Origin of the sequence: Marivirga sericea (genome assembly GCF_900177665.1) — a bacterium.
Lineage (GTDB): Bacteria > Bacteroidota > Bacteroidia > Cytophagales > Cyclobacteriaceae > Marivirga > Marivirga sericea.
Genome location: NZ_FXAW01000004.1, coordinates 346,030 through 403,700, shown reverse-complemented (window position 1 = coordinate 403,700; position 57,671 = coordinate 346,030). Strand labels below are relative to the sequence as shown.

The following is a 57,671-nucleotide window of genomic DNA, read 5'->3' as shown; positions in this document are numbered from 1 at the left end:
GCTAATTAATGATCTAAGCCGAAAAAAGGAGAAAGAGAAATTAACTAAGTGATAGAGCAAAGGCTGCAGAGCAGATGAATCCTGCAATGAATTAAAAAATTGATAGAAGCAGTCTTCATTATTTGTAAAGATCTTAGTTTGAGATTAGAAACGATTATTATGTAGCCGCAATTCCTCATCACACCTTTTTTTTGCCTTACAAATAGATAATTAATGGTAATTCAGGTCTTAAATCAAAAGATTTCCCTTGAATGTCATTATCAAAATGAACTTCCATTAAGTGTTCTTTGCCACTTTCAACAGTTAAATTTTCAATTCCATTAACTGCTTTAATTGTTTCTGTGTTTAAATTCAAATCGTGTGAAGTTATGACAATATCTGTGATTTTTTTGCTCCATTTGGATGCTTATAAAACTCTCTCCAAAAGGCATATTCCTCTGGGATATTATTAAGTTCAGTTAATGTTTCAAATCTGTCTGATTCAATTTTTAGATAGACTACAAAAATAATAGGTTCATGAAGATTTGATTTTCAATTCTCATCCCTGATTAGACTCTGTTACTGAACTTTTGAATTTCACTTCAAGCAAGATTTGAGGTGACAGAGATGCCTTTTAATCCAATTGTAATTGCAGTTGTGCTCCAAGATTGTCGTATTGTATTGGTTTGCTTTCCGATTTATTTTGGTTTAAGCCAAAGTTGGTGAAAAACTGTTTTGTGAGAACAAGGGGGAGAGACCATGACAGAACCTCTTCAATAATGGACTTTCCTTTAGTGAAGTCACTAGAGGTCTATTTCTAATCATGATTTACAAAGAAGGATACCCAAGCTTGAATATCCTTTTTTGTCAGTTTCCTGTATTTTAAGCACTCTGATTTCTGATTGAAATAATCCATTTTCATAACTACTCTTTACTACAAAACTGAGATAAAATTTTCATCATGTCTTCGTCATGAGTAAGTATTATTCCATGATTAGGTCTTGCTAATTCTTAAACTGAATACGGGCCACTTATTCCTATATTTTCATAACATCTAATATATCCTGTTTGTCCGCAGAGTCATGGATGAATAAGGTTTCCGGTTTCAATTTCTTTAACTGTTTTGATGTGTTACTAACTGACCATTTTTGGGAGGGATATCAATTATTTAACTGCAGAGGCCTTTTTTAGACGATATTTCCTTAATTGAAAATAGTACATTGTTGTTAATAAAAAACGTCTTGTCATTAAAGGAATAATATAGCTGATTTAAATTTAAGTGTAATTAGGTCAATTCTTTAATTACTGTTTCAATACTGTAAGCTATTTATCCAAAACTGAAGTCTGATTCATTCCGCTTATTTTCCCTATCTTTGTTGTTATACTAATTATTAATAATGCAAGAAGCCCAAAAATACAGTCGATATTCATTTTTACTTGACCAGACAGCGCGCAGGGTTAAGCAATATGCAAAGCAAAGATTCAGGGAATTGGGCTGGACCATCACCATTGACCAGTGGGCAGTTTTAAAGCAATTGTACGATAAGGGCGAAGTAAACCAAAGAGAGTTGGCAATCAATACGTTCAAAGATCATCCGACCATGACCCGCATTATTGATTTATTGAAAGCCAAGGAATTGATCGAACGTAAGCCCCATCCAAGTGATAGGAGAAGTTTTATAATAGCCTTAACTCCTGAGGGGAAACATATGGTGGAAGAATGTCTGCCTGAGGTTCAAAAAATCAGGATGAAGGCTTGGGAAAACCTTTCAGAACAGGACTTTCAAGAGTTCAAGAGGATATTGGAGAGTATTTACCAGAATTTGTCTTAGTTTAATTTAAAACTATTTCTTTATTTATGATTTTTAATCATCATAATTTAATAACTTTTGTAACGTTTAGAAGGAGAGATTCCAACTAATTCCAATTATTTTGTATCTATGAATTAGAATAAAACAAAAAAAGTAATGAAAAAGCTTATAAGTCTACTCTTCAGTATATTAGTCATTTTGGCATCTTGCAACTCAGATGATGAGAATAATCAAGACCCACAACCAGTTTTGCCGCCTGAATATAGTATGGCCCCTGACTTCGATGATTTTGAAGCTGATGCAAATCAGCGAAATCAAACCATTGAAAATTGGTTCTATTCAGCTCTAAACGTCAGCGTTTATTCTGCAATTTTAAAGGGTAATTTAGTAATTCCTGTTACTGCTTTCAAAGCAACAATAGCTCAAGAGCCTTTCTACGACTTAGAAGCAGGGGTATGGACTTGGGAAAGTTCATTTTCTGCAAATGGAAATGATTTATCTATCAGACTTACAGCTGATGTGGTCAATAGTAATGTGACTTGGAAAGGCTATATTTCCTCAACATCTAATAATGTAGAGGATTTTGTGTGGTTTGAGGGAGCATCAGATATAGATGGAAATAATGGTGGTTGGACACTTTATGAAAGTCCTCAAAATCCTTCAGCCTGGATTAACACCGAATGGTCTAGAAATGAAGACCGAACAGAGGCAAATGCCACTTTTACCATTGAAAAGCAAGGAGTGTTAGAGGGAAGCTTCATTATCTATAATCGAGATGAGAATAGCGATTACAACCGTTCAGTTGAAATTTCTAATACCCAAACAAGTGATTTAATTGAAATTGACTGGAGTAGTGATTTGAAATTTGGAAGAGTAAAAAGTGAAAATCATTTTGGTGATTCTGATTTCCATTGTTGGGATGAAAATTTACAAGATGTGAGTTGTACAGATTAGCACAAATAAAATATCTTGTCATTTAGTAGCTTAAAATTTAATAAAACTATCAACCTTATTCCCTTTCAATTGAAGAATTTATTTTTAATTGTCACCTCTATTTCTATTTGCATTTTTTCATGTAATAGTAATACCACAAAAGAAAAAGAATCTTATCTACGCTGGGTCGGAGATATCGAATATGATGAAGAAACAGATAATTCTGATTTTAAATTATGCTATGCAGATAAGGATATCAGGCAGTATTTTAATTTTAGCAAAGGTGTCCAATACAAAGGAGAGAAACCGGCTATAGTTCAATATTTTAATAAGAATTATAAACCAGTTTCATCAAAAAAGAGTGGGCTTTTGCGAATTCGGTTTGTAGTGAATTGTAAGGGTGAAACAGGCAGGTTTCGAATAATGTCTATGAATGCTGAATATCAACCTATGGAATTTGAACCTCAAATTAGTAATCAGCTCCTTGATTTAACTAAAAAAATGGATGGTTGGCTTCCGATTGAAATGGATCAAATGGACAATATGAGCCTAGATTATTATCAATATCTAATTTTTAAAATCCAGAATGGTAAAATTATTGAAATCATGCCTTAACTAACGAAAACCGATGAAGCTCTATTTAACCATAATTTTATTTTCCATATCTTTTCTAACTCTAGCCCAACCAAACTGTAATTACTTTTTACATGTGGGAGATAGTCTGAAATATGAAGCATGTAAAGAAACTGAAAATGCAACAGGGCATTATCAGTTCAGTAAGGAATTTCAAATCGTAATGGACAATGCCTTAGCAATAGATTCTACTTATTCATATGCATACAGATCAAAATCGGTAGCTTATCTGAAAAGTGGTGATTTTTTGGAATGGAAAAGGCTTATAGACTTGGCTGTGAAATACGATCCAATCGGAAATTTGGGTTATAGAGCATCCTGCAGACATCAATTTTTTAAAGACTATGGCGGAGCTATAGTAGATATAGAAGAATTATCTAGAATGACTCATGAGGATATAGGGCATTCCGCTAATGGAGTCTATCACTTGGAAGTAGTGCGAGCACTTTGCTATAGAGGGCTCGGTAATAATGATAAAGCAATTGAAATCATTGAAAATCAATTAGCTACTGATGATTATCTAGTTGGAATTTATGATTACATTCATTTGGGCGTTTTATATTTGGAAGCTGGCGACTTAGAAAAGGCTAAAAGTAATTTTGAAAAGCAGCTAGAATATAATGACTTAGCCGAAAATCATTTTTATTTAGCTAAAGCGTTGAAGGCGCAGGGCAAAATGAATGAGGCTAGCATTGAATTGGAAAATACTATTGCATTGTATAAAAAAGGATATGTGATGCATGATGGTTATGTATATGCAGAAGATAAAATTTATTGGAGTATGATTGAACAAGAAAAGGAGACCTTGGATTAATAGGCTGCCACACCTCCATCTGGACTACTGCTATCAGCAGCCCCTTCCATAAATTCTGTTTCTGCATTATATTTTATCCCCATTAATCTACCTAAAAAACTTCTCATTTGGATTTCATGTCCCATTGCTTCTAGAGCTTTTAATGTTTCAGGAGCCATTTTGTATTCTTCATAGATAATTCTATCAGGTAGCCATTGATGATGAATTTTAGGAGCTTCTATGGCTTGAGCCATTGGGTAATCATAAACTGTGGTACCAAGAATAGTTTGAAAAACAGTGTTAATAATAGTTCGTCCACCTGGACTGCCGATCACCAGGAACGGATAATTGTTTTTTGTAATTATGAATGGACTCATACTGGAAAGCATTCTTTTGCCTGCTTCAATCGTATTGGCTGGTGTCCCAATTTGTCCGTTATTGGTTGTTTTTCCTGGAACTGCATTGAAATCTCCCATTTCATTGTTTAATAGAAAACCTAAATCAGGGGATTGCATTTTAACACCATAGCCTTGCTCCAGGGTAGTAGTCATCGAAACTGCCATTCCATTTGCATCCATAACCGAAAGGTGTGTGGTTTCCTGTCCCTCATGAATTGAATGTATTTCTGTTACGGTACTTTCACCGGCTTTGTCAAAATTTATTCCCTCTAAAAGCTCTGTCGCATATTCGTCAGAAAGTAATTTTTCTAATTCTGGAATTTCTATAAAGTCTTGATCACCAAGATATTTAGCGCGATCCCGAAAAGCTATCCGCATTATTTCTGCTAAAATATGATAATACTGAACGGATCCAATTATAGGTGTTTCTTCCAGCTGTTCCCACATATTCATCATTTGAGTGATGGTTACTCCTCCAGAACTTGGCAGTGGCATTCCATACAATTGGTAGCCTTTAAAAGTAGATTGAATAGGTGAACGTTCGATCGCTTCATATTGCGCCAAATCTTCTTTAGTGATGATACCATCTTGTGATTGGATGTAATCTGCTAAAGCTTCTGCAATCTCTCCTTCATAGAATCCTTTTTTACCTTCCTTTTGAATCTTTTTTAAAGTTTCAGCCAATGCTGGTTGTTTCCAGTCCTCTCCAAAACCTACAACTTTTCCATCTCTTTTGATAAAAGATTGCATTTCAGGATATTTTTCGGGGGCTTCTGCAAATTGAAAGAAGTCATTCGCAAGGGACTTTGGCAGAGGAAAACCAGATTCTGCTAATTGAATGGCTCGTTCTAATAGTTTTTCCCAAGGAATTAGACCGTATTTTTGATGGGCATCATATAATCCAGCGACAGTACCCGGAACCCCAATCGCGAGAGCTGTATTATGATTGCTACCGCTTTTTAGCTTACCGTTTTTATCCAAAAACATATCTTTGGAGGAGGCAAAAGGCGCCTTTTCTCTAAAATCAAAAGTGGTTACTTCTCCATTCTCTGTATGGATCACCATAAATCCACCACCCCCAATATTTCCTGCAAAGGGCCAGGTTACGGCTAAAGTAAAAGTTGTTGCAATAGCTGCATCTACAGCATTTCCTCCAGCTTTTAAAATTTCTATTCCTGCTTGAGAGGCATAAGTAGAAGCACTAGCCACCATTCCATTTTTGCCATAATGGTTTTGAGAGAATACAGCCGAGATATTGATGACGAGAAAAAGTGAAAAGACTGACAGATTTTTCATAGAGGTCTTTAATTTATTAAGCATAAATATAAATTAAATTTTGCGATTGGATGAAATTGAAATGATAAATGGCGCTTACCATAAAGCGCTTCGCTTAAATATTGTGGTCAATGAATGCCTCATATTCTAAAGCAAAATCACGCATGCTTTTAAGAAGAGGGTAAGTTTTTTCTCCAATTATGGTAATCGAATAAACAACTTTGGGTGGTTTTTTACTTTCAGTTTTTTTGCTGATGAGGCCTGATTCCAATAAGGATTTTAATTCTTGAAAAAGCATTTTTTCACTTATATCAGGTAAAAGTTCTTTTAGCTCATGGCTTCGCTTGTCCCCAGTTCTGAGTTGTTGGATAATCAGTAATTTCCATTTTCCGCCTAACAATTCCATTGTTGTTCTGATTGGGCAACGGGCCGTTATTTGTATTTTCTTGTCAGTCACTTTTTCTCAATTTAATCAATTATTTCTAAAGCCAATACTAACAAAAAGGTAAGTATAATTTCTAAAGATATTTGTCTTCAAGCTATCTATTTTTACGTTCAAATCATTAAAACAAATTAGAATTTATGATGACATTAGCAATATTCGGTGGTACAGGGCTGACTGGAAAATTAGTTTTAGAAAAAGCCTTAAAAAAAGGTTTCAAAGTCAAAGCTTTAGTCAGAAACCCTGATAAGTTAAAAATCAATGACTCTAATCTTCAGATCATCCAAGGCGATGTCTTAAATCTGGAAGATGTGCAAAAAACCATAGAAAGTAGTGATGTAGTTTTGAGTCTGTTTGGACATGTAAAAGGATCACCTAAATGGTTGCAAAGCAGGGGCACTGAAAATATTTTGGAGGGGATGAGGCAGTCAAAAGTTGAAAAAATCATTTCACTTTCAGGTGGTGGATTGCCATTTCCAGAAAAAGACGAACCCAAATTCCCAGATAAAATGATTCGTTTTATTATGAAAGTAGCAGTCCCTAAAGTCTTGGATGATGCTGTAAAACACGCTGAGATTCTGAAGAACAGCAACCTTAAATGGATGATAGTTAGAGGACCAAGATTAACTAATGAACAGCCCAAGGGTAAATACCGAGTAGGATGGGTAGGGGTAAATGCTTCTACCAAAATTAGTCGTACAGATTTAGCTGACTTCATTGTGAAGCAAATCGAATCTGATGAGTTTATTTTTCAAATGCCATTTGTAAGTGAATAAAATTTAGATCATGAATATTTTAATAACGGGGGCAACTGGCAATGTAGGCCAAGCAATTTTTTCCTCATTTTCGCAAAATGAAGTAGATGTAAATATTATAGCAGGGGTCAGGAACACTGCCGAAGCTGTTGGAAATACGAAAATGACAGCTGGATTTTCCAAGCAAGAATTTGATTTTGGGAAACCAGAACAATTTTCCGAATATTTAAATGGAATTGATATACTTTTTTTACTTAGACCTCCCAATATTGCGGATGTGGAAGCTGTTTTTAAACCATTGGTTGATGCAGTAAAAAAAGAAGGCCTTCAGCATATTGTGTTTCTATCAGTACAAGGTGCTGAAAAACAATCTTATATTCCGCATCATAAGATTGAGAAGTTGATAGTGGAAAGTGAGATTCCCTATACCTTTTTGCGACCCGCTTATTTCATGCAGAATTTCATTACAACTTTGCGAAAAGATATTGTAGAGAAAGAAATGATTTACTTACCCGCAGGGGATGCAAAGTTCACAGTTGTGGATGTGACAGATGTTGGAGAAGTAGCAGCTAAAATTCTCTTAAATGTCTCTGCTCATCGATATCAAGCATATGAATTGACTAATGATGAATTATTGAATTTCTCAGAATTCGCACAGCAAATCAGCGAAGTGGTAGATAAAGAAGTGAAATTTATTTCGCCTAATTTGCTATCCTTCATATTTAGAAAGCTAAGGGAAGGGCAGCGGCTTACCTATATTTTTGTGCTGATTATGCTGCATTATTTTCCTAGATTCAAGGAGTCACCTGAGACTACCAGTATGATAGAGGATATTTTAAATAGGAAACCAATCAGTTTTAGGGCTTTTTTGGATAGAGAGAAAACTAAGTTAAGATCATAATGTAGTATAGTTTGTGATTTAAGGTGATTTGAAGGGCGAGGAACTACGTTAAAATCAGTATTTTTTCAATCATTAGTAGCTTTGAAATGAAGTTTATTGCAGTCAAGCCTAAAGCAGCACAAATTCGGAGGTCTACCTGCTCAGTTTTGTAGTATGCATGATCAATTCGTAGGTGATGGCTTTGATTGAAGGTGTTTTGCATTTAATATTACCCTCTTTGGGGTTGGATTCATGTCTAGGCATGATCTTTTTATACTATCTGTTACGAGAATTTAATTTATTATGTAGTGCTATCTACTTTTTCAGTTCAAAAGGATGCTCATTTGATAGTAAAAATTTATTCCCTTCTATTGCTGAGATAAAAGGACAGATAATCATCGTAGCTATCAATGAATTTTGAAGGGTTTTGACCTATATCATTTTGAAACGCATGGATAAAATGTGCTACGTCATAATACCCACAACTATAAGCATATTCTTTTAAGGATTCTTTCTGGTCCTGGTCGATCATTAAGAACACCTGTTTTATTTGTTGTATTTTAGCGTATACTTTTGGTGATACTCCTACCTTTCTTAGAAAATCTCTCCTTAACTGCCGTTCACCCACAGCTACTATCCTGCATAATTCTTTTACTTTAGTTGCTGGATTTTTCTCTAGTAATTTGATGCAATGGTCTATTCTATCCGTTTTTACTGCACCTTTGATTTTATCTAAGAGATAACCTTCAAGAATATTGCATCTGTTTTGAAAATCCTCAACGTCTTCGAGTTTTTGAAGAAGAGTCACATGATATTCATCAATTTCCGACAAATGCACATACATGTTTATAATAGAACTCATATCAAATTGAAATAATTTATAGAAGGCAGTTGGCTTGAATTCAATTCCTAAATGGCCTATTCTTTCATTGACTACAAGTCGAAGGTTACTTTCCATTACCTGGCCGGAAACAAATAGTTTAGGAAGTTGGTACTTATCATTTTGATGTAGAAATGTTGCGCTTTTTAAATAGCTGAAAGTTAAATAAGAACAATTATTCGGATACAGTGGGATTGTACTAGCGTGATCTGCGCTTCCTTCCAAGTTTACAAAACCAGTTATAAATTCTTCTAAATCTCTTCGAGGTGGTCGATATAAAAAATCCATCCTAAAAACTATTATCAAAAAGAAGGAAATCCAAATTCTGTTTCTCCAAAGTCCGATTTTTACAATAAATAGTGTTCTAATCTTATTTAAATTAAGTTTTTAGAAAATATCAATTTCAATGAGCCACTTTGATGATGTTTTCTGTACTGTTTAAAAAAGAGTAAGAATATATTTATTTAAACGTAAACCTTATATTATGAAAGCAACTATTCGAACTATACAACTACTTATTTGCCTTAGCATAACTTTCGCTTTAACGAATTGTAAAAAAGATGAGGAAGTTAATGAAGCACCTTCTTCTGATGCAGGAGATGACATATCGATAGCTTTAGGTGAAGCAGCAACACTTGATGGCTCAGGTTCAACTGATCCTGAAAATGCTGAACTTAGCTATGCGTGGGCAATTGTCAATGCTCCTGCTGGCAGCAGTGCCGATGTTGATGAACCTACCAATACTCAGACAACATTTACTCCAGATGTGGATGGAGAATACGAAATTAGTTTAACTGTTATAGATGATGGTGAAAATTCAGCCACAGATAATCTCCTTGTCACTGTTCTCTCAAATCCCCCTATGGCTACAATCGGTGGCGAAGATATTGAGGTGATCGTGGGAAATGAAGTGATGCTGGATGGTTCGGGAAGTTCTGATCCGGATAATGATGACTTAAGTTTTAGCTGGACCTTTGAAAGTACTCCTTCAGAAAGTTCAGTAGCGATTAGCAACGATGATCAGGACATGGCTTCCTTTACACCTGATGTTGTAGGAGATTATGTCGTATTACTAACGGTTACAGATAGCAAGACGGGACCTGTTACAGATCAAGTTACGATCACCGCAACGAATGAAGTCCCTACAGCTGTAGCTGGAGAGGATTTAGAGGTATTTGTTGATGATGAACAAACTTTGGATGCCACGACTTCGAGTGATCCTGATGGGCATGAACTTACCTACAGTTGGACTATTACAAATGCACCTGATGCAAGTACTGCTACTATAACCAATGCAGATCAGGCAACGGCCACTTTTACACCAGATGAACAGGGAGATTTTCTGATTACATTGAGTGTAACGGATGGCTATTCAGATCCTGTTACTGATGAAATACTGATCAGTGCTACTTATCCAGGTGCACCACCGGCTGCTGATGCTGGAGAAAATAAGTGTAGTATACCTGGCAGGATAGTACTGCCAGATGGTTCTGCTTCTTCCGATCCTGATGGAGATGCTATTACGTATAGTTGGAGTGTTGCAGAAGGGCCTTCAAATGCAAATTCAAGTATCACAGCTGAAACTTCAGCTAGCCCTGAATTTACAACCGATGAAGCAGGGCAGTATTTCTTGGCGCTTGAAGTAAGCGATGGGATTTGGGATCCTGTATATGATACAGTGGAGCTTAATATTTTTATTCCAACAGTCATAAATGCAACAATTACCGAGGAAACAACTATTCCAAATCTTTGTGATGATCCTGATGTACCTGATGCCTATCTTGAAGGAACAGAATCTGTTCGAGCGATTCTAACTTTTGAGTCAGGTGTAAGAATGGAGGCTGATGCAGATACGCATCTTGAAATGGAAAATGGAGGTAGATTGATTGCAGAGGGTACATCTACTGATACAATTGTCTTTATAGGAAAAACTGATGAAAAAGCTTTTTGGCAAGGTTTAATTTTTCGTGATAATACCAATAGCATTTTAGACTATGTGAAAATTTCTTCATCTGGAAGAGAAACGACTTTACAAGGTACCGCAGCGATCTATACTTCTACAAACGGAACTTTCAACTTAACCAATTCTAAACTAAGTAATAACGAGGGCTATGGTGTTCAAGCGAATTCTAATGGTGAAAATATACTGAACTTGTCTAATGTCGAATTTTCGGATAATACTTCAAACGGCTTATATCTTACCCCTAAGGATTTAGTAAATGTTGCTAGTAACTTAACTTTCAGTAATAATGGAGATGATAGAATACTAATGAACGGGACTCGTACTAGCAACGATGGCACATGGCCAGCATATAATTATTTGGTTGATGGAAGCCTTATTGTCAATAGTGATGTTGAAATAGAGGCAGGAGCAGTTTTCGAGCTTGATATGGCTTATATATGGGTTGATAATGTAACCTTTGATGCGATAGGGACAGCAGATAATCCTATCATTTTTACAGCGGAAACTCAACAGCCAGGCAACTGGTTTGGCATTCAATATAGAGGCACATCAAGAGGTACCTTTGATTATGTAGAGGTCTCTTATGCGGGAGATGGTTCAGATCCAGATAATGCCAATATCGAACTTTGTAATTCTCAATTTACCATAACCAATTCTACCATTTCTAATGGGGCAAAGTACGGTATTTTTGTAAACGATGAGGTTATAATAAATTCTGATTATCAAACAACGAATGAATTCTCTAATAATGTGAGTGGGCCGGTATTCACAAGCGGGGCTTGTCCGCCATTGCAGTAATTAAATGGAGCATGGAAATAGCAAGGAGCATGCAATGCTCCTTGTTTTTAATTTTCAGGTGTCATTAAAACATATAAATTTCTTGGACCATTTCAGCACAAAATTGTGTGTTGGTAATATAAGCTATCTATAAAAAAAAAACTTTAATATAGGAAACATGAAAAAGAATAATCTACCAGCTAATATATTGATTGTCAGTTTATTATTTTTTGTCGGTTGTAAATCTCAGGAAGTGACGTTTCGAAAAGTGTATGAAAAAACAATGCCTGAAAGTGCCAGTGCTACAGCTTCGATGAAAGCAGATGGTTCCTACCTAATTGGTTTTGAAGAAGAACCAAAGGGATTTGGGTCAGCTCTTGCATTTGCTATAGATGGTAAAACAGGAGCAGCACTTTGGGAAAGAAAAAAGAATGATCTAGCAGAAGGGGAAGGAAGCTACAAAGGAGCTTATTGGTCATGGGATCATAATACCTTATTGGTTTTCAAGGGAGTTAGCGATCTGTTTTCGGGTTCCAAAGCTTCGCTTTCAGCCCTTGATGTACCTTCAGGTAAAGTGAAATTTACTTTAAACGCTGAGAACTTCGGTGGAGACTGGGAGACAATAGTGTCTTTTCTGCCCACACATAATGCTTTCCTATTATCTACAGATAATGGTTTTCATGCTATTAATATAGACAATGGAGAACAAATTTGGAACAGGCCTGAATTCACTGGTAATGTTTGGAAGACGGGTAGTAGAACTAATATAAGTTTTAGATATTATCAAGAGAGGGATGAAATGTATCTAAGTGACCTAAAGAATCTTTACTCCTTAAATCCTGCAACAGGAGAAACTATTTGGAAGCTTTCAACAGAAAGCATCGGATCATTACACAATGCAGATATTTTCCCAGAAGAGAGGGTGGCTCTATTTTATGGCACTGAAGATGAATCTTTAGGTAACCAAATTGCAGAAGCAGCCATTAGGTCCAATAGCACTGGTAATGCTATTCTCAATGCTTCCGAAAGCGGGCTTGTAAGAGATGAGATAATACTTATCGACCTCAAAAGCGGAAAGTTGATGAATCAAAGTGAATTTTATACCAATGGAGATCATTTTCCTATTATTCACAATGATAAAATTATCATGATGGGCATAGTTCTTAATGTATACGACAAAAATACAGGAGAACTCATTTGGCAAAATATTGATGAAGATCGTTTTGATTCGGAATTAGGCTTGAAGGCGCTGTCTTTCTTAACCGGAATAGACCTAACAGTGGGTAACAGAAGTAAACAAGAAGATTTGATCTTTGATAACCACGTTTATGCTTTCTACCCTGAGGTATTAAACAATTCTATGAAGCAAGATCAGCTTACATTGCGAAAATACAATCTGGATACAGGGGAAGAGATCTGGAAATCAGAAACCGAAAAAATAAATGTGGATCGATATTTCGGTGCTGAGGGAGTATTATTTATCAAGGGAAATACAACCGGATTTATATCGCGACCTGTATTGTTGGCTTTTGATGCTACAAGTGGCGAAAAATTATATGAATTGAAGCTGAAGTCGACACGGTATTCCGAAATAATCCCTACGAATGGTCGTATTTATGTGCGTCTCTGGCCTGAGGATGTGCAAGCTTTTGAAATCAATAGTGGGAAAGAAATTCCTTTGAATCTACCTTTTAAAAGCCCTGGTGATATTCGTTTATACAATAATGACTTAATGGTGGCCTATGGAATGAGGTGGCTTGTCGCTCATGACCCTGCAACATTTGCAGTCAAAAATAAAATGGAGCTTCCTGACTATTTTTTTAACTACGATTACAGAGGAGATACCTTCTTTATCTATAAAACAGAAGGCTTTGAAGGAGCGAGAGGGATTATTGGTATCGATTTGGAAAAATGGGCTGTGAAGGGCTATATATTGAATGACCAAAGCGGAACCTTTACCACAACTAGCGGTGGAGAAACTAAAAACCAAGTATATAAAGATTACCACTTGTTCCTCACTGAGGATGGAGAGTCAATCTTTGAATTGGATGATGATGTTATCAAGAAATATGCGGTAGATTAAGTTTGAGCATAAAGAACTAAAAGAGTGGTGTTTTGTACTATCGGTATTAAAATTTAAGGATTTCACCAATCACAAAATAGCTTTGAAAAGTACGAGACTCCACTCCTTATACATCAAAAACTATATTTTACTTATGAAAAGTATTTATGCCTTAATTCTGACAGTTTTATTCTATTTGTTTAGCACCTCGGTTGTTAGTGCACAATCTTTTCTTGAAAAAGTGGCTCAAGCAGCTGGTGAAAAGGAGGTGGAGAAAGTGCCATTTAGATTTATTAATGGCACAAAGCAGCCACTTTCTCGAATCATTTTGAAGCATAACTTAACTGGTGAAGAGACCATCTATAAGGAAGGGATCGCAGTGGGAGAGGAGGCTACTTTCGATGTTCCCTCCGGGAAGTCTAAACTAACACTTGTTTTTAATTATGATAATAGCCAGTTAAAGGCCGTAGTGTTTAGAGATGCGATGATCAAAGGGAAAGATGCCTGGCTGAAATTAGATGAGCCTGAAGATTGGGATAAATTAAAGAATTATAAACCAGATGATTTGCCAGCAAAAGTCCATGAATGTGTGATGAAAATTGATGCTAATGCAGATGGCATATACAACGCTCTAGTCTACTATGAGAAGGTGGAAGATTATAGCGCTTACTTTTCCAAATTCGATGATAATGCTGATGGAAAAATTGACAGAATGGTCAGCCCGAATTATAACAAAAGCGGTCGTGCTGTCGGGACGAAGTGGGATACTGACGGAGATGGAACATGGGATAGTGTGCACACCATGCTGTATAAAGGAGATGCGTTTATGGCTCATGAGGAAATTGTTGAATATAATGGTCAGACAGTTTGGGAGTTAAGAAATATAGTGGATTCAATAGACGCAAGGATTCTTATTAGAAAGGAGTGGGATACCGATAGCGATGGGAAAGTTAATAAAATTCAGCATTTCAAAAGAGATCAAAATGGTAGCATCATAGCAGAAGAGTGGGATTATGATGCTGACGGCACTATAGATGAAAGAACTGTTTTTGATCAGCATCCTGATAAATCTTATCTAAGGATTAAGGAAAAGAAGGATACCAGCGCAGATGGCAAATGGGATCAAATTATTGCCTACGAATACGATGAGAATAATTTCAGAAATAAGGTGTACTACGACTTAAATGGTGATAAGGAATGGGATAAAATTGAGTTAGTTAAGCGTATAAAAGGGAAACATGAATTTACAGAGGTAGATCTTAATGCTGATGGTACAGTTGATCGAGTTTCTGGTACAAAATCTAAAAATGGTAGACTACAGAGTACTTATGCTGATGAAAATAACGATGGGGTAAATGAAGAGGAGGTTGTCTATTTTTATGATTTAGCAGGAAATTTATCCAAAAAGGTCCACGATTTAGATGGTGATGGTCAACCCGATAAGGTAGTGAAGTATGACCGATCTTGTCGCGAAGGCTATGATGAAAATGGGCCTATTTTCTCGTTCTAAAACCTATTTTTATATTAACCTTTTGTGTCATTTAAAACTCTTAGAGATGAGACTTTTGCTAGCGCTTTCCAACGAAGTAATGCTGCTGCCTTAATTTGGAAGATTATTTTTATAGATGATTATCATTGTTTTGCAGATTGAAACACCCAAAGCCTAAAACTAGATTGATTTTAAAAGCACAGCTATTTCATTTTTGATCTGATTTTGTTCCGTTTCTTCAATTAGCCTTGAAGCCGTCATGAGAACAGCCTGTGCTGAGTCCTTCATATTTTGATCGAGCAAACGTTTCGCATAATTTATTTGAAAGGTAGCTACCCGATCAGGTTCATCTTCTGCGTAGTTAATGTTATAATTATTAATCGATTCTACGTAGTGTACATTTGATAGGCTGTCATTATGATGATCACTAAGCACTTCTGCATAGGTATGCTGATAGTTACCTACCCTCGGGTGATTTTCAGGCATTTTCTTTTTCAGAATATTTACTGCCGAATCGAAGTATAATAAAGCCTTCTCGGGCATAGATTCCATTCCGTACTCGCCTATGTTAAACAAAGCCATACCATATAAATAATGATCCTTTCCTATATCTTTCTCATAAATGCTCCTTGCTCTATAAGATTGCTTCAATGCTTTTTGAGTGCTATCCAAACTACGCAGTGCCCAAGCATAATCAAGATAGGTGGTCGCAGTATTTGAAGTCATGCCGTAGGTGGTGGAGTCAACTTTAATCAGATCAGGATAAAGGGTTACGCTTTTTTCGAATTTTCCCATGCGATTATAATGTTGTAGAAGAGCAAACAGACGGTCCCCAGTGATCTGATTATAGAGACCATAGGTATTCCTACTAAGTTCATAAGCCTGACTGAGAATTTCTTCTCCACCCTCAAAACTTCCATCTCGAATCTTACTGTTGGCTATCAAGCCCAGCTCATCTATTTGACTTGGATGATTTTTGCCTAAAAGACTTTCTTTAACATTTAATGAGCGAAGTGCGTAATACTCAGCGCTGTCGGAATTGCCACTCCAGCCTTGAGTTTCTGCCATCAGTAGTAATCCGCTTGCCGTATTAATATTGTCCTTACCGTAGACTGTATTCAGTAAATCTAAATTCAAGTCTGAGTATTTTAAGGCTGAATCATATTTATTTGCCCATCGATAGTTTAAAGATAAGTTGCTATAAAAACGGGCAAGTATAAGTTTTTCCTCAGGGTAAGATGACCGAAACTCATCCACCAAAGTGATTTTATAATTCATCACGCTATCTGTCTGCACTTTGTCAAGGTGTCCGAGACCAATCTCCGTAATATTAAATAAGTTAAGTATCTCTTCCTTACGGTCAAGCTCAGCTTCCTTCATATCATTCAAGGCGCTAGTAGCTAAAATTTTAGCAGAATCAATGTTGAAAATAGCGAAAATTTCAGCCTGGTGAATTTTCAACTTAATTTGTTCTTTGCGATCATCTGTAAGCTCCAAAGCCCTCGAAAAAAGTTCCAGAGCTTCCGTATTGTCAGCAGTTCTCTTTTTTAGCAACCCCTTTTTGAACAGTACTTCACCTATCGCCTGATCATTCTCCAACTCTTTATACAGGCTAATGGCATCATTGAGAAGTGATTCTCCTTTTTCATAATTACCTAGCGATATGTTAACTTGCCCAAGGGTCGCAAAGACGGCAGCTCTTGTACTAGGGTTCTTGATTTGCACGGCATTCTTCAGTCCTTCTCCTAGCAAAACACCAATACTCATGGAGTCACCAAGGTTCACCGTGGGATCATTTTGTTTGAAAAGATCCAGCAGAAAAGCCAAAGTTTCCTGTGCTTTTTGTTCTTTAGCTTCAGCAGTGAGTTGTGCTTGCTTAAGATTAGAAATATATATTCCCGATAGTATACCGATTAATACAATAGCGATAGTAGAAATGGCTACTGGAACTTTATTTCTTTTAATAAATTTTTGAAATAAAGTAGTTCGATTATTTTTACTTTCCCTTAAGGGAAAAACATTGAGGGCTGCTTCTATTTCGTTCATCATGGCATCAACTGACTGATACCTATTTTTTTGTTTTTTACTTAATGCCCTTGCTATAATTTTATCAAAGTCCTTAATTAATAAGCTATTCTTATTTATGCTTGTTGTTATTGAAGGAGGAGGTGTGTTTTTTATCTTTTCTTTTCTTTCTTCGTAATTTAAGCTATTTAGTTCAAAAGGCGTTTTAGCAGTTATGAGCTTGTAAAATAATACACCCAGCAAGTACACATCTGTAGTGACATTTATATGTTTGCTGCCTTCAATTTGTTCTGGTGCACAATAGTTTGGGGTGATAATATGTTGGAAATTTTCTTGTTCTAAATGATGATCCAAGACTGATATTCCAAAGTCCAGTAGTTTGGGGATTCCACCTTTGTTTATTAGAATATTGGAGGGTTTAAGATCTCTGTGAATCACTCTGTTTTGATGGGCATGTTGAACGGCTTTACCAATTTGTAACATCAACTGACCAATTTCTTTGAAGCCTAATTTTTCACTTTCAACATACTTTTCAATTGGTATTCCTTCCACCAACTCCATTACCAAGTAAGTTTGATTGCTGTCAGTTTTACCAGCATTAAAGATCTTGGCTATGCCTGGGTGGTCAAGATCCGCTAATATTTGTTGTTCGCGATTATCAATTGGAGCTGAGTACTGTGAATTTACTTTCAGGATTTTTACAGCTACCTCTTGTTCGTAAAGACCATCATTTCTTGCTCCAAGATATACCTTCCCCATGCCACCTGCTCCAATTAGCCTTTGAATTTTATAAGACCCTAATTGGGAATCAGTGTAATCAAAATCATCGGACCAGGATAACTTTAAGCTCTTGAAATACCGTGATGCTTCATCGAAATTTTTAATCATTCCCATCACGATTTGTTTTGTATCAACGTCCTTTCCACAAGTCTTATTAAGATATTCTTCACGCTCTTCTTGTGGTAGTTTGACAGCTTGGTCAAATAGTTGCTCTGCTTTCTCTAAATCTGTCATATCACGATGCTGCTTTAATCTCTTTGAATAAAAAAGCTCTGGCAAAATTCCATTTGCGTTTAACTGTGGCCTCAGAAATCTTAAGAATTTCTGCAGTTTCTTTAATCGTCATATCCCCGTAAAACCTGCACTCAATTACTTGTCCGTATAAGGCATCTTCCGATTCTAGGCGTTTTAGAAGGTTCTCAAGACATAGGATTTCGATTATCGTTCTATCATTTAACGGTATTATATCCTTGAAATCCTCTACGTCTAGTGTTGCTTGAGAAGCTTTACGTTTTTGAGCATTTTTCTTCTCTGCGTAGTTGCAAAGGATTTGCCGCATGGCTTTACCCGCTATAAAAAAGAAGTGACATCTATTTTGCCAGCTTGTATCCTCAGGTACAATTTTCAAGAATGTTTCATGCACAAGGGCAGTGGTGTTGAGCGTATCGTTTCCATTCCACCGATTACGAACTGATTTAGCTGTAATTTTTAATTCTTTGTATAAAATGGAATACAATTCCTCACTGACTTTCGGATTAGAGGAATCTAATTGATTGAGTATGGTGGTAATATCATTGGTTTTCATATGCCCTCTGTTTGAGAATTGCCACTATAATCTTTTAATATAATCAATAATTAGAAAATGTATTATATTCTTTATTGAAAATATGTTTTTAAGCGGTTAAAGTGTATTTTAATAAGTATTGATTGATCAATTGTAAAAGGAAAAGACACTGCATTCGAAACTACTTCAATAAATAAATTGAGCTCCTCGCAAATGAATGCATAGATTAATTGACTAGTAAATACCCGTTCTAAAAGTTGTGATTCCTTATCATTAAATTTATTTTTAGGATAAGATATCGGTAGATATGGAAAAACTATCAAACTTAAAGTGCTTATTGTTTTTGGGTTTATTAAATCTATCAGTGGCATTGAGCAATGCAGCTGCACAAGAAAATCCTAAAACAATTGACTTACCCAAAGAATTAGAGCGAGTACTTCGCGATTATGAGACACATTGGCAAAATTCTAATGCAACTCAACTAGCTAACCTTTTTATTGAGGATGGTTACATTTTAAGGCCCAATAAGCCCATCACCAAAGGTAGATCCAATATTGAAGAAGCCTACCAAAATGCAGGAGGAAAATTAGAGTTAGAAGCATACGATTATTCAATAGATGGATCAACTGGCTATATCATTGGTGGTTATAAAGTGCATGAAAGCTGGCCTGCTATTGGTAAATTTATTCTGACTTTACGGAAAGAAGAGGGGAAATGGATGATTACAGCCGATATGGATAATAGAAATGAACCTAGGAAAAATGAGTAACAAAGAGAAAAGTAAAGATGCATATCAAACACCTGCCTGGTTAAAAAGAGTTCAAGAAGGTAGCTGGGAGCCTGAAATACTAATATCTGGTATTGTGTTGTTTGGATTATTTAAGATTTATCCGCTGATAGATGAATTTAATTACTTTTTAGAATATAATTCTGCTTTAATTTTTTCAGGTACAACTGCTAATGATAGCTTGAGTAGTATTTTGAAATATGCTAATATAATCCTTATTCTGGGTTTTGTAGTTCATTTATTGTTCCGAAGCGTATGGGCAGCATTTGTAGGGCTGAGCTATGTTTATCCAAAGGGGGTCAATTTTGAAAGATTGAATTATCCAAAGAGATTTCAGAACCACATAAAAGCAGGAAGTAATTATACTCAACATATTATTAAGCTGGAAAAAATTTGCAGCACTTTATTTGCGATTAGTTTCTTAATTTTTATGTGGCTTTTGGGTTTGGTATTTTTTTTACTCTTAATCATATGTGGTATTGAAATTACACGACTTCTTGTAGGCTCTAATGATTTTAGCATATCCTTCTTGGATAGTTTTTTTAGTCTTGCAATTTTTATAATGCTTTTAGATTTGGTGACCTTGGGGATCTTTAAAAGAATTCCGTATTTCAATAGGATATTCTATCCATTATATCGGTTTACTGGATGGATAACATTATCGTTTTTATACCGAAATATTTATTACGGCCTAATTAGCAATCATAAGAAATGGAAAGTTAGCTTAACTATAATTGTGTTTTTTGTATTTTCTTTTTTTGCTGTGAGAGGGCTTCAGTCCCGAGATTTTGTCCTTGGCAGAACAATCGCTTTAGTCCCAAAAGGTGATTCACAATATAGATTGGATGAAGGTAATTACAGAGATAAAGTAAATGACGGATCTTTCTCAGGTTATATGCATATTGACAGTTATGTTTATGATCAGTCTTACATAGAATTATTTGTTGTACACACTACTAAATATGAACAAGAATTGATATTAACTTCCTGCGATTATGAAAATTTAAGAGGCGCAGACGGTATAAATATTGATTCATTAAAGGCCAAATGCTTAGAAGAATTTTATGGAATTGCTTTAGATGGACAATTGTTAGAAGACGATTTTATATATCAACGTAGATCGGAAACAGGACAAGATGGATTGTTATCCATAGTAGATATATCGGAGCTAGAAAAGGGGAGGCATCAAATTGATTTGTACTATGATTTTTACGATCAGGATCAAGATACTACTCGTCATGAATTAGCAGAGCAGATTATTTTTTATAAGGCAATACAATCAAATTAAGGGTTCAATCAGAAAATTACCCTAGAAGAAACAAAGATAATACAGCATCATGTTGAATTACCACCTTTCCCTGGAGGGAGAATAAAATCTTACAATTTTCCCTGAGCAGGATAGCCCAATTTACGGCACATTAAACCTTCTCGAGAATTTTTTTTCAAAATAATTAATATTTTTTGTCATATTTTTCGACAATCGGGAACCAACTAAGTAGAAACCCAAAAGAGGACTTTTGATAACGATAGATTAATGACAGAAAAGAAATATGTAGACATCATTGAAAAAAATAAGCATAGCATCTACAGAGTTTGCAAACTATATTCTACCGATTCCTTTGAATCAGAAGATTTGTTTCAGGAGGTAGTTTATCAAATATGGAAATCTTCCCCATCTTTTAAAGGGACTTCCAAAGTAAGTACTTGGATTTACAGGATCGCACTCAATGTATGCTATAAATCTATCTTGAAACATAAAAAGTCAAGCGATAAGATTACTAGTCTTGATGCTATAAAAGTTGAGGAGCTTGGTGACTCAAATTTTCAAGATGAAAATAGCAGATATGAAGCCTTGCAGGCTTGCATCAATCAACTAAATAAAGCTGATCAAGCAGTAATTGTGCTCTTTTTAGAAGAATTATCATACAGAGAAATCAGTGAAACTATTGGGATTAGTGAGAACTATGTGGCGGTTAAAATGAAGCGAATTCGTGAAATTTTGCATGCTTGTCTTACACCTAAATTAGAACATTATGAATGATCAAAATTTAATAAACATTTGGAAGGGATCAAGTCGAAATATTCAGTTGAACCTCAACTATGATGATTTGGCTAATGAATTGAAAAGAAAAGCAAATCAGTTGGATAAGAGTATTAGAAAAAGGAATCAGTTGGAGATAGGATTGGCCATTTTGCTTTTGCCCATCGCCCTTTACCTTTTTTTTGAAGTGCCTTATTATCTCTTTAAATCAGGGGTTCTCCTGATGGCGGTTTGGTTCTTATACGTGATCTATAAACTTAAAAAGACAAGAGGTTTAAAGACTGATTTTGGTACCAATGCAACACTAAAACATCAATTGAATAAACAAAAAAGATATGTAGAGGAAGAGGTAAAACTTCTGAAAAGTGTTTTATACTGGTATTTGTTGCCTCCTTATACGGGTTTACTCCTTATGATTTCAAGTGCCTATTTTCACCGTGATGTTCAATGGGAAAATAGCTTTCTTCGGGGCTTGCTGTCTGAAAATATTTACGGTCACCTTGTTTATATTATTTTTTTAACTGCGCTTTATTTTTATATCTACAAACTAAATATGAAAGCGATTGCAAAGGACTTGATGCCAGTAGTCCATGACATTGAAAAAATTGAAAGAGAATTAGAAACATCTGAAAAGTAAAAGAATATGTTTAAAAAAACAGTAATAATTGTTAGTGCTATTATTTTAATCCTTGCTGCAGGCTTTGGAGTAGCATATTTTATGGTAAAGCCTGATAAAAAGAGAATTGTAGATTTTATTAGAGAAAACCCTGAAAGAATAGCAATCAGTTTAAGTCAAAACGAAAAGGTGCTGGCAGAGTATAATGAAACTAAAATGCTGCCGCTTGCCAGCACTGTGAAAATAATCATTGCAATAGAATATGCCTATCAAGTTGCGGAGGGAAAATTGAATCCCGATCAAAAGTGCTCAGTTTCAGACTTGGAGAAGTATCATTATCCAGCGACAGATGGCGGGGCTCATAAAGCATGGCTTAACAATCTGGAACTAGAAAAAGATAGCATAGTATCATTGTCAGAAATATCGAAAGGTATGATCAAGTATAGCTCTAACGCTAATACCGAATACTTGATTGATTTATTGGGGTTAGAAAATATCAATAGCCGAATTGAGCTTTTAGGTATAGAAAAACATGATTCCATTTACTACTTGGTTTCCTCTCTTTTTATAAGAGACTATCTGTTTCCTGAAAAAAGTAATATTGAGGCTATTAAAAGCATTAAAGATTTAAGTAATAGAGAGTATCGAAATGCCTGTAGGGAAATCCATAAAAAGCTTAAAGCGGGCACTTTTAAAAATGATAGTCTTAACGACTTCGGTTTAGTGGTTCAGAAAGTATGGTCTGATCGCTTGCCTGCTTCTACTGCAAAGGAATATAGGCAATTAATGGAAAAACTCAATTCCAAATCAATTTTGCCTAAGGAAGTGCATCAACACCTTGATCCGATTTTAGAATTTGTCATGGAAAACCCACTTAATCAAGAGTGGCTTAAGCATTCAGGATCCAAAGGGGGTTCGACTGCCTCATTATTGACAAAGGCGTTGTACGCAACCGATATGGAAGGAAATAAAATTCATCTGAGCTACTTTCTAAACAATTTGTCCGCTTTTGAGAATGTTCAACTGCAGATGAGCATGAATGCATTTGAATTGGCAATTTTGCAGGAAGAAGAATTTAGAATACAGATCAGGGAAGTTGTGAATGCGCTTGATTAGAATCCTAGCAAAAAGCACTTTATCAAGATTTTTGAATATAGTTAGTAAAACAACTATTTTTATACGAACTTTGTCAGCGAATTGAAGTTATACCAATAATAACTTACGAAAAACAATGATACAAACTGACATTTGCATTATCGGAGCTGGCCCTGTAGGTCAATTTGCTGTATTTGAAGCAGGATTATTGAAGTTACGTTGCCATTTAGTGGATGCCCTTCCACAAGTAGGAGGACAGCTTTCTGAAATCTATCCGCAGAAGCCTATTTACGATATCCCGGGTTATCCGACTATCAAAGCGCAAGAATTAGTTGATAACTTGACGGAACAAATAAAACCATTCAATCCAACTTACACTTTGGGTGAAAGATTGGATAAGGTAGAGAAAACAGCTACTGGTTTTAATTTAAGAACTTCTGATGGTACTGAAATAGACTGTAAAGTGGTTGTTATTGCAGGTGGATTAGGTTGTTTTGAGCCTCGTAAACCACCTATGAAAGAAATTGCTGAATTTGAAGGAAAAGGAGTTTCTTACATGGTGAAAGATCCTGAGCAATTCAGAGATAAAAACGTAATTCTAGCTGGTGGGGGAGACTCTGCTTTGGATTGGACGATTGAGCTTTCCAAAATTGCTAAAAAAATCACTTTGGTCCACAGAAATGAAACTTTCCGTGGTGCACCAGATTCTGCCGATAAGGTATTTGAATTAGCGAAAGAAGGGAAAATCAATTTGTTACTAAAAAGTAATTTAGCCTCTCTTTCAGGTAATGGGAAATTGAACTCTGTTAAAGTGAAAGGAGCTGATAAATCTGAAATAGAGCTTGAGGCTGATTATTTAATTCCTTTGTTTGGTTTAAGTCCAAAATTAGGACCAATTGCTGATTGGGGATTGAGTATTCATAAAAACCAAATTGAAGTAAATACTACGGATTATTCTACCAATGTCCCTGGTATCTATGCAATTGGTGATATTAATACCTATCCAGGTAAATTGAAGTTGATTTTATGTGGATTCCACGAAGCGGCTTTGATGGCACAATCTGCCTTCAAGCATATTTATCCTGAAAAGCATTTAAGTTTCAAATATACTACTGTAAACGGTATTGAATCTTTCTAATTAATTTATATTTGTGGCTTGTTAATTAAAATCCACAAGCGTTAAATTATGAGTGATATTAAAATTAAAGTGCAAGATTATTCTGGCGATGTACAGGAATTGGAAGCTCCCACTGATATGGGCTTAAGCCTGATGGAGTTTTTGAAAGCCAATGAATATCCTGTTTTGGCAACTTGTGGTGGAATGGCATTATGTGCTACATGTCATGTTAAAGTAGAAGAAGGATTTGATAATTTAAATGATCCGGGTGATCAAGAAATGGATCAGTTAGATATCCTACCAAATGCTGAACATAATAGTCGACTAGCTTGTCAATTAAGACTGCATCCTGATATGGATGGCATGATGGTTCGTCTTGCGGCTGATGAGGAATAGATTAATTTAAGTTTATTATATAACAAAAGAGCACTCGCATTGATGTGAGTGCTCTTTTCGTTTATTTCGTTTTTCTGTTAGAGGCTTCCGCTTTCGCAGTAATTAGTGATCAGTACTATATTTTTTTGGCAAATGTTCATACACTAGATATCCTTGGCAAATTCCGGTCTGACCTTCGGTACTGACCTAATTACGCTTCGCCCCACATTAATCAACCTCCTATTTCTAGCAAAAGCTTTCAATTTGATATGAGACTTCGAGTTTCCTTATTCACTCTACCAACACTATGAAATCCCTGGCCATTTCTATGCGTCATCGTAAGTTCAACTTCCCCTAAGGAAGGTCCCGAAGCAAACTTTAGAGTGCTTTAGCTAATTTTAGATTGCTTCACCCTAAAGGGATTCGCAATGACGCACTGAAATGATGGTTTATATTAGCTGTGTGGATATATGTATGATTTCCTCTATAATCTTACCTCAGCCTAAACTGTATTCTGTGCATCTTCCCCCCTTTGGGGGTTAGGGGGCTAATACCCCAACAAATCACCAATCTCTTTCTCTACCTTCTCAGCATTTGGCAACATTGCTTTCTCCCATTCAACATTCAAGCCGATAGCCGGCAAATTCAGGGCACCGTAGGATTTAACAGGAGCATCCAGATATTCGAAGCAATGTTGATTTAATCTACCTGCCAAAGATTCCGCAAAAGAATTTAATAAAGGCTCTTCAGTTAAAACTAAGGCACGACCATGCTTTTCAACACTTGCTTTTACCGTTTCCCAATCCAATGGATTTAGAGTCCTTAAATCAACAATTTCTACTTGACCTTTAAAATTCTCTGAAGCTGCTTTTGCCCAATATATCCCCATTCCATAGGTAATAATGGTCATACTTTCTCCACTGTCAATTTTATCCTGATCAGCTTCCTGTTCAATTCTAGCTTTACCTAAAGGAATAATGTAATCGTCATCCGGTTCATGGTTTTTTGCACCGTCAGTTCCGGGAACCTTAGACCAATACAAGCCTTTATGCTCCAGCATAATTACTGGATTCGGATCATGAAAAGCTGCTTTCATTAAGCCTTTCATATCTGCAGCATTGGATGGATAAACTACTTTAATTCCTCTTATAGTTAATAAAGTAGATTCAATAGAACCTGAATGATATGGTCCACCACCACCATAAGCACCAATAGGAACTCTAATTAGAGATTGGATAGGGAATTTCCCGTTTGACAAATAGCATGATTTTGACAATTCTTCAACTAGTTGGTTCATACCCGGCCAAATGTAGTCTGCAAATTGGATTTCGACTATTGGTTTTGCACCCACAACTGACATACCTGCCGTACTTCCAATGATATAAGCTTCTTGTATAGGAGTATTGAAAACGCGGCCATCACCATATTTCTTGGCTAGGTTTGCAGCCTCTCTAAAAACACCACCTAAGGTACCACCAACATCTTGGCCATAGAATAATGCCTCGGGATTATTTTGTAAAATATCATCTACAGCATGTAAAGCAGCATCGACCATTACTGATTTTTCAGCCCCTTTTGGTTTTCTCTGTCCTTTTTCCTCAGTTATGGGCGTTTCTGCAAATTCATGTAATTCCACATCGCTTGCATCAACATCCTCGGCATCTAAAGCTTTTTGATAGGCTTCATCTGCAGTTTTTATAGCCTCTTTTTCTAATTTCTTTAATTCTTCTTCTGAGAAATCGTGCTTTAGTAGGTATTTATGAAATTTAGGGATTGGATCACCCAAGGCATGCATTTCTAAATCTTCCTCACCTCTATACCACTCTTTTCTCACTCCAGAAGTATGATGACCTAAAAGTGGGCAATTTGCATGCAGTAAAACTGGGCCTTTACGATTCCGGACATATTTAATCGCTTCTCCCATTTTATTAAACGAATCCTCAAAATCGGTTCCATTAGCTTGCATTCTTTTCAACCCCTTAAAACCAGCGGCATACTCATAAGCATCCATAGCGCGCATTTCTTTACCAGTGGCGGATATGCCCCAGTCATTATCTTGTACTAAATATATGATGGGTAAATTCTTAAGTACAGCCATCTGGAATGCTTCTGCCACTTCTCCTTCTGTTACAGATCCATCTCCCAAAGAACAAACGACCACTGGTTTTTCTCCATCACTTCCTAAACCATGCTCTTCTTTAAATTTCAGGCCGTGCGCCATTCCTGTGGCAGGAATTACTTGCATTCCCGTTGCAGAACTTTGGTGCGGAATGGTCGGCATTCCTTCTCTTTTTAAGGAAGGGTGATTGTAGTATGAGCGTCCACCTGAAAAGGGGTCATCTTTTTTGGCCATTAGTTGAAGCATTAATTCATAAGGTTCCATGCCAATTCCTAATAGAATACTTTCATCTCTGTAATAGGGTGCTAAGTAATCGATAGCTTTTAGCTGCATAGATGCAGCCAACTGTATGGCTTCATGTCCGCGTGAAGTACTATGTACATATTTTGAGGCAATGGCTTTATTTTCATCGTAAATTTCAGCCATCCGTTTGGCGGTATGCATCAGGCGGTATGCCTTTTCTAAAATCTCGTTTGATATATTGGTTTTCTTAGCCGTCTTAACACTCATGCTCTAAATCTATTTTCGTTTCCTGAAGTCAAAAATACAGAATTCTTTGTTTTTCCTACCGATTGTTAGGTAGTTATTTTGATATACGGAGTGAACTTTACTTTGGGTACTGATTTTGTTGCTTATTTTTATTTTAACTGCATTCATTGATTGATGATAGGCTATATATTCTCCTGTGAAGAGGCTAAATGGGTTCAAACCGATCAAATTCTTGTTTTATTGAAGCAGGGTTTCGACTTAAATATTTAACGATGAATCAACTGAATTGAAGGTAATGCTTATTGCTTTTTTGGAGGGTTTGATTTTTGAAGATTACTACAATATTATTTCTTTTCTTATAGCCGATTGATTATCTGTCACTTATATATTTTTTAAATATTTACCCGCTTAGTTTTAGTTGACAATCCCGAATATTTTTTAAATTGATTCTATAAACCGATCAACTTTAACATATATGGCGAAGGCGAAGAAAGAAAAGAAAGTATTTGTACTCGATACCTCAGTTATTATTTATTCTCACGACTCTATCATGAATTTTGCCGAACATGATGTGGCAATTCCCATTACAGTTCTAGAAGAACTTGACCAGTTCAAGAAAGGAAATGATACCAAGAATTTTGAAGCAAGAGAGTTCATTAGAATGATCGATAAATTGGCTGATGGCCGATCTCTAAGCGAATGGATTCCTTTAAATGGAAAATCTAAAGGTGTTTTTAAAGTCTTGATGCCTAATAAACAGACAGTCGAATCAGATAACATTTTCTTGGAAGATATACCCGATCATAAAATTTTGGGCAGTGCGGTTCAACTCCAAAAAGAATTGAAAGATAAAACCGTCATTTTAGTCACCAAAGATATCAACCTCAGGTTAAAAGCTAAAAGTTGTGGATTGCGTTCAGAAGACTATCAAACTGGAAAGGTGAAGAATGTTAGCGATTTGCATTCAGGTAAGAAGCAGATAGAAACCGTTTCATCTGAAACGATTAATCAACTCTATGATAGTTACCACTGTGATGTAGCTGACATATTGGGTAAGAAAAAGCCCATGAATAATACCTTCTACATCCTAAAGAGCAATAAAAATTCTGCTTTAGGGTATTATAATTCGATTACGAACCAGATTGATAAAGTAGAAAAAAAAGCTGCCTATGGCATTATGCCCAAAAATGCAGAACAAGCTTTTGCGATCCATGCATTAATGAATCCTAAAATTAAGTTAATGACTTTACAGGGAGTTGCTGGAACAGGAAAAACTTTAATTGCTTTGGCCTCTGCATTAGAACAACGTAAAGATTTTAAACAGATATTCTTAGCTCGTCCAATTGTTCCACTGTCGAACAAAGATATTGGATATTTACCTGGGGATATAAAATCGAAATTGAATCCGTACATGGAGCCGCTTTGGGATAATCTTAAATTTATTCAGCATCAGTTTCAAGAACATGAGCGAGAGTTTTTGAATATCACGGATATGGTAAATAAAGAGAAACTTACTATTCAGCCTTTAGCTTATATTAGAGGAAGAAGTTTATCCAATATCTATTTTATAGTGGATGAAGCACAGAACCTTACTCCGCATGAGGTGAAAACCATTATCACAAGGGCAGGAGAGAACACTAAAATTGTCTTTACTGGGGATGTCAATCAAATAGATACTCCTTATTTAGATTCTCAATCCAATGGACTGAGTTATTTAATTGATAGAGTCAAAGGACATGAATTATATGCGCATGTTACACTCGAAAAAGGGGAACGGTCAGAATTGGCTAATTTGGCTAATGATGTTTTATGAAAAGATCCTAGAAACTAGAACATAGATAATAGACGAATAAGTCTTGTTATTGATTTTTGCAACATCACGCCCTTATAGTTCCGGATAAAAATCACTTAAGGAATGTGTATAATAAGAGGTATTGAGCCTAAATATTTTTTGAAAATAAGCAGGTTGTTCAGCTCCTTTAGGATATAAAGTCAAGCTTTTTTTATTTCCTACGATCCGATCCCAGATACCTATACCTCCTTGATTTAAATTCACAGTGAAGTAATAGAGGTAAGGGCTAACCCATTCTATGTAATCTTCCTTAGTTGTTGTTTGGTTAGGATTAATAAGATCGAAATATAAACCGTTCTTAATCCTATATTGTAATTCGACTGCATTTAACGGAGCACCATCTAAGGTTGGGATTACCCCGAATTGAGGATCAAAATACATCCATTTTTTAATGTCTTGTATATAAACTTCATTCACTACATGTCCACCCCCAGATTGAACATCGCTAATGTCTTTCGTCATTAGACCTAATCCTCTCACTTTGAATCCTAAAGATGCAAGACACTGTTTTGCTACCGTACTATATTCCACGCATCTAAATCTTTCCCCTTTTTCTGCTTGCTCCAAGATATAGAGCGCATTATTTTCCTTCGGAGTATTGCAACAGTCATGTTCCCATCTGCTTTGCACCCAGCCTTGAATCGTTAATATTTTATCGAAATCAGTTTTAGCACCTTTTACAATGCTATCAAGTTTATACTTCTTTCTAAGTTCGTGGTAAAATGAATCAGCAGATCTATCTGAGTAGGTAATGTTGAAATTATTTGTGGGGATAGTATCAAATGATAGATCATAAATTGCTTGGCTCCTGCTTTCTTTTCCTAATGGAATAAGTGTCCCCAGCCGAGGAGATAAATAAAATGAAAAACAAATGAACGCTACTACTAAAACTAATAAGATTCGTAAAGATATTTTTAACATAATCAGGTCGCAGTTGATAGTTTAAAAATAAAACTACAATTTTATCGGTAAATTATTTCATAGCCAGATTCAATTTGTTCCTTATTAATTTTTTTAGAGAGCCTAAATCCTGCTGATCCAGCGTTTCTGCGGGAATCCAACTCTTAATATCATCACCTTCTTTAATGAAAATAGCGGGTAGCTGGTCTTTAAATCCGTACTGCTCCAACCACTCATCTTTATGCAAGAATGTTAGCGGAATATCCAATGTTTTTTTGAATTCAGCCCACTCTTCCCGGATTTTGAAAGTTCCATAGGTAATGTCACATAAACTGCAGGGATAGGTTTTAGGAGAAAATATTTTATGCATGATATCCATATACCCGTTCCATTTTCCTGAATTGGCATTGTAAACAAATATTAGTTCCATTTGATCAGATTTAAGAGTCAAGAATCAATATGTAAGAATAGTGACTTGTCAGATACAATAGTAGGTTCGTTACTATTATTATGTCCGACAAGCCCCATTATTAATTATTCAATTACTAATTATTAATTAAATTAATCACTTTCCCACCAACCTTTACTGTTAACAGTATTTCCACCAATTCTTTGTGCAGCCTCTTGAAAATTTTCGGCATTAGTAGCTTGTTCTGATTCAGGATATAGGTACCGTACAGGATATCTATCACCGTTTAAATTATCAGGACCCGCTTTCAAGTTAGGAATACCTGTTCTTCGCACATTAAACCATGCTTCATGTCCGTTATTGATCAGACTTAACCACTTTTGAGATAAGATTTTCACTAAATCATCTTCTGTATTTCCTGTTAAAGCTATGGAAGGTCTTGTAAAATAATCAGCGGGTAGATTTGCTCCCCAATAGTCAAAGCTTGCAGCCAATCCTTCTTGATAATAGCTATTGGCATCCCTTGAAATATAGCCTTTTAGAGCAGCTTCCGCTAAGGCAAACTGCAATTCGGCATACTGCATAATTTGGCCATCTACTCCATTGGGTACATCTCTAAATACTGAACCAAACAAGGAGATATTACTTAAATTAATACCTTTTTCGGCTATCGTTTCTCTGCTCTGTCCATTTAATAAACCATTATACTCTAGATTTCCATTCTGAACACTTTCTTCTGTTGGCTTATACAATATAGCAATGCGAGGATCATCCCATAAGGTTAGTATGGAATCTACCGTTTGCGTCATCCGATGCTCTTGATAAAGCCCTAAACCTGCTAATGACATGGGCCATTGATTAGGAGCTGATGAAAGATAAGGTACTACAGCATTGTCAGCATTTGATTGCATGAGATCTTCATTCGCCACTATTGATTGCAATTCACTAAAGTCGGTGATTTTATTACTGACCCTCAAAAAGTATCGAACTCTGAGAGAATTGGCAAACTTTACCCATTGATTCAGGTCATTATTGAACATCATATCACCTTGAATGCTGGAGTTTGTTGATTTTAAAGTTTCCACTGACTGAGCTAGCACTGCCAAAATACCCGTCTCGTTATCCATGTAAATACTTTCTTGGGTATCGTATCGGGGACTGAAATTCCCATCTAAAGCATTGATGGCATCTGTGTAAGGAACATCACCATACATATCCGTTAATTGTGAAAACAAATAGGATCTCATAATATCTCCCACTGCTTGATATGCTTCATTGGTGCCTTCGATTTCCTGCATAGACCGGATATCTGACAGCAGTCGGAAAATAGTATTCCAATACCCACTATTGGAGCCCATTTCGTAGCGATCAATTCTTTCAAATTCCACACTTGCAGAAAATTGAGCTAAGTAATTAGCCAATCTAAACCCTTGTTCGTATGTATTTCGATCTGCCGAAACCGAAATGATATTAGACAGCAAGAACTGCGGACTTACATTTTCAGGGAGATTCGGATTTTCATTTATTTCTTCAAAATTATCTGTACAAGCTGTCATTATTAACAGCATCAGTACGATTCCTATATTTTTCATAATTCTCATCATTGAAAGGACTTAAAAATTTGTTTTTAAACTGAAACCAAAGCTTCGGGTAGAAGGATAAGACATATCTTCCACTCCGTAAGTAATGCTGGTTTCTTGGAGAGCATTCAACTCAGGGTCGAAATGTGGATTTTCGGTAAATAACAATAAGTTACTACCGATGAACCCAATTTTTATATTCTGAAAACCTATTCGCTCAGCAAATGAATTACTTAAGGTGTAATACAAACTCAATTGTCTCAGCTTAATGTATGAAGCATCATATAAAGCACTGGCTTCATTTCCTCTGTCATAAAAATTATTATAAAATTGACTTGCAGGAACATTTACATTATTGGCCACATATACGGGGTTTTCATCGGTTCCCGTATTCATTACGCCATCACCAATAACGCCATTTTCTCTTCCTTCCAATGTTTCTTGCAAAACACCTGAAGTACTTCCCAATGCTTTTGTCCTAGAAACAATAGTGCCTCCTTGGCGCCAATCCCATAACATGGAGAATACAAAATTTTTGTAAGTGACTTGATTATTCCATCCAAACATGAAATCGGGATTGTAATTACCTAATAATCTTAAATTTCCATCTTGAACGGGTAAGCCATTTTCGTATAGCGTCTCACCTTCAATTTCTACAAAGCCAGTTCCGTACATATCACCAACTCGGCCATTTTCTCTCGCTATATAAAAAACGGAATTAGAACCTCCTGATCCACCGAATACATTGGCAACTCCGGTCACGTACTGACTGACACCTTCTGGAAGTTCCGTTACAATGCTATTGTAAGTGTTAAAGTTGACGGAGCTAGTCCATTTGAAATCTGATTTATTAATAATTCTTCCACTTACTAATACTTCTAATCCACGTGTTCGTACTTCCCCACCATTTTCATTTTTATTTTGGAAACCAGAGGCATTAGAAACCGGTCGCGATATGATTTGGTTGATACTAGTATTTTGATAGCCAGCTATATCAATCTGTAATCGATCATTGAAAAGTCGGATTTCCGTACCTGCTTCTAGGGCATTTAAGCGTTCGGGTTTCAAGTCAGGATTTTTCAGCAAAGTTTCGTTTGTCACCCTGAACAAAGAGCCATAATTTTGATTGAAAACATAGGTTTGCCGAGTCTGATAAGGATCTGTATCATTCCCCACACTGGCAGCACTTAATCTCACATTAGCAAAAGAAATATTGTCAGCCGTCTCCATCAATCCATCCAAAACAAAACTCAAACCTGCTGAATAATAAGCAAAATCATCAGGTAGGGTACTGCTCCAGTCATTTCTAGCGGTCAAATCTAAATATACTTTAGATTGATAGCTTATATTTCCTATTCCGTAGATGCTGTTGATCCTCTTATTGAACTCCTGACTATTTCCTTGTAAAGGCGTTCTGGAATTCGCTAAGGAATAAATTCCTGGCAAAGCTAGTTGTGTTGCCTGAGAATATGCATAGGAAATTTGCTGGTCAAAGCGATTCGCTCCTCCTGATATGGAATATTTGAAATCATTATTGATTTGATCACGATAAGTCAATAAAATATCAGTATTCATTTCACTGTAGACTACATTGTCTTCTCTGTAACTACCAAATGGATTTCGATTGGTACTCACTGCCCTTCTGAATTCTCTTTCATCATTGTAGCGATCTATACCCGAGCGCAAGCTTAAACTGAGCTTATCGGTAATGTCATAATTCACTGATGCATTTCCTAAAAGCCTGTTTTTATTGAAGCTATTGGTATTTTCAAAAAGCGTTAAATAAGGATTGGTCAGCCACAGATAATTAAAGTCATAATGTTGGGTACCTTCTTGTCCGGCTTGCCAATAATCGCGCATAGAGGCGATGTTGCAGTTCCTTCCCGTCCAATTAAATCCATACATTGGATTTTCGTATCCGTAGCCTAAGTTCGGACGGTTTTCGCTTCTGGAATTGATATAATTCACATAGGAATTAATGCTGATTCGATTGGTCAGCTGTTGGTCCAGACTTAATGATATTCCATCTCTATCTAAACCAGTATTCGGTAAAGTGCCCTCATTTCTCAAATTACTATATGCTAATCTGATTCTGCTTTTTTCGCTCGATGAGTGAACTGCAATATTCTGCTGAGAGGTGATTCCTGTTTCAAAGAAATTGCGAACATTGTCAGGTCTTGATACCCAAGGAGTAGCGGTAATGTCAGTAAAAGTACCGTCAGCTCTTCTTCTGGCATTTACATCACCGGCTCGTACAGGGTTTCCATTAACATCTGCAGATGGACTGTCGAATTGTGGAATCATTAGGCCAATGTCTAATCTAGGACCATAACTACTGATGCCGCCATCGTTTATTCCAGCACCGATTCCATTCTGAAATGCATATTCTCCATTTGAACCACCACCGTATTCATTTTGATAATCAGGTAGTGTTAAAAGCGTTTCAAAAGTTAGTAGACTGCTGGTACTAACACCAAATCCTTGTTTTCTTTCTCCTCTTTTGGTGGTAATGAGCACCACACCATTTGCAGCTCTTGCACCGTATAATGCAGCAGAACCAGCACCTTTCAAAATAGAAATGGAAGCGATATCATCAGGGTTTATTTCCGCAGCACCATTCCCGTAATCTACTTCTTGCAGTGCACCGTCATTTACTAAATCACTGGTTATTTGTCTATTACTAATGGGCACGCCATCCACCACAAAAAGGGGCTCATTTCTACCACTTAGTGAGTTTTCTCCTCTAATAATGATCCTTGAAGAGGAACCTACACCTGAGGAGCCATTGGTAATTTGGACACCAGCCACCTGACCTGCCAAGCTATTGACGACATTGGTAAGGGGAACATCACTTAATGCTCGGCTATCAACTTGGGTTACAGACGAGCCAAGCGATTGTTTTTCACGCTCAATGCCCAAAGCCGTGACCACTACTTCATCCAATTGTTCCAAATCTTCAGTCAGCTTGATTTCAGGAGGCATAGATCCATTATTGATTTCTACCTTAAAATCTTTAAAACCTAAGGATTGAATGCTTAAAGTGAAATTTTCAGATGGAGTTTTTAGTTTAAAACTTCCGTCACTTAAGGTAACAGAAAATCTCTCGGTTCCCATTTCGTTAACAACTGCTCCTGGAATGGGCTCTCCTTTTGAGTCAATGACTACAGATGAATAGGTTTTGCTATCTTGAGCCGATAAATTAAAGCTCAGTAAATAGCATAAAATAAGTATTAATTTCTTCATTTTAATTTGGGTTGAATCGATTACTTTAAATCTTAGTATTTTGTGAGCATCATGACGCCTCTTTCTACTAAAGCCTTTCTTTCTTCTAGTGTTTGATTGATAGGTAGTTGTGCAAGACCTAATATGCGCCTCATCATCTCTACAGCCATAAATTTCATCATTAACACATCATCAAATGGTGCTTTTTCCTTATAGAAATCCATTGCTTTTTGAATAATAGGATAGGGTTGCTGCGCTAAATACAAATGCGCCATGCATACGCCTATTTCAAATTCTTTAGGGCCGAAAAAACAAAATTCCGGATCGATAATTTTTAAGCCTGATTTTGTATTGAGCCAACTTCCCAGAAAGTAATCGCCATGAAGTAAATGCTTGCCATCAGATAAATATTGGTCACCTAGGTGCTTTAGTGCCAGCTGAAGCGCTTCATTGTAGATAATATCCTGCTTAACGGCTTCCAAACCGGGCATCACATCATCTAGATTCATTCCATTGTCTTTCATGAATGGGAATTTGAAGATATGCTCGTGATTAAGTTTTCTCATCTCATTATTATGGATGATTTTTGAGCATGTTTCGGTAGTAAAATGGGTGTGCAAATCGGCTATGAAATGCATGATTTCTTTGAGCTCGGTTTCCGACAAATTTTTACCTTCCTGATATAAAAAAGTATAGTCACTACTCTCGCCCAAATCTTCCATGAGGATGATATGATTTTCTTCATCCACTGCGAGAATTTCCGGAGTCCTACTGCTTAAATCAGGGTTCTTTTTAATGATTTCATAGAATTCTGCTTCTCTCAGAACCCGTTCTGCCGGAGCAGGAACTTGAGGGAATTTCTCCACAAAATCACGACTTTGTTTTATGATGAAAGTGCGGTTATTTGAAGTTCTGCATCTAAGCGTGAAGTTCATATTTCCCTCACCAGGTTTTTCAACTGATACTACTTTTTCGTTATCGTCTAACCATTTTTGATCTTGTAAATAGGTATTGATGGTTTCTAATTGATTATCAAGTTTAATCATTGTGCTTAGCTTTTTTTGATTAAAGATTCCATTAATTTTTCATGGTAGTCTGATACCACATCGTGGCAGTATTTTACAGGAAATGTTCCTTCATTGCCACAGAGAAGATAATTCTTAAATACCTCCTTATTATTGTCTTTGACAGTATCGTCCGGATGAATTTCTAATTGTGCCTTTAGATCTTCGCTGATAATATCTTCAGGAGCAATTATGTAGTGGCTAGCCAAAACATCGAATGGATTAAAACCAGTGGCTCCTTGATTGATCCATTGTGCTAACCATGGCTGAGAATGCTCTGCCAGCCACTTATTTCCGGCCTCGCCATTATCCAGTTTTTTTAAATCATCAGCGCCAATCCACACTTTGCTTGAGATTTCAAATGGGCATAGAGTGACTGCTATACCTGCTTCAAACATGATGTTGAATGCCTGGTTGTCTAGATCGAAATTCAAATCCCTTGCGTGATTTCCTTGATTCCCAATTTTAAAATAGTCAGTAGGTTTCCTTCTGCCAGCCACTAAAACCACTTCTCTGATTTGGGTTTTCAATTCAGGATATTTCAATAGGAGTAGTCCTACGTTAGTAGCGGGACCTATGGCTAAAATAGTCAATTGAGTTTCTTTTAGTGCACTAGCCAAAGCTTCTACCGCATCATTTGTTTCTACTTTGCTTAAGTCGATGGCTGAACCTGCTCCTTTGTAAACGGGGATTTGATTTTTTGCATGTTTTGTGCTCATTTCCTGGCAAAGGCGGTAAGCGTCATCGATTTTCGTATTACCGAAAACAGCACTTATCCCCATTATTTCAACATTGTCTGCTTTGAATAATTGCAATAAAGCATATCCATCATCCACATCGCAATAACCTTCTCTGATATGTCTTTTCATGCCTACAGAGAGGTCAGTATCTATCCAAATATTTTTCGTTTCCATTTAGTATTGGTTTAAATTATGTTTTGTCCTTTTGGGATTAGATTTTCCCAAAAACCGATTTCGTTTTGCACACCAGTTGATGGGTCTGCTATAAATTCTTCTTTGTTTTTATATAATTTTAGTTTTCCACTTTGCATAAAGGCGATTTCATCTCCCATCAGAATTGCTTCTTTCAAATCATGGGTGACAAATAGTGAAGTGATTTTAAATTTGTGGGCAATGTCCTTAAATAACTGTTGCATTCTTTGTCGAGTGCCGGCATCCAGGCTACCGAAAGGCTCATCTAATAAAAGCAAAGCAGGGTTGATAATAATAGCTCTTCCAAAGGAAACTCGTTGTCTTTGGCCCCCTGAAAGCTGATGAGGCATTTTTTGGCCTTGATCTTCCAATTCCAAAAGCTCCAGCATTTCTTTTACCTTGCTTTGAATATGTGCTTCTTTTTGCTTTTTGATACGAAGACCAAAAGCAATATTTTCAAATACATTTAAATGTGGAAATAGTAAATCTTCTTGATAGAGATAAACGATGTTTCGCTTTTCAGCTTCCAATTCGCTGATATCATTCCCATCCAAAATTATATTACCACTATCTGCTTTAAGCAAACCCCCAATTATTTTCAGCATGCTGGTTTTTCCACAACCTGATTTACCCAATATACTAAGCGTTTTATGTGGAGCTAGCGAAAAATTCAGATCCTTTACGATCTGCTCTTTTCCAAAGCTTTTGTTGATATATTGGATTTCTAAAAACATCAGGTCAGTTTATTGAACACATATTTTTTGTTGATATACATCAGCACTAAAGGCGGTAAAATCAATAAGCAAGAGCTTAAAGCACCATAGAAGTAATTGGCCTCGCGGATGAATAAAAATACTTTGATAGTTAGTGTTTGTACTTTGCCAACTCCTATCACAGATGTTAAGCCATATTCAAACCAAGAAATGAGAAAAGTCTGAAAGAAGCAGACCAACAGCATTCCTTTGGCAAGCGGCAATAAAACTTTTGTAAAGCTGGACAATCGATTTCCACCTAAGGTAGAGACCAAATCTTCCATATTTTTCGTCTTTTCTCCCCAGAAACTGTTGAAGAAAATCAAGGCATAAGGAAAGCTGATCATGAACTGAGCTACAATGACGCCCGTCATTTGTCCAAAAATCCCCAGTTTCAAAAAGAAGTAACTCAAGCATGCTCCAAAAACAACTGGTGAAATGATATAGGGGAAATAACTTAAAAGTGTTAATGTATTCTTCTTGGGATGATAAGCGATATTTCGGCTAATGACAAAGCCACTTAAGGTAGCGGTAAAACCTACCGAAACAGAAATGATGACTGATTGAAAAAAACTCCGCAATAAGCCTGTTTCTGAAATCAATAAGGCCTTCCAGTTTTTTAAACCGAAATAGTCAGGCATCACCTGTGGGAATGACCAATCTGCAGAAAGGGACAACCATAGCAGATACACAAAAGGAAAGAGGATCAGCAATACCATGATGGATAAGAAAAATGGCTTTAGACTAATACGCATTATTTCTCAATTTTTTTCGTGAAAAAATGAATACAGTCGCTGACATGATGACCACGGTGTAGAGCACTGCCATTACATACCCTTCTGATATTTTCGTTAAGTCAAATTGCTTTAATTCCCTTAAAATTAGAACCGATAGCATCTGTGGAGATTCTTGTCCCAAAATGAGTGGCACTTCATAAGCTCCTAATAAGAAGATGAAATAAAGGACAATCAGAACCCAAGACTTTTTCAGCATAATCGGCAAGCTGACTTTAAGGGCAATTTGTTTTTTATTTGCACCCAATGCTCTGGATAATTGGCTTAATTCTTCTATTCTTTCATCTTTATAAATATTTAAATAGAGCAGGATGAAGAAAGGAGTGAGTAAACTGATGAAGGTAATGATGATGCCAATAGCCCAGTTGTCATTCACTAAATCAGGAAACTGTTGTGCAGTTTCAATCCAATTCAGTTGATAGCTTAATCTTGCAAAAAAACCAGATTGAGCGAAAAGCTGATAGGTGAAAAATGCTGAAACAATACCCGGAACTGCCAATGGCATGTAAATAATAAAGGATAAGTATTTGTTACCGAAGCTTTCTCGGTATTTCAGAACAATCCAAAGCGCCAGGCTTACCGAAAGAATCACGCCAATTAAAGCAATGACACTGCTGTAAATGAATGAAACCCCAAGGGTGGAGGAGGTGAAAACTTCTTTCCAGAACTTTAGCGTAAAACCTTCATTAACTATCCCGATTACCCCGAATGAATAAAGCAGGGCGTAGCCAAATGCAAGTGTAAAAGGTAGCACTGCAAATACCACAAATAGAATAAACCCGATATGTTTCTCTTTATTTTTCAAGGACGTAGGTTCTAAAATCTTCGTAAATGTTGAGCATATATTCTGGTGCAGGCTCTTTAATGGCATTTTCCGATAATTCGTCTAAAGAAGGACCATATTGCCTTGCAGTAATCTTTTCAAATTGGGTTTTGTACTCTGCTGGAAGTTTTGAAATATCTAATACAGGATTGGCATTCATTCCTGAAGGCTCTGCTCTTTTTAATTGAGCTTCCGGTGAAATTAAGAAGTTGATTACCTGCATAGCTCCAGCTGTATTGGTCGCGTTATAGGTGATGCCTAAATAGTTAGAATTTAGTACCGTGCCGTTTTCCCAGGCATAGCCTTTAGTACTTTTAGGGAATAATCCTTGTAATACTTTATCCTCAATTCCTCCTTCACTAAAACCATAGGAAAGTAGAATTTCTCCAGAGGAAAACATCTGATCCATTTTGCTGTGTTCTTTAGGAAAGGTTTGTCCTTCTTTCCAAAAATATTTACTATTTCGATTGATGTAATCCCATAGTTGTGCTGAAAGCGTATCATATTTTTGTTGATCAAATTCACCATCCAATCCATCAGGGCTTCCACTCATTTCAGCCATGAAGCATTTTAACAAGGTCATGCCTGAGAAATCATTGGATATAGTGAAAGTGCCAGGATTTACTTTTACAAATGTTTCTAGTTCAGCGAGTGTCTTAGGTGGGTCAGGGGTCTTACTAGAATCATAAACAAAAGCAAATTGATTGATCCCCCATGGGCATTCCATCCCGTTTATTTCTTGCTGAAAATCTATTCCTATAAATGGATTATTAAGGTCAATATATTGTGAATTAGGAAGTTTCTCTGTGAATGGACCCCAAAGTCCTTCTATTTTTCTAAGTTGGAAGAATGTTTCTCCATTAATCCAAACCATATCTACTTGTCCCTTCTCAGAACCAGCTTGTTTTTCACCCATCATCAATTGCACGATTTCAGGACCCTGACCACTACTAATATTCAGCGTGATATTATATTTCTTCTTTAAAGTAGGCTTCACATAGTTGTTGATGTAATCATTGACAATAGGACTTCCTTGCCACATCATAAAGTTGACGGTGGTGCTGCTTGCTTCCTCCTTAATTTCACTCCATGAAGCATTTTTCCAATCTTGTAACTCTTCTGAGCTTTCACAGCTGGAAAAGAATATAGCAATAAGGGACAGCAAAAGGCACGAATATTTTCGCATAGTAATTTTGTAATAGTCGTTTAAAGAAGAAGTATGAAAGGAGACATTTAATTAATCGTGAAAATTATGTCATTCTCGCGCAAATGTCTCTAAATAATGAGAAAGTCTTATTTAATTGGGGGTGCTCTTAAAGGAGAATCTTTGAAAATGTAGAAATCGTGCGTTACTATTTGAAATTCAATCGCCACGACCTTGAAAGGCTTCAAGAGTTGAAATAGTAATTGTCTAAATTTATCAATTGACTTTTTTACATTGGATAGTAGGCGGATATCGTGAGAAGAATTAATATCTCTATATTGATTTAACTCCACTAATTTGGTAGAAACTTCACAGAGTAGTGAAAGCTCTTGATAGAGTGTGTTTTTTTGCCAACTTAGTGCTTCGAATTGGCCTTTATCAAAGTATTTTTTCTGAATACCAATTAAATAAGCTCCTCCTCTGGTGTCAGGACCTAAAACTGTTTTTCCTTTGGACAGATTTACGGAGATTTGCCTCCAATTGATATTTTCTAGGTCAGGACAATCATTTCCAACGGAAATCACTTGTTCATAACCCATATCAAAAACCTCTTGATAGGCATTGGCTATTCTTTCCCCAAAATTGTTTCCTTTTTGATTTTTTTCATGAAAATGGTAGAAAGGAATACCGGATTTTTGAACGGCACTTTCCGCTTTATTGATTAATAGAGAAGCTGCATAGCTATTTTTTATCTTTTCTTTAAACCAAGACTTGTATTTTGCTTCACCAGCTGAGGTTCTGCTGAAGAATATGAGCGCTATGTTCTTATTATTTCCCAATTGATGACAATATTACTTCTAAAGTTTGAAATGTTCTGTCACATCTACGACTTTTCAGCAATCTTGGATTTAATCATTCTTTCATAAGGGTAAAACATGAGATAATTACAATTGTTTCAAGTCAACCATGGAGTTAAGTTATCAAAGATTAAAAGCTTTGGCAATTTTAATTTAGCAGCTAGGATTTTATTTTTATACAATTGAAAGTATTGGGATATGTTTAAATATTCATGCTTAAAATTTGGTGTTTGTTTAAATAATGTAGAGGTTTCCAAAGAAATTACTGAACAAATTGATTTATTTTTCCACATTTGTCGATTTATTTGTTAATTTCTATGAGTACTTATGAATTACTTCTAATTTTATGAACGAAACATTAGATTTGCTCGTTTAGCAAGTCAATTATTGAATTAACTATGCAAGAAGTATCAGCAACAAAAATCACTGACAACAACTTTTTCCCAACACTGAAAAAGAAGGTTGACGCCTATTTCAAACAAAACGATTTGAAAACCTGGGGTAACAGCAAACTTTACACTAAAGCCACTATTTTATTGGTTTCTTTTGCTACCCTTTACAGCTTAATTGTATTTGTAAGCATGCCAGTATGGCTCTCTATTACTTTGTGTGCAGTATTTGGATTAAACTTGGCCGCTATTGGTTTTAATGTAATGCATGATGGTGCTCACGGAAGTTTTTCAAATAATAAGCACGTAAATTACATGATGGGACTAACACTGAACCTGATGGGTGGTGTAGTATTCATCTGGAAAAATAAACATAATAAGAATCACCACTCCTTTACTAATATTGAGGGAATGGATGATGATATTAATATCGGACCTTTCATTAGAGTATCAACTCATCAAAAGAAAAGATGGTATCATAAATTTCAACATGTTTATGCTTATCCCTTATATGCTACTTCTTATGCATTTTGGGTTTTCTTCCAAGACTTTAAGAAGTATTTCACAAGAAAAGTGGCTAATACAGAGTTAGCTAAAATGAGCGCTCAAGAACATATCATTTTTTGGGCTACTAAATTAGCGTATATCACGACATTCTTTGTGTTGCCTATCTTGATGAAGGGTGCTTTAGCAACTCTTCTAGGATATTTAATAGTGTCAGTAGTAACAGGATGGACAATTGGAGTAGTGTTCCAATTGGCACATGTAGTGGAATCAACTGATTTCCATGATGCCCCAGTAGAAGGAGAAAAAATCATTCCGACAGAGTGGGCTATTCACCAAATCAGAACGACCGCCAATTTCGGTACAAAAAGCAAAGTTTTAAATTGGTATACAGGCGGTTTGAATTTCCAAGTTGAACACCACTTATTCCCAAGAATTAGCCATGTGCACTACCCGGCAATCAATAAGTTAGTGAAAGAAACTTGTGAGCAATTCAATATTGCTTATAATGAATTTCCATCTATGATGGCCGCTATGGGTTCACATACAAGACATTTAAAATTAATTGGGCAAACAGCTTAATTAATAAATATCATTTTATTAAAAGCAACAGATCGAAAGATTTGTTGCTTTTTTTGTTTTTAACAACAGGGGGATTCAATGCGACTAAATTGGTGAACTATCAATGAAAGTATATTTTCAAATACAGTGGAAAATAATAAATAGGCATATAAAAGAGGCTGATTTGAATGTTTTATTGGCTTGGGTTTTAGCCTCAATATCTTTCATAGGGCTTTCTATTATTTTATTTTCTCAATACGAGTATGCTAAATATTTGTATGTTGTATTACCACTATTCTTTTCAATCAGGATAGGAGACTCTAAAAGGAATACATTTTTGAAAATTTGTTATGGAGTCCGAAAGTTTCGTTTACTTAGACTTTTTGAGAGTTTATTCATTTCTATTCCTTTTTTAACAATTCTGGTGATAAACCAGTCCTTCTTGGTTTCTTCAGTACTAGTAGTAATTATTTCAACATTGACATTATTTGAAAGGAGATCGAATTTTCGGTTTATAGTACCAACCCCATTTCAAAAACTTCCATTTGAATTCATAATAGGTTTCCGAAGATCATTTTTAGCTGTAGCTATAATTTATGCTATCACAATTATTTCAATTAAGGTTGATAATTTTAATCTGGGTTTATTTTCAATTGGCTTAAGTTTTTTATGCACATTAAGCTATTATTCTTTTATGGAAGATAAAGTTTATGTATGGTCACATATTAAAAAGCCAAGAGGATTTTTATTAAAGAAGATTAGAGTTGCCGCCTTCTGTAATAGTATACTTTATTTGCCTTTGATTGGATTGCTATCCTTTTTCTTTTATGAAAATATTCATCAACTCTTAATTCTATATGGACTAGGGTTGTTTTTTATAGTAGCTATTATTTTCATGAAATATTCTGCTTTTCCTAAGCAAGCTGGCTTAAGAGAAAGCATTGTTCTATCTGTGACATTTTATTTTCCACCAATAGTACTCATAACATTTTTATATTTCTATTTTCAATCTCTAAGAAGTTTAAGTAAAGTTTTAAAATGATAAAAGTAAGTAATCTGTCTAAGTCATATGGTTCAAATGAGGTTTTAAATGATATCAACATTGAATTGAGCAGTGGAAAAATTTTTGGCTTTGTGGGTGAGAATGGTAGTGGTAAAACCACTCTGTTTAAATGCATAGCGGGATTAGAAGATTATATCGGAACCATTGATTCGGATTACAAACCATTAAAGAATCATTTAGGACTTTTATTGACTGAGCCTTACTTTTTACCAAAGCTAACAGCCAGAGAATATATAATTTTAATGTGTGATGCTAGAGGGAAAAAACATAATGATATAGATAAGAAAAATATTTTTGAACTTCCCTTGGACAAGTATGCTGCTGAATATTCAACTGGAATGAAGAAAAAATTGGCTATTTTCGCTATACTCTTACAAGGAAACAGTTATTTCATTTTGGATGAGCCATATAATGGAGTTGACATTCAAAGTAATATCATGATTTCAGAATTGATCAAAAACCTTAAAAATTTGGGGAAAACGGTATTAGTTTCTTCTCATATTATTTCAGGTTTAACGGATCTTTGTGATAAGATATTTTTATTGAATGATGGTCAGATTAGGAAGGATTTCAGTAGGGATAATTTTCACTTAATCAATAAAGAAATGCTAAAGGATAATTTTACTAGTAAAATCAATTTATTAGACTTGGAGTAATCTAAATTTAGATTATATCAATTTCATTGAGTAGATAACAATTTGACTTATTGAAACGTAATACAACCCAAAGATCAAAAACTATGAAAAAATTAACATTTGCATTAAGCTTATTAGTATTATCGGCTTTTATGTTCTTTCAGTTTACTCCTAAGGATGAAAATTCTCAATTGTTTAAGACCAATTTAAGAATTACCATACAAGATGATTTAGGAAACATCCAAGAAGGAGCGACTGTAACGCTTTATGGTAGCAATGAAGATTACAGAAAAAGTGAAAACCCTGTAATGGATTCTCAAATTACAGACGATAAAGGAAGAGTTACTTTTAAGGATTTAGATCCGAAAGTATATCACGTTCATGCTGAAAAAGGTAAAATGAATAATAATAATTTAGGTGTTCAAACCGATACATTGGTAGCGAAAAAATTGAATAAAGTAGCGATTGTGATTCAGTAGTTGACCTAGATTTTTGTGAGTTAATTGAATAGCTGAAGAGATGTATTATCATCTCTTCAGCTTTTTTGTTTTCAAGCCTTATAGTTTTTCTACACATTAAAGCGCATACTTACATCTAGCCTAAATCACTGATACAAAGTAATTTAATTAAACAAATGCTTTTTCAACATTATTGGACTGCAAATACCTGTCGCTCATCTATGTAAACACATCCATAATCGAATGTATGACACTATTGATAGCATAGATTGATTATTTCGCTAATTTTCTACTATAATTTTTCTAATTGTATTAATACTTATTTAAAGATTACATATATGAAATCAAGAATTTTACTCTGTATTTTATTCCTGTTGTCAGGAAATTTATTGCTGGGTCAGACTTACAATCAGTTAGGGTCTAACATCAATGGTGTAGCATCCGATAATTTAGGCGGTAATGTTTCCATTAGCTCTGATGGAAATATTATGGCCATAGGTTCACCAGGTCATATAGCTAATACCAATGACTTATCTACTGGTCAGGTCAAAGTGTTCGAACTTGTAAATAACGACTGGGTTCAAAAAGGTCCTTCATTAGTGGGTGAAGTGGCTAATGATAGTTATGGTTCAGGACTTGATATTAGTGATGATGGTAATATTTTGGTGATAGGTGCACCCAATAGTGATGGAAATGGCGGAGCATCTTCTTTTACAGGCAGAATATACATATACGAATGGAGCGGTAGCGACTGGTCTTTACTGCAAACTTTGAATGGAGCATCTGGGGAAAACTTCGGTTCTTCTATTAGTGTTTCTTCTGATGGCAGTTTCTTAGCCGCTGGCGCACCAAATGCTAATGGTGGAGGATCTGTAAGAGGAGCAGTAAGAGTTTATCAAAGAGCTGCTAGTACATGGAATCAAGTAGGTAATGATGTGAATGGAAGCCAAGATTCTGAAAGCGCTGGAAGATCAGTTAGTTTAAAAGTGACAGGTACCGACAAAGTATTAGCCGTTGGTGGGCCTGGCTACTCTTCAGTGCCAGGTAATTTCGATGAAGCAGGTGTAGTGAGAATTTATAGAGAATCTGCTGGAAGCTGGGGAAATGCCTGGACAGGGTCTGAGACAATAATAGGAACTTTGAATTCAGCATGGGGGGGATCAGTAGATTTTTCTGATAACGGTTCGAGACTAGCTGTAGGTGCACCGAATGGATTGTTAGCAGGTGATCCAAACTATGTTGAGGTATATGAATTCAATGCTTCCTCTACTCCAAAATGGCAAGTATTGGGTAGCAGAATTAATTCTAACCATACTAATGGTGATTTCGGTAAAAATGTAGGGGTCTCAGGAGATGGTTCTCATCTTGTTGTTGGCGCTCCCGCTTCAGCAGGAACAGGAAAAGAAAACGGCTATACCAAGTTATTTAAATTTGAGTCTTCTGCCTGGACAGAGTTAGACTCTATACCTGGAGCAGCTGCTAATGATGAATTTGGTTCTTCTGTGGCGATCAATGCAGACGGAAGTCAATATTCAGTAGGTGCTCAAGGAAATGACACTGGTGGAGATGCGGCCGGTCAAGTACAAGTTTATGAACTCTTTGTTCCTGATGTGATCGCTCCAACAGTTACTATATCTTCAAGTGCGGGTGCAATCACCAATACGAACCCTCTAAACATTACCATTACTTTCAGCGAAGAAGTAACTGGTTTTGAAGCAGCAGATATCAGCGTGGCCAATGCCACAGTGGGAGCCCTCAACACTACAGATGATATTGTGTATACTGCGGATATTACGTTTCCAGCAGATGGGGAGTATTCTATATCGGTAGCGGCAAGTGCCCTGACTGATGTAGCTGGCAATAACAACGAAGCTTCCAATACCTTAGCGATAGAATATGATAATACTGATCCTGTAGTGACTATCAATGAACAAATAGTGACCACCACTGGCCCTATTACGTTAACAGGTACTATTGTGGAAACTAATTTGGACAGCTTATTCGTAACGGTTGGATCTACCGAGTATCCAGTCGCTGAGGAAAATATTACGGGGGAATCTTGGTCATTTACAATTAATAGTTTAGAAGTAGGAATTTATGATTTATCTGCTAGGGCAGTTGATTCGGCCAGAAATGAAGCTACTGCCAGTATAGCTAAAGCCTTAATTTATGATGTAACAAAGCCAATAGTGTCAATTGAAGGTTTAGGGGAAGTCATTTTTGATGATTCAGTCAAAATAACTATAAGGTTCAGTGAAGGTGTTTCCGACTTTGAGACATCGGATATTCAACTTACTAAACTAACAAAATCAAGCCTTACTTTGATTGATAGCATAAGTGCTTCTGTAATGGTAAAAGTAGATGACGGAGTACAGGAAGGGGACAGTGTTTCCATAACTATTGCTGACAATGCTGTTAATGACATCGCAGGCTTAGGGAATGCAGCTATTACTATTTCAGCTGCCTATTCGAAGCCTTATAGCGGAGGATTGGGAACAGAAGACAATCCATTCTTGATATCAAATGTAGAGGATTACATTTTCTTTACTCAGCGCAGTCAGGATTGGGATAGTTTTTTCCTACAAACGCAGGATATTGACTTTGAGAATACTTCTATAGGTAGAATCGGGACCTTCAATGGTAAATATAATGGAGGTGGCAATACCTTAATGAACTATAATATTAATTATGATGCAATGGATGAATCTCTATTAAGTACTGGATTGATAGAGACGATAGGTGCGCTTGGAGAAGTTACCAATTTAAAAATAGTAAATAATTTCGAATTCAACGAATTATCGTTTGGAGAAAATTCTGTCAGTACTGTAGGTTTTTGTATCCTGGCTAAGCAAAATTTTGGATTGGTAAAAGGCCTTTCTTATCAAGGTGATATTATAACCAATGGTGTACTTTTTAAAACTGTCGATTATAGAGGATTAATTGAGTCATTAAATGGTTCAGGTAGGATTGAGGATACTTACATGAACTTGAATGTCAATTTAAAGACCAGAGGTTTTGAGTCTATAGTCACTGCTTCAGGTTTAGTGTATGAAGTTAAGGCAGATGCTTCTGTAGTTAATTGTACTGTAGAAGGTTCAATTAATATTGAGCAAAATGCCAATCTCCAAAATAAAGCTCAATTAGGGGGTCTTGTTTTTTTAAACTCAGGGCTAGTTTTGAATAGTAGAACAAATTTGAATCTTCGAGCAAAGTGTGAAGAAGGTGATGCTGACATAGGAGGAATTGTTTACAGAAACAACCCTACAGGCCAGATTTCTATGTCTCGTGCTTCCGGTACACTAGTAGCCGATGGCGGGGAGAGCGGCTCTTCCATATTTTCTCCTGATGATGAATATCCAGGAGGCATAGCAAAAGCTAATGCAGGTACTATAGAAAAATGCTACTTTACTGGGAGTATGGATGGCGACTATTCTTCAGGGTTGGTTTATAGTAACACTGGAATAGTGAATGAATCCTTTGTGATTGGGTCATTGTCTGGTCTATATAATACTGTATTTGGTTCTATGAATTCTGGAAGTATTAGTAATTGTTATTCTTGGGCATCAGTAGAGGCATCATTTGGTGGTGGTCTAGTACTTACGAATGATGAAGGTACCATTTCGAATAGCTATAAGAGATCTAATAGACTAATTTCAGATTTTGAAATAACACTGAATGGAAATATTTCAAATACATTTTGGCTATCAGAAACTGGTGAAGAAGCTAGTCAAAGCGGTATAGAGCCTAAAACAGAGGCGGAATTAAAAACGATCGCTACCTTCGAAGATGCTGGATGGGATATTTCTTCAAATGAGAATTCTATTTGGCGTTATTATCCGTTTGCTTACCCTGTTCATAACTGGACTTTACAGCAAAATGATTCAATTACATTAGCAGGAACCGTGGTTATAAATGATAGCAATGATCCTTTAGGAAATGAAAAGGTGACCGTTACTTCTTTAATTGGCGGGAATGTAGTAAATTATTCAACAACTCTAAATGCTTCTGGAGAATTTTCTATTAAGGTTCCATCAGGCCTTCATCTGGTATCTATTCAATCAAATGATTACCAAAAAACTTATTATGGTAATACAAATAATCTCTTTAAAGCACTCTCGGTATCGTTTAACCTTTCTAATATGAGGATCCAAATGATACCAATTGGGGCAAATCTACTTACAGGTAATGGGAAACTTACCGGAAGAGTGGTGCGTAATGTTGATGGAAATGACAGAATTTTAACTGGTCGTTACTTAGATGGGGAAGGTATTGCAGATTTAGGAGTTTCCCTAATTCGTGTGTCTGATGGTCAATTGATGGTTACTGTTAGCACAGATACAAATGGAAACTATGAAATTGAAGGTATACCTGCTGGTGAATATGAGGTACAATTGTCTGTAATAGGTAAAGAGGTAAATTTAGAAGGATCGACATTCACAATGGACGAAGAGGGTACGCCAGTGATTATATCTGCAGCAGTGAATGAGGACGGAATTATCTTCGGTGTTGAAGATATACTAGGAATAGACAATAAAATCGAAGTATCAGTTTATCCAAATCCAGTACGCGATTTTGTAAATGTTCAAATTCCAGGTAAAGCCGTTGCCAGAATTATTGACGTGAATGGTACGGTGCTAAAGGAAGAAAGCTTCACAGATAATTTGAAACTTAACATCAGTGCCCTTCATAGCAATATGTATTTCTTAGAAATATCTAATGCTAAGGGAAAAGCCATGAAAAAATTGGTGAAGATGTAAATAGTAAGCAAATACATAAATAGATAAAGTAAAGAAGCAGCTCAATTGAAGCTGCTTTTTTCGTTTATTGCACTTATGATAATGCACTTGCAGTATTCAAGTAAATTAAAATTTGCTATGGGCAATGCAGTGGTTTTTGAGCATTAAAAGCTGTCAGGTTTTACTCAATTCGCTGAGGTACCTAACAATAAACTGAAACACTAATTAATTAAGAAACCTGACAGCTTTCTTAATCGTACTCATTTCTACTCATTTATTTTCCAAAAAATCTTCACAAAATGCCTGAAGCTCAGGAAAAAAGTCCTGAAACTCTTTCTCAAACTCTTTATGGTATTTTTTTAGCTCAACAACAGACTGCTCCATTTTTGAGTTGAAATTCGATCTGTTGGCCATTCCATGCATCACCCTTTCTATTCCGTCAAAGTATTGGTAATTAAAAAGCCAGTCGTATTTTATCATATAAGGAAGCATATGTACTACCTTTTTCGGAAGGATACTGATATGATTTTCTAGCATCTTGTATTCTCTATTTACAAATAATCTTAAATCTACAGAATGATAGTCTTTCCAATTCCTTGCTAAAAAGTGATCGTAGTAGATATCCACTATTACTCCTGCATAATGTCCATATTTTGGACGTAGTCTGTCTTTGCTTTTTTGTACGACATCATGATGATCGGTAAATTCGTCAATCGCCCAATGCATCCGAATGCCTTGATTTACAGCTTTATTGTAGTGTTCCATATCGGATGCCTTTACAAAATCACCAATAAAATTACCTATTTTGAGTTCATCGGATTCACCAGACAGAAATATATGTGCTAAAAAATTCATGAATTTCAATATAAGAGAATTAGCTCAATTATTCTGCAACATTTTGTATATTGCTTGCTAATGCAAGTATTTGTTGATAATGAAATTTGATCTCGAATTGTCTACTGTTAAAATATACTCTCACCTCATACATTTACATCAATTAGCAAAGATTGATAACCGCTTTGTCAAAGAAGAGAAAAGATATTTGTACGCCTTGGGTCGAAAAAATGGAGTGTCGGAAAAAGAAGTAGATGAGATATTGCTGGAAGCTTCTGAGGTAGATTTTCATGAACCTGAAACCATAAAGGAGAAAATTATTTTTCTTTATGAATACATCCAAATGATGTTAGTGGATAATAAATTGGATGAAAGGGAAGCTCAGATGTGTGCAATAATAGCAGAGCGTATGGGGCTAAATCGTGGTTTGGTTGGAAGTATGACTAATTCCATTGTAACTGCTAAAGACGAAGAGGAGGCACCAGAATTGAGTGATCATGAACTATCCCTATATATAAGCAATCCAGAGGATTTGCTTTGAATTGGCAATTGATAAACTTCTGAAAAAAATAAAATAACGATATGAAAAAGCTTTTACTAGTACTAACGATTGTCTTTTTTGGCTTCAACATTGCAGCCCAAACCACCTATTTGCATTGCGGTAAATTAGTTGATGTGGAAAAGTCAAAAGTCTTAACAGAAATGACCATTATACTGGAGGGAGATAAAATCCAGTCTGTGGAAAAGGGCTACTCAGAAGTGCCGGAAGGGGCAAAAGCTATCGATTTGAAATCTAAAACGGTTATGCCAGGTTTATTCGATATGCATGTGCATTTGGAAAGCGAAACTTCAAAGGATGGCTATATTAAACGCTTTACTCTAAATGATGCAGATATTGCTTTCCAATCTACAGTTTACGCTAAAAAGACGTTAATGGCAGGTTTTACTTCTGTTCGAGATTTAGGGGGCAGCGGAGTCAATAGCAGTTTAAGGGATGCTATTAATAAGGGCTATGTTGATGGACCTACCATTTATTCGGCAGGAAAGTCGATTGCTACAACTGGTGGTCATGCAGATCCGACTAATGGCTATAAAGATGATTTGATGGGAAATCCTGGTCCAGCAGAAGGTGTTGTGAATAGCCCGGAAGCAGCTAGAAAAGCAGTTCGTCAGCGATATAAAAATGGAGCCGATGTTATTAAAATAACGGCTACAGGTGGCGTTTTAAGTATGGCAAAGAACGGTCAAAACCCGCAATTTTTTGAAGATGAATTAAAAGCTATAGTAGAGACTGCCAATGACTATGGAATGCTTACTGCGGCCCATGCGCATGGCGATGAAGGAATGCAGCGTGCTATACGTGCTGGAATAAAAACCATCGAACATGGAACATTGATGTCAGAGGAAACTATGGAGTTAATGAAAGAATATGATACTTACTATGTTCCGACTATAACTGCAGGCAAAAGTGTTGCTGAATTAGCAGAAATAGAAGGTTATTATCCGGAAGTAGTGGTTCCGAAAGCAAAGGCTATTGGCCCTAAAATTCAAAATACATTCGGTAAAGCCTACAAGGCAGGTGTCAATATAGCCTTTGGCACTGATGCGGGAGTATTTAAACATGGCGATAATGGGAAAGAATTTGGATATATGGTGGAAGCAGGTATGAAACCAATGGAATCTATTATTTCAGCGACAAAGACTCCGGCAAAGCTTTTGAATGTTTATGACAAGTTTGGATCAATTTCAGAAGGGAAAATAGCAGATATTATTGCGGTTAATGATGACCCAACCGAAAATATCAAAACCATGGAATCAGTTCAATTTGTGATGAAGAAAGGACACATTTATAAGAATCAATAAAATATTTTTAACTGATACTCTTTTAAACCCACAAGTGAATTACAGCTTGTGGGTTTTTTATTGTCCATAACCGAACATCTCAATGTTCAGTTCTAGTACACTTTTTGTTTCTATACCCGATGAACTTAATAAGAGGTCTTTTTAAGTGTTGGCACAGCAATTGAATCATGCTTTAAAAAAAATAATAGTCATGATAAGATTTTTACTTTGGTGCATTCTGCTAGTTATCTGTTGGCCACTAGCCATTATAGCTTTATTTCTTTATCCTTTAATATGGTTAATACTTTTACCTTTTAGGATAGTAGGATTTGCTGTCAATTTATCTTTTACGGCTGTAGGAGCAATTTTTCTGCTACCATTTTTGATAGCAGGTAAAAATTAGGCCTTCATTTCTCAGATTTTATCAGTATTGGGTAACATTTTACTATGGGCAACGCTTATCTTAGCATAGTTAAATAATTAAAGATTCAATTATGGATAAAATAGCGGAAGATTTCCTTTTCAAATATTTAAATAACGCAGCACCGACAGGTTTTGAGACTAGCGGGCAAAAACTCTGGTTGGATTATGTAAAGCCTTACACCGATGAGTTCATTCAGGATAATTATGGAACTGTGGCCGCTGTTATCAATAAAGAGGCGCCCTACAAAGTAGTAATAGAAGCCCATGCAGATGAGATTTCATGGTTTGTAAATTATATTTCCGATGATGGTTATATCTACGTAGTGAGAAATGGAGGCTCCGATCATCAAATAGCTCCATCAAAAAGAGTTAATATTCATACTGATAAAGGTATTGTAAAGGGGATCTTTGGATGGCCTGCCATTCACGTTAGAAACAAGGAGAATGATATCAAACCTGAATTAAAAAATATTTTCATTGATGTAGGCGCTGATAATAAGGAGGAGGTTGAGAAGATGGGCGTGCACGTAGGCTGTGTAATTACATTTGATGATGAGTTAATGTATCTGAAAGACAAGGAGTATATAGTAGGCCGAGCCTTAGATAATCGAATGGGAGGATTTATGATAGCAGAAGTGGCTCGAAAAATCCATGAAAATAAGGACAAAATTCCTTTTGCTTTATATATAGTAAATTCGGTTCAAGAGGAAGTGGGTTTGAAAGGTGCTCAAATGATTGCTCATCAAATTAAACCGGACGTAGCTGTCATTACTGATGTTTGCCATGATACACATTCTCCTCTTTACAATAAAATTGAAAGTGGAGATCAAAAATCTGGGAAGGGGCCTGTGTTAACTTACGGACCGGCTGTGCAGAATAATCTTTTAAAAATGCTGATTGACCTAGCAGAAAAAGAGAAGATATCTTTTCAAAGGTCAGCTGCAAGTAGAGCTACAGGTACTGATACTGACGCATTTGCGTATAGCAACGAGGGCGTTCCTTCTGCTTTAGTATCACTTCCGCTCAAGTACATGCACACCACTGTGGAAATGGTACACAGCAAAGATGTTCAATCTGTAATAGATTTACTGTATTCATTCGTTGTAAACCTTAAAGACAAGCACAATTTTAAATACGATTTGTCTTAATCTCATAAAATATTACTTCTGAAAGCTATTGGTGCTTTTTCGATTTACTGATAAAAATCATTATTCTACCTTTGTATTGTAAATTATCAATAAAAAAGAAATGAAAAGAATCAATAGAGTAGTTATCGTAATTGCATTAATGGTATTTGGTTTTAGTCTGAAATCGGGCGATAGACCAATGCATGAAATCCATTCCATGCTCATGTTTAATTTTATTAAATATGTTGAATGGCCAGCAGAGGCTAAAGCAGGTAATTTTGTAATTGCTGTAGTAGGAGACGAAGATGTAGCGTCTACAATTCAAAACTTTTACGCCAATAGAACTGTAAAGGGTCAAAATGTGAAAGTTGTTAATGTAGATAATGTAAATGCTGTAAATAACGCTCACGTTTTGTACTTATCAAGCAATAGAAGTAGAGAATTTGATGCAGCCAAAGAAAAGTTTGTTGGTAAGTCAACTTTATTGATCACTGACAAAAGTGGATTGGGTAGAAGAGGAAGTTGTATCAATTTCCAAGAGATAAATGGTAAGTTAAAATTTGAAATTAATCAAGAATCTATTAGCGGTAACAACTTGAAAATTTCAAATCAGTTGTCCAGCATGGGGATTTTGATCTAATAAAATATAGTGATTTAGTTTAGTTTTTTACCCTAGCTGGAGATTAATACAATCTGTTTGCTAGGGTTTTTTACTTTTAATAAAAATATTTACAGTATTAATTGCACTTTTGCAATGTTTTAATGTCTAAGAATAGTTAATTCTGCTTAAGAATATAATTTTCTATAGAATAGTACTAATTTTATCAAAATATTAGTACTGAAATATCCTAATCATGAAAAATACTTTTAAAATATTCATTTTACTTTTTGTTGTAGCAATTAACTTTAATTCTTTTGATGCTAATGCTCAAAGACCTATGCATGAAATTCACTCCATGTTAATTTTTAATTTTATTAAATACATAGAGTGGCCAGCAGATACAAAGTCTGGGAAGTTTGTAATTGCTGTGTATGGTGACGATGATGTATATGAGCAATTAAATAAACTTTACGGTCAAAGAAAAGTTAAAGGTCAAGATGCTACTATCATGAACATTTCTGATGTTTCAGCCATCAGCAATGCGCATATTATTTATTTGGCTTCGAACAAGAGCAAAGATTTTGAAGCTATCCTAGAAAGATTTGATACAAAACCCACCTTGATTATCACAGATAAAACTGGTTTGGGTAAGAAAGGTTCTTCCATTAACTTTAGAGAAGTGGGAGGGAAACTTAAATTTGAAATTAATCAAGCTACTTTTGATAATAGCGATTTGAAAATATCTAGTCAATTGGTAAATATGGGGATTACCATTTAGAAATTAAAACATTAAATAATAAGCTTCGTCCCAAGGATGAGGCTTTTTTTATGTTTAAAATTTGATAATCCTGTTATTCATGAATTCTTTAACTGATCAAATTGGTAATTCACTAAATCTACATGCAGCACCTAAAAGAATTATCTGCTTAGTTCCCTCTATTACTGAATATCTGTTTGATTTGGGCTTGGGAGAAAGAGTTATCGGTATTACTAAGTTCTGTGTTCATCCTCAAGAGTGGTTAAAGGAAAAGGAAATAGTAGGAGGGACAAAACAGCAGCATATAGAAAAAATAAAGAATCTAGAACCTGATTTGATTATAGCGAGCAAAGAAGAAAATGTTAAAGCCTATATTGAAAAGTTAGCTAAAATATGTTCGGTTTATGTTTCTGATGTTTCTGATCTTGATTCCGCTTTAGAAATGATGAAAGACATTGGTAAGTTGGTAGTGGAGCGGGACAAGGCTGATAAGCTTGCAGTTGACATTAAGGAACAGTTCAATGATTTAGAAAAGCCGAGCGAAACTATAGATGTAGCTTATTGTATTTGGAAAAAGCCTTGGATGTGGGCTGGAGTTGATACTTTTATTTCCAATATGTTGAGTAGCTGTGGTTTGAAGAATGTTATTCAAAAGGAGCGCTACCCTGCAATTGAGATGAATGAAATCGTTGATTCCCAACCAGAGTTTATTTTACTTTCCTCAGAACCTTTTCCGTTTCAGGATCAGCACATTAAAGAACTGAAAGCAGGATTTCCTAAATCAACCTTTATTATCGTAGATGGAGAAATGTTCAGTTGGTATGGTAGTAGGATGTTGAAAGCTCCTTCATACTTCAATTCATTGCTTAATCAACTCAAATCCAAATAATTTTAAGTCTTCCCAAAAACTGGGATAAGACTTATTAACCACATTTATTTCGTTAATTCTAATATTTTGTTTCATTGCTAAAGGGGCAAACCCCATCGCCATTCTGTGATCCTCATAGGTTTCAATTTCAATCCCCGATTGCACCCTAAAATTTGAACTATCTAGTTTCCAAAGCCCTTGCTCGGGTTCTGTAAGTTGACAATTGAATTTTGAGAGCTCATTTTGCAATGCTTTTATTCTGTCAGTTTCTTTAATTCTTAAACTCTCTAATCCTGATATTTCCAAACTAATTTTCATGGAAGCTGCGCAGGGTAAAAACGTTTGAGCTAAATCAGGACATTTTTTAAAATCTAACTTTAGATAACTTTTTTGAATAGAATTTTCTTTTTCAAGCAGTATCCCATTGTTTTCGAAGTGAAAATGCACTCCAAGATTTTTCGCCATATCTTTAATCACTTGATCTCCTTGAAAACTCTCAGCTTTTAACCCCTTTAAAAACACCCTTTTCCCTATGGGAGATAGTGCAATAATTGAAAACCAATAACTAGCTGCAGACCAGTCTGATTCAACATTTTGTAGACATTCTTGGTAAGATTGAGAGGTAATAGAGACTACATCTTCTTGCTGAGTGTATTGAATTCCGGATAATTTCATTAAGCCTAATGTCATGTCGATATATGGCTTACTAAAAACGGGAGGTTCAATAGTGATTGCTAATCCTTTCGGCAGGGTAGGGGCGATCATCAACAGAGCAGAAATGTATTGACTACTGATATTTCCTGGGATGGAAATTTTGGAGCTAATTTGCATTTGCAATGGTTTTATTCGCAATGGTGGATAGCCCACTTCTTTTTCATAAGCTATTTCAGCACCAATAGAATTTAAGGCATTCACTAATATCCCTATTGGACGCTTTTGCATGCGGTCTGTCCCTGTTAAAAGGATCTCTTTTTTAGTAGCTACAGCAAAATAAGCGGTAAGAAATCGCATTGCAGTACCTGCGTCTAGCACATCAAATGTGCTCTGCTCAACTTCATTTTTTAATAGACTGATTAAGGTTTGCGTGTCTCTCGCAGTCGAGAGATTTCCAATCTTAATTTTCCCATCAGATAGCGCATTCATAGTCAATAATCTATTGGACTCGCTTTTTGAGCTTGGCAAATTGATAGAACAAAATTCCAAGTTGATAGAATTTTTATATTTATTTATAAAATAATTCAAAATA

At 35.9% G+C, this 57,671-nt stretch carries 48 protein-coding genes; 28 read left to right on the top strand and 20 right to left on the bottom strand.

Annotated elements, in window-relative coordinates:
* Nucleotides 1-196: 196 nt before the first annotated feature.
* Complete coding sequence (locus tag B9Y84_RS20625; protein ID WP_176223779.1) at nucleotides 197-355, bottom strand: hypothetical protein; 159 nt, start codon at nucleotides 353-355, stop codon at nucleotides 197-199.
* Nucleotides 356-1,376: 1,021 nt separating this feature from the next.
* Between B9Y84_RS20625 and B9Y84_RS11620 the strand changes: the two genes are divergently transcribed.
* The 4 genes from B9Y84_RS11620 (at nucleotide 1,377) to B9Y84_RS11605 (ending at nucleotide 4,170) form a co-directional block, all read left to right on the top strand.
* Nucleotides 1,377-1,811 (top strand): MarR family winged helix-turn-helix transcriptional regulator, encoded by a 435-nt coding sequence (locus B9Y84_RS11620; RefSeq protein ID WP_085517411.1) that lies wholly within the window; start codon nucleotides 1,377-1,379, stop codon nucleotides 1,809-1,811.
* A 135-nt stretch (nucleotides 1,812-1,946) separates the two neighbouring features.
* Nucleotides 1,947-2,744 carry a hypothetical protein gene (locus B9Y84_RS11615; RefSeq protein ID WP_085517410.1) on the top strand — a complete coding sequence of 266 codons (798 nt, stop codon included), beginning with the start codon at nucleotides 1,947-1,949 and terminating at the stop codon, nucleotides 2,742-2,744.
* Nucleotides 2,745-2,813: 69 nt separating this feature from the next.
* The gene (locus tag B9Y84_RS11610; protein WP_085517524.1) at nucleotides 2,814-3,338 is read left to right on the top strand and encodes a hypothetical protein; all 525 of its coding nucleotides are present in this window, start codon (nucleotides 2,814-2,816) and stop codon (nucleotides 3,336-3,338) included.
* A gap of 13 nt (nucleotides 3,339-3,351) precedes the next feature.
* On the top strand, nucleotides 3,352-4,170 hold the full coding sequence (locus B9Y84_RS11605; protein ID WP_085517407.1) for a tetratricopeptide repeat protein: 819 nt from the start codon (nucleotides 3,352-3,354) through the stop codon (nucleotides 4,168-4,170).
* Here the strand turns inward: B9Y84_RS11605 and ggt are convergent.
* Together ggt and B9Y84_RS11595 are read right to left on the bottom strand one after the other, a co-directional pair.
* The gene (gene ggt, locus B9Y84_RS11600) at nucleotides 4,167-5,867 is read right to left on the bottom strand and encodes a gamma-glutamyltransferase (protein ID WP_245830855.1); all 1,701 of its coding nucleotides are present in this window, start codon (nucleotides 5,865-5,867) and stop codon (nucleotides 4,167-4,169) included. The two genes, B9Y84_RS11605 and ggt, sit on opposite strands and share 4 nt — an antisense overlap.
* A 70-nt stretch (nucleotides 5,868-5,937) precedes the next feature.
* The gene (locus B9Y84_RS11595) at nucleotides 5,938-6,279 is read right to left on the bottom strand and encodes a winged helix-turn-helix transcriptional regulator (protein WP_245830854.1); all 342 of its coding nucleotides are present in this window, start codon (nucleotides 6,277-6,279) and stop codon (nucleotides 5,938-5,940) included.
* A gap of 125 nt (nucleotides 6,280-6,404) precedes the next feature.
* Here B9Y84_RS11595 and B9Y84_RS11590 point away from each other — a divergent pair, with 125 nt between their 5' ends.
* A complete protein-coding gene (locus tag B9Y84_RS11590) occupies nucleotides 6,405-7,040 on the top strand; it encodes an NAD(P)-dependent oxidoreductase (RefSeq protein ID WP_085517402.1) in 636 nt (211 codons plus the stop codon).
* Between the two features lie 10 nt (nucleotides 7,041-7,050).
* Nucleotides 7,051-7,920 carry an NmrA family NAD(P)-binding protein gene (locus tag B9Y84_RS11585; RefSeq protein WP_085517400.1) on the top strand — a complete coding sequence of 290 codons (870 nt, stop codon included), beginning with the start codon at nucleotides 7,051-7,053 and terminating at the stop codon, nucleotides 7,918-7,920.
* A gap of 337 nt (nucleotides 7,921-8,257) precedes the next feature.
* Here the strand turns inward: B9Y84_RS11585 and B9Y84_RS11580 are convergent, their stop codons facing one another.
* Nucleotides 8,258-9,067, bottom strand: a complete 810-nt coding sequence (locus B9Y84_RS11580) for a helix-turn-helix domain-containing protein (protein ID WP_085517397.1) — start codon at nucleotides 9,065-9,067, stop codon at nucleotides 8,258-8,260.
* 196 nt (nucleotides 9,068-9,263) lie between these two features.
* Between B9Y84_RS11580 and B9Y84_RS11575 the strand changes: the two genes are divergently transcribed.
* The 3 genes from B9Y84_RS11575 to B9Y84_RS11565 all read left to right on the top strand — a co-directional run bounded on the left by B9Y84_RS11575 (nucleotide 9,264) and on the right by B9Y84_RS11565 (nucleotide 15,091).
* Nucleotides 9,264-11,540 carry a right-handed parallel beta-helix repeat-containing protein gene (locus tag B9Y84_RS11575; protein WP_085517394.1) on the top strand — a complete coding sequence of 759 codons (2,277 nt, stop codon included), beginning with the start codon at nucleotides 9,264-9,266 and terminating at the stop codon, nucleotides 11,538-11,540.
* A 157-nt stretch (nucleotides 11,541-11,697) separates the two neighbouring features.
* A complete protein-coding gene (locus B9Y84_RS11570) occupies nucleotides 11,698-13,602 on the top strand; it encodes an outer membrane protein assembly factor BamB family protein (RefSeq protein WP_085517392.1) in 1,905 nt (634 codons plus the stop codon).
* A 133-nt stretch (nucleotides 13,603-13,735) separates the two neighbouring features.
* A complete protein-coding gene (locus B9Y84_RS11565; RefSeq protein WP_085517390.1) occupies nucleotides 13,736-15,091 on the top strand; it encodes a hypothetical protein in 1,356 nt (451 codons plus the stop codon).
* A gap of 159 nt (nucleotides 15,092-15,250) precedes the next feature.
* Here the strand turns inward: B9Y84_RS11565 and B9Y84_RS11560 are convergent, their stop codons facing one another.
* Both B9Y84_RS11560 and B9Y84_RS11555 read right to left on the bottom strand, forming a co-directional pair.
* Nucleotides 15,251-18,109: a serine/threonine-protein kinase gene (locus B9Y84_RS11560; protein WP_085517389.1), complete on the bottom strand. Its 2,859-nt coding sequence runs from the start codon at nucleotides 18,107-18,109 to the stop codon at nucleotides 15,251-15,253.
* Between the two features lies 1 nt (nucleotide 18,110).
* On the bottom strand, nucleotides 18,111-18,680 hold the full coding sequence (locus B9Y84_RS11555) for an ECF-type sigma factor (RefSeq protein ID WP_085517387.1): 570 nt from the start codon (nucleotides 18,678-18,680) through the stop codon (nucleotides 18,111-18,113).
* 286 nt (nucleotides 18,681-18,966) lie between these two features.
* Between B9Y84_RS11555 and B9Y84_RS11550 the strand changes: the two genes are divergently transcribed.
* From B9Y84_RS11550 to B9Y84_RS11520, 7 genes are all read left to right on the top strand, one after another.
* Nucleotides 18,967-19,428 carry a YybH family protein gene (locus tag B9Y84_RS11550; protein ID WP_085517385.1) on the top strand — a complete coding sequence of 154 codons (462 nt, stop codon included), beginning with the start codon at nucleotides 18,967-18,969 and terminating at the stop codon, nucleotides 19,426-19,428.
* On the top strand, nucleotides 19,421-20,734 hold the full coding sequence (locus B9Y84_RS11545; protein ID WP_139828013.1) for a hypothetical protein: 1,314 nt from the start codon (nucleotides 19,421-19,423) through the stop codon (nucleotides 20,732-20,734). Before B9Y84_RS11550 ends, B9Y84_RS11545 begins: the two co-directional genes overlap by 8 nt.
* Nucleotides 20,735-20,980: 246 nt before the next feature.
* The gene (locus B9Y84_RS11540; protein ID WP_085517381.1) at nucleotides 20,981-21,487 is read left to right on the top strand and encodes an RNA polymerase sigma factor; all 507 of its coding nucleotides are present in this window, start codon (nucleotides 20,981-20,983) and stop codon (nucleotides 21,485-21,487) included.
* The gene (locus B9Y84_RS11535) at nucleotides 21,480-22,124 is read left to right on the top strand and encodes a hypothetical protein (RefSeq protein WP_085517379.1); all 645 of its coding nucleotides are present in this window, start codon (nucleotides 21,480-21,482) and stop codon (nucleotides 22,122-22,124) included. The genes B9Y84_RS11540 and B9Y84_RS11535 overlap by 8 nt, the downstream gene beginning before the upstream one ends.
* 6 nt (nucleotides 22,125-22,130) lie before the next feature.
* On the top strand, nucleotides 22,131-23,219 hold the full coding sequence (locus B9Y84_RS11530) for a serine hydrolase (RefSeq protein WP_085517377.1): 1,089 nt from the start codon (nucleotides 22,131-22,133) through the stop codon (nucleotides 23,217-23,219).
* A 115-nt stretch (nucleotides 23,220-23,334) separates the two neighbouring features.
* Nucleotides 23,335-24,336 (top strand): NAD(P)/FAD-dependent oxidoreductase, encoded by a 1,002-nt coding sequence (locus tag B9Y84_RS11525; RefSeq protein ID WP_085517375.1) that lies wholly within the window; start codon nucleotides 23,335-23,337, stop codon nucleotides 24,334-24,336.
* Between the two features lie 48 nt (nucleotides 24,337-24,384).
* The gene (locus B9Y84_RS11520) at nucleotides 24,385-24,711 is read left to right on the top strand and encodes a 2Fe-2S iron-sulfur cluster-binding protein (protein ID WP_085517373.1); all 327 of its coding nucleotides are present in this window, start codon (nucleotides 24,385-24,387) and stop codon (nucleotides 24,709-24,711) included.
* Nucleotides 24,712-25,237: 526 nt separating this feature from the next.
* Here B9Y84_RS11520 and B9Y84_RS11515 read toward each other — a convergent pair.
* A complete protein-coding gene (locus B9Y84_RS11515) occupies nucleotides 25,238-27,319 on the bottom strand; it encodes an alpha-ketoacid dehydrogenase subunit alpha/beta (RefSeq protein ID WP_085517370.1) in 2,082 nt (693 codons plus the stop codon).
* 454 nt (nucleotides 27,320-27,773) lie between these two features.
* Between B9Y84_RS11515 and B9Y84_RS11510 the strand changes: the two genes are divergently transcribed.
* A complete protein-coding gene (locus tag B9Y84_RS11510; RefSeq protein ID WP_085517368.1) occupies nucleotides 27,774-29,111 on the top strand; it encodes a PhoH family protein in 1,338 nt (445 codons plus the stop codon).
* A gap of 72 nt (nucleotides 29,112-29,183) precedes the next feature.
* Here B9Y84_RS11510 and B9Y84_RS11505 read toward each other — a convergent pair whose 3' ends face one another.
* The 11 genes from B9Y84_RS11505 to B9Y84_RS11455 form a co-directional block, all read right to left on the bottom strand.
* Nucleotides 29,184-30,071, bottom strand: coding sequence for a transglutaminase-like domain-containing protein (locus B9Y84_RS11505; RefSeq protein WP_085517366.1), 888 nt, complete (start codon nucleotides 30,069-30,071; stop codon nucleotides 29,184-29,186).
* Between the two features lie 52 nt (nucleotides 30,072-30,123).
* Complete coding sequence (locus B9Y84_RS11500; protein WP_085517364.1) at nucleotides 30,124-30,480, bottom strand: hypothetical protein; 357 nt, start codon at nucleotides 30,478-30,480, stop codon at nucleotides 30,124-30,126.
* 131 nt (nucleotides 30,481-30,611) lie between these two features.
* On the bottom strand, nucleotides 30,612-32,051 hold the full coding sequence (locus B9Y84_RS11495; protein ID WP_245830853.1) for a SusD/RagB family nutrient-binding outer membrane lipoprotein: 1,440 nt from the start codon (nucleotides 32,049-32,051) through the stop codon (nucleotides 30,612-30,614).
* Nucleotides 32,052-32,072: 21 nt separating this feature from the next.
* Nucleotides 32,073-35,282 carry a SusC/RagA family TonB-linked outer membrane protein gene (locus B9Y84_RS11490; protein WP_085517360.1) on the bottom strand — a complete coding sequence of 1,070 codons (3,210 nt, stop codon included), beginning with the start codon at nucleotides 35,280-35,282 and terminating at the stop codon, nucleotides 32,073-32,075.
* Between the two features lie 32 nt (nucleotides 35,283-35,314).
* Nucleotides 35,315-36,307, bottom strand: coding sequence for a phosphotransferase (locus B9Y84_RS11485; protein WP_085517358.1), 993 nt, complete (start codon nucleotides 36,305-36,307; stop codon nucleotides 35,315-35,317).
* 5 nt (nucleotides 36,308-36,312) lie between these two features.
* Complete coding sequence (locus B9Y84_RS11480; protein WP_085517356.1) at nucleotides 36,313-37,239, bottom strand: nucleoside hydrolase; 927 nt, start codon at nucleotides 37,237-37,239, stop codon at nucleotides 36,313-36,315.
* A gap of 11 nt (nucleotides 37,240-37,250) precedes the next feature.
* Nucleotides 37,251-37,991 (bottom strand): ABC transporter ATP-binding protein, encoded by a 741-nt coding sequence (locus B9Y84_RS11475; RefSeq protein WP_085517353.1) that lies wholly within the window; start codon nucleotides 37,989-37,991, stop codon nucleotides 37,251-37,253.
* Complete coding sequence (locus tag B9Y84_RS11470) at nucleotides 37,991-38,764, bottom strand: ABC transporter permease (RefSeq protein ID WP_085517351.1); 774 nt, start codon at nucleotides 38,762-38,764, stop codon at nucleotides 37,991-37,993. Before B9Y84_RS11470 ends, B9Y84_RS11475 begins: the two co-directional genes overlap by 1 nt.
* A complete protein-coding gene (locus tag B9Y84_RS11465) occupies nucleotides 38,754-39,608 on the bottom strand; it encodes an ABC transporter permease subunit (RefSeq protein ID WP_085517349.1) in 855 nt (284 codons plus the stop codon). Before B9Y84_RS11465 ends, B9Y84_RS11470 begins: the two co-directional genes overlap by 11 nt.
* Nucleotides 39,598-40,812, bottom strand: coding sequence for an ABC transporter substrate-binding protein (locus B9Y84_RS11460; protein WP_085517346.1), 1,215 nt, complete (start codon nucleotides 40,810-40,812; stop codon nucleotides 39,598-39,600). Before B9Y84_RS11460 ends, B9Y84_RS11465 begins: the two co-directional genes overlap by 11 nt.
* A gap of 107 nt (nucleotides 40,813-40,919) precedes the next feature.
* The gene (locus B9Y84_RS11455) at nucleotides 40,920-41,609 is read right to left on the bottom strand and encodes a DUF2064 domain-containing protein (RefSeq protein WP_085517344.1); all 690 of its coding nucleotides are present in this window, start codon (nucleotides 41,607-41,609) and stop codon (nucleotides 40,920-40,922) included.
* Between the two features lie 416 nt (nucleotides 41,610-42,025).
* Here B9Y84_RS11455 and B9Y84_RS11450 point away from each other — a divergent pair, with 416 nt between their 5' ends.
* From B9Y84_RS11450 to B9Y84_RS11430, 5 genes are all read left to right on the top strand, one after another.
* Nucleotides 42,026-43,102: a fatty acid desaturase family protein gene (locus B9Y84_RS11450; RefSeq protein ID WP_085517342.1), complete on the top strand. Its 1,077-nt coding sequence runs from the start codon at nucleotides 42,026-42,028 to the stop codon at nucleotides 43,100-43,102.
* A 103-nt stretch (nucleotides 43,103-43,205) separates the two neighbouring features.
* A complete protein-coding gene (locus B9Y84_RS11445) occupies nucleotides 43,206-44,123 on the top strand; it encodes a hypothetical protein (protein WP_085517340.1) in 918 nt (305 codons plus the stop codon).
* Entirely contained in the window at nucleotides 44,120-44,800 is a 681-nt protein-coding gene (locus B9Y84_RS11440; protein ID WP_085517337.1) for an ABC transporter ATP-binding protein, read from the top strand. Before B9Y84_RS11445 ends, B9Y84_RS11440 begins: the two co-directional genes overlap by 4 nt.
* A gap of 83 nt (nucleotides 44,801-44,883) precedes the next feature.
* The gene (locus B9Y84_RS11435; RefSeq protein ID WP_085517335.1) at nucleotides 44,884-45,258 is read left to right on the top strand and encodes a peptidase associated/transthyretin-like domain-containing protein; all 375 of its coding nucleotides are present in this window, start codon (nucleotides 44,884-44,886) and stop codon (nucleotides 45,256-45,258) included.
* Between the two features lie 317 nt (nucleotides 45,259-45,575).
* Nucleotides 45,576-49,994: an Ig-like domain-containing protein gene (locus tag B9Y84_RS11430; RefSeq protein ID WP_085517332.1), complete on the top strand. Its 4,419-nt coding sequence runs from the start codon at nucleotides 45,576-45,578 to the stop codon at nucleotides 49,992-49,994.
* 249 nt (nucleotides 49,995-50,243) lie between these two features.
* Here B9Y84_RS11430 and B9Y84_RS11425 read toward each other — a convergent pair whose 3' ends face one another.
* The gene (locus B9Y84_RS11425; RefSeq protein ID WP_085517329.1) at nucleotides 50,244-50,828 is read right to left on the bottom strand and encodes an acyl carrier protein phosphodiesterase; all 585 of its coding nucleotides are present in this window, start codon (nucleotides 50,826-50,828) and stop codon (nucleotides 50,244-50,246) included.
* 79 nt (nucleotides 50,829-50,907) lie between these two features.
* Between B9Y84_RS11425 and B9Y84_RS11420 the strand changes: the two genes are divergently transcribed.
* The 6 genes from B9Y84_RS11420 to B9Y84_RS11390 all read left to right on the top strand — a co-directional run bounded on the left by B9Y84_RS11420 (nucleotide 50,908) and on the right by B9Y84_RS11390 (nucleotide 56,446).
* A complete protein-coding gene (locus tag B9Y84_RS11420; protein ID WP_085517327.1) occupies nucleotides 50,908-51,348 on the top strand; it encodes a hypothetical protein in 441 nt (146 codons plus the stop codon).
* Nucleotides 51,349-51,389: 41 nt separating this feature from the next.
* Nucleotides 51,390-52,670: a metal-dependent hydrolase family protein gene (locus B9Y84_RS11415; RefSeq protein ID WP_085517325.1), complete on the top strand. Its 1,281-nt coding sequence runs from the start codon at nucleotides 51,390-51,392 to the stop codon at nucleotides 52,668-52,670.
* A 473-nt stretch (nucleotides 52,671-53,143) separates the two neighbouring features.
* A complete protein-coding gene (locus B9Y84_RS11405; protein ID WP_085517322.1) occupies nucleotides 53,144-54,220 on the top strand; it encodes a M42 family metallopeptidase in 1,077 nt (358 codons plus the stop codon).
* Nucleotides 54,221-54,320: 100 nt separating this feature from the next.
* Nucleotides 54,321-54,839, top strand: a complete 519-nt coding sequence (locus B9Y84_RS11400) for a YfiR family protein (protein ID WP_085517319.1) — start codon at nucleotides 54,321-54,323, stop codon at nucleotides 54,837-54,839.
* Between the two features lie 214 nt (nucleotides 54,840-55,053).
* Nucleotides 55,054-55,578, top strand: a complete 525-nt coding sequence (locus B9Y84_RS11395; protein WP_085517317.1) for a YfiR family protein — start codon at nucleotides 55,054-55,056, stop codon at nucleotides 55,576-55,578.
* A gap of 79 nt (nucleotides 55,579-55,657) precedes the next feature.
* The gene (locus B9Y84_RS11390; protein WP_085517315.1) at nucleotides 55,658-56,446 is read left to right on the top strand and encodes a helical backbone metal receptor; all 789 of its coding nucleotides are present in this window, start codon (nucleotides 55,658-55,660) and stop codon (nucleotides 56,444-56,446) included.
* Here the strand turns inward: B9Y84_RS11390 and B9Y84_RS11385 are convergent.
* Nucleotides 56,417-57,568 carry a 3-phosphoshikimate 1-carboxyvinyltransferase gene (locus tag B9Y84_RS11385; protein ID WP_085517314.1) on the bottom strand — a complete coding sequence of 384 codons (1,152 nt, stop codon included), beginning with the start codon at nucleotides 57,566-57,568 and terminating at the stop codon, nucleotides 56,417-56,419. The genes B9Y84_RS11390 and B9Y84_RS11385 overlap by 30 nt on opposite strands.
* Nucleotides 57,569-57,671 lie beyond the last annotated feature (103 nt).

What these genes read in the sequence shown, in the direction of transcription:
- B9Y84_RS11570 (WP_085517392.1), top strand. Translation starts at nt 11,698, where the DNA reads ATGAAAAAGAATAATCTACCAGCTAATATATTGATTGTCAGTTTATTA.
- B9Y84_RS11620 (WP_085517411.1), top strand. Translation starts at nt 1,377, where the DNA reads ATGCAAGAAGCCCAAAAATACAGTCGATATTCATTTTTACTTGACCAG.
- B9Y84_RS11480 (WP_085517356.1), bottom strand. Translation starts at nt 37,239, where the DNA reads ATGGAAACGAAAAATATTTGGATAGATACTGACCTCTCTGTAGGCATG.
- ggt (WP_245830855.1), bottom strand. Translation starts at nt 5,867, where the DNA reads ATGCTTAATAAATTAAAGACCTCTATGAAAAATCTGTCAGTCTTTTCA.
- B9Y84_RS11510 (WP_085517368.1), top strand. Translation starts at nt 27,774, where the DNA reads ATGGCGAAGGCGAAGAAAGAAAAGAAAGTATTTGTACTCGATACCTCA.
- B9Y84_RS11585 (WP_085517400.1), top strand. Translation starts at nt 7,051, where the DNA reads ATGAATATTTTAATAACGGGGGCAACTGGCAATGTAGGCCAAGCAATT.
- B9Y84_RS11400 (WP_085517319.1), top strand. Translation starts at nt 54,321, where the DNA reads ATGAAAAGAATCAATAGAGTAGTTATCGTAATTGCATTAATGGTATTT.
- B9Y84_RS11520 (WP_085517373.1), top strand. Translation starts at nt 24,385, where the DNA reads ATGAGTGATATTAAAATTAAAGTGCAAGATTATTCTGGCGATGTACAG.
- B9Y84_RS11435 (WP_085517335.1), top strand. Translation starts at nt 44,884, where the DNA reads ATGAAAAAATTAACATTTGCATTAAGCTTATTAGTATTATCGGCTTTT.
- B9Y84_RS11425 (WP_085517329.1), bottom strand. Translation starts at nt 50,828, where the DNA reads ATGAATTTTTTAGCACATATATTTCTGTCTGGTGAATCCGATGAACTC.
- B9Y84_RS11530 (WP_085517377.1), top strand. Translation starts at nt 22,131, where the DNA reads ATGTTTAAAAAAACAGTAATAATTGTTAGTGCTATTATTTTAATCCTT.
- B9Y84_RS11615 (WP_085517410.1), top strand. Translation starts at nt 1,947, where the DNA reads ATGAAAAAGCTTATAAGTCTACTCTTCAGTATATTAGTCATTTTGGCA.
- B9Y84_RS11565 (WP_085517390.1), top strand. Translation starts at nt 13,736, where the DNA reads ATGAAAAGTATTTATGCCTTAATTCTGACAGTTTTATTCTATTTGTTT.
- B9Y84_RS11470 (WP_085517351.1), bottom strand. Translation starts at nt 38,764, where the DNA reads ATGCGTATTAGTCTAAAGCCATTTTTCTTATCCATCATGGTATTGCTG.
- B9Y84_RS11385 (WP_085517314.1), bottom strand. Translation starts at nt 57,568, where the DNA reads ATGAATGCGCTATCTGATGGGAAAATTAAGATTGGAAATCTCTCGACT.
- B9Y84_RS11445 (WP_085517340.1), top strand. Translation starts at nt 43,206, where the DNA reads ATGAAAGTATATTTTCAAATACAGTGGAAAATAATAAATAGGCATATA.
- B9Y84_RS11475 (WP_085517353.1), bottom strand. Translation starts at nt 37,991, where the DNA reads ATGTTTTTAGAAATCCAATATATCAACAAAAGCTTTGGAAAAGAGCAG.
- B9Y84_RS11545 (WP_139828013.1), top strand. Translation starts at nt 19,421, where the DNA reads ATGAGTAACAAAGAGAAAAGTAAAGATGCATATCAAACACCTGCCTGG.
- B9Y84_RS11580 (WP_085517397.1), bottom strand. Translation starts at nt 9,067, where the DNA reads ATGGATTTTTTATATCGACCACCTCGAAGAGATTTAGAAGAATTTATA.
- B9Y84_RS11415 (WP_085517325.1), top strand. Translation starts at nt 51,390, where the DNA reads ATGAAAAAGCTTTTACTAGTACTAACGATTGTCTTTTTTGGCTTCAAC.
- B9Y84_RS11540 (WP_085517381.1), top strand. Translation starts at nt 20,981, where the DNA reads ATGACAGAAAAGAAATATGTAGACATCATTGAAAAAAATAAGCATAGC.
- B9Y84_RS11485 (WP_085517358.1), bottom strand. Translation starts at nt 36,307, where the DNA reads ATGATTAAACTTGATAATCAATTAGAAACCATCAATACCTATTTACAA.
- B9Y84_RS11460 (WP_085517346.1), bottom strand. Translation starts at nt 40,812, where the DNA reads ATGCGAAAATATTCGTGCCTTTTGCTGTCCCTTATTGCTATATTCTTT.
- B9Y84_RS11560 (WP_085517389.1), bottom strand. Translation starts at nt 18,109, where the DNA reads ATGACAGATTTAGAGAAAGCAGAGCAACTATTTGACCAAGCTGTCAAA.
- B9Y84_RS11550 (WP_085517385.1), top strand. Translation starts at nt 18,967, where the DNA reads ATGGAAAAACTATCAAACTTAAAGTGCTTATTGTTTTTGGGTTTATTA.
- B9Y84_RS11605 (WP_085517407.1), top strand. Translation starts at nt 3,352, where the DNA reads ATGAAGCTCTATTTAACCATAATTTTATTTTCCATATCTTTTCTAACT.
- B9Y84_RS11395 (WP_085517317.1), top strand. Translation starts at nt 55,054, where the DNA reads ATGAAAAATACTTTTAAAATATTCATTTTACTTTTTGTTGTAGCAATT.
- B9Y84_RS11505 (WP_085517366.1), bottom strand. Translation starts at nt 30,071, where the DNA reads ATGTTAAAAATATCTTTACGAATCTTATTAGTTTTAGTAGTAGCGTTC.
- B9Y84_RS11500 (WP_085517364.1), bottom strand. Translation starts at nt 30,480, where the DNA reads ATGGAACTAATATTTGTTTACAATGCCAATTCAGGAAAATGGAACGGG.
- B9Y84_RS11440 (WP_085517337.1), top strand. Translation starts at nt 44,120, where the DNA reads ATGATAAAAGTAAGTAATCTGTCTAAGTCATATGGTTCAAATGAGGTT.
- B9Y84_RS11555 (WP_085517387.1), bottom strand. Translation starts at nt 18,680, where the DNA reads ATGAAAACCAATGATATTACCACCATACTCAATCAATTAGATTCCTCT.
- B9Y84_RS11430 (WP_085517332.1), top strand. Translation starts at nt 45,576, where the DNA reads ATGAAATCAAGAATTTTACTCTGTATTTTATTCCTGTTGTCAGGAAAT.
- B9Y84_RS11450 (WP_085517342.1), top strand. Translation starts at nt 42,026, where the DNA reads ATGCAAGAAGTATCAGCAACAAAAATCACTGACAACAACTTTTTCCCA.
- B9Y84_RS11405 (WP_085517322.1), top strand. Translation starts at nt 53,144, where the DNA reads ATGGATAAAATAGCGGAAGATTTCCTTTTCAAATATTTAAATAACGCA.
- B9Y84_RS11590 (WP_085517402.1), top strand. Translation starts at nt 6,405, where the DNA reads ATGATGACATTAGCAATATTCGGTGGTACAGGGCTGACTGGAAAATTA.
- B9Y84_RS11575 (WP_085517394.1), top strand. Translation starts at nt 9,264, where the DNA reads ATGAAAGCAACTATTCGAACTATACAACTACTTATTTGCCTTAGCATA.
- B9Y84_RS11535 (WP_085517379.1), top strand. Translation starts at nt 21,480, where the DNA reads ATGAATGATCAAAATTTAATAAACATTTGGAAGGGATCAAGTCGAAAT.
- B9Y84_RS11495 (WP_245830853.1), bottom strand. Translation starts at nt 32,051, where the DNA reads ATGAAAAATATAGGAATCGTACTGATGCTGTTAATAATGACAGCTTGT.
- B9Y84_RS11390 (WP_085517315.1), top strand. Translation starts at nt 55,658, where the DNA reads ATGAATTCTTTAACTGATCAAATTGGTAATTCACTAAATCTACATGCA.
- B9Y84_RS11420 (WP_085517327.1), top strand. Translation starts at nt 50,908, where the DNA reads ATGAAATTTGATCTCGAATTGTCTACTGTTAAAATATACTCTCACCTC.
- B9Y84_RS11490 (WP_085517360.1), bottom strand. Translation starts at nt 35,282, where the DNA reads ATGAAGAAATTAATACTTATTTTATGCTATTTACTGAGCTTTAATTTA.
- B9Y84_RS11515 (WP_085517370.1), bottom strand. Translation starts at nt 27,319, where the DNA reads ATGAGTGTTAAGACGGCTAAGAAAACCAATATATCAAACGAGATTTTA.
- B9Y84_RS11525 (WP_085517375.1), top strand. Translation starts at nt 23,335, where the DNA reads ATGATACAAACTGACATTTGCATTATCGGAGCTGGCCCTGTAGGTCAA.